Raw genomic sequence first — 42,702 nt, 5'->3', positions numbered from 1 at the left:
CTCTATCAGAATTGCAGTTTATTACTAAATCATCCCAATCAATATTTCTATTGAAATTTCAGATTAACGTCACGCACCGAAACATCCTAGGAAATCTCCTTCAAATACCCACTTTTTCTTACTATTTGTGTTCAGCTTGTTAAAGAGGTTACTTATAGCATCGTGTGTACTTCGTTTAGGACGAAAACCGTAGGAAGTGGCTTCGAATCTAACTTCCCATTGAGGTTCCAGTGCGTTCTTTACTACGTTTTGATACACTCGATCTCGTATCGTCGGAATACCGAGAGGTCTTAGCTTCCCATTTTTCTTAGCGATAAACGTTCGTTTCGCTGGCTTTGGGCGATGTTGAAAGACATTATATCCTAACAGTTGTTGATATAGTGTGATACGTTCATTTGGTTTGAAGACCGTATAGCCGTCTACACCAGGTGTTCGCTTTCCGGTATTTTGTTGTGTTACTCTGCGAATAGAAAGCAGTAGATTTGCTTTACTCCGAAGGAGTAAACGTTGAAGTTTCCTTACTTTTCTTTGTTGATTTTGTTGTTCGGCACGATAAATTCTTTGTCGTAACTTCGCTACATATTTTTGTATAATACTCCAATCAATAGAGTACCAATCTTTATGCGAGACGTGCGCCGACGCTCGTAGAGAGGTATTCATAACAGCACGCTCCTTTTCGTTAGAAGATAGCCACAACTTTATTTTCGTGTTGAAGACCCATGAGAAGTGGGCGCTCTTTCGAGCCTGTCATTGTCCATAAAGACGACAATATCCGTCCAGTTATACAGTGTTCCTGCTTTCCTGTTCCCTTTCAAGTTAACGGCTTTAGCTTTTTCTCATATCCCATACCCTCTGTCACATCGTTTGACTTTGCAGTCATTCTACTGCTGATGCAGATGACATAGGGCTTACCAAGTTCCACATTCTACAGATACGATAGGGGTAGGTAGGTTCTTTACTCCGGGTAAGATGCGGGACGCATCAGAGTAGCATTATAATTCTACTGTTCCTCTTACCAAGACCCAAGCCAATCTATGCATTATCTTGAGCTAAGAGTAACGAAGCTTACAAACCTTCACTTTCGTTTACCATGCCTATCTTCTCCTAGCAGTATTCTGGACCATGCATTTGTCCTCTGTTTCCGCATTTCCTCATGCAACCGACAAACTCGTTACCAAGAATGCCGTTTTGGATGGAGATCATCTTCGCGTCTAGATAAGTAGCGTTAGCTACACTGTAAGAAAGCGACTTCTTGTCGCACCATAAACACTCTTTCCGGAAGACACGACAAAAAAGAACCCTTGGTAGGTAAGGGTTCCAGTCAAGCTACGATTTCTGCTTTATGCAGCTTTTTATACATCGTTGATATACTAACGTTTAGGAGCACAACCAAAGAGATTTTGATGTATAAAAAGTACACCTTTTATACATATGCTAGTCCCTATAGGAATAGTCTTTATGTCTGCTATTCCTATGTACAACAAAACCCCATGAATTTACATGAGGTTTTATGTTTCAGTTATCTAAGTAACGATATAGAGTAGTCTTACTTATACCTGTAGCTTCTGTTATTTGAGCAATTGTATATTTCTTACTCCAATACATCTCAAGTGCGCGATGAACATTATAGTCAGGTTTTTTAGGACGACCGCCACTTTTTCCTTTCAATTTTGCTTCTTCAAGACCAGCTTTCGTACGTTCACTGATGACATCATGTTGAAATTGACCAATACGTTTAATGGTATTGAAAAATGTCTTTCCTTCTAACGTTGAAGTATCAACATCATCCAGAATAGATACAAAATGAATATGGTTTTCCGAAAGATATTCAATTAATTCAATAAGGTGTCGAGTAGAGTCCGCGATACAATAAAATTTATAGACAACTACTGTATCTCCCTCATGGAGAGACGTTAACATCTCATCAAATTGCACTCTCTTTTTTAAGGAATTTGTTTTCTCTTGATAAATTTTTTCGCAATTATAGGGTTGCAAAGCCTGTAATTGTTTGTCCAAATTTTCATCTTCGCTATATGGACGGGTATAACCAATAATCACTAAACCATCTCCTGCATGGATTGTTTATTTACATTTTACTATTGTAACAAATTCCTCGCCATCATAACATTTCTTTTAGATATAGATACATTAAGAGTTCCAAAAAAGTTCGTTTTCGGAACAAAAAATGATAGACATTTTATTTTATGTCTGCTAGAGTTTTATTTGTTAACAACGTCTCGGCTTCTATGAGAGTTAGAAGCCATTAATAAAAAGGAAAGAGGTGATGGCATGGATAAAGAGACCATTAAATTAATTAGAAAAAGCTATAATTTAAACCAACGAAACTTCGCTAAAATGGTTAATTGTAGCTTTTCATTAATTGCATTAGTGGAAGTTGGTAAGAGAAGGATTACGGAGGATTTGGAAAATAAAATTACAGAAGCATTCCGATTAAATGAACAAAAGATAAATGAAATGAATTCTTTATTTTATCAATAAGGGTTCAGTGTAAAAGAAAGACGTGATGTGTTTTTTTAGGATGAAAGAGAATACTAAAAATAAACCACATAATAGTTCTTACTGATTTTTTTTATGAATTAAAAGTACCATAAACGTACTATTTTAGTTCTATAAGTTCCATGTCTTAATTGCTTTACACGTGCAATGATAAAGAGAAAATTAAATAAACGTGTATGAAAAGTTCATTAGTATAAATAGAAAGGTGTTTTTGGTTATCATGTTAAATAAATTAAAAATGGAATGGTTCGGTAACGTGAAAGGGGATATCCTTTCAGGTATTGTAGTAGCTCTTGCACTCATTCCAGAAGCAATTGCCTTTTCCATTATTGCAGGTGTTGATCCTATGGTTGGATTGTATGCATCATTTTGTATCGCAGTAGTGATGGCATTTGTCGGTGGACGTCCTGCCATGATTTCAGCTGCAACAGGAGCCATGGCATTATTAATGGTTACGTTGGTTAAAGATCACGGGATTCAGTATTTATTTGCTACCACCATTTTAACAGGTGTTATTCAACTAATCTTTGGTATCTTTAAGATTGCCCGTTTTATGAAATTTATCCCACGCTCCGTGATGGTAGGATTCGTGAATGCATTAGCAATTTTAATTTTTATGGCACAAGTTCCGCACTTCGTAGGAATTTCCACGATGACATACGTGTTTGTAGCCTTAACACTGGTCATTATTTATGGTTTACCACGTATTACCAAGGCTGTTCCTTCCGCATTAGTAGCCATTATTGTTATGACTGTTGCAGCAATTGTAGGAGGATTTAATTTACGAACGGTAGGAGACTTAGGGGAAATCACAAGATCTTTACCGATGTTTTCACTTCCTAATGTTCCATTAAATATGGAGACACTATCCATTATCTTTCCTACTGCATTAGGGTTATCAATTGTGGGATTAACAGAATCTCTGTTAACAGCAACGATTGTAGATGATATGACAGATACACCAAGTAATAAAAACAAAGAAAGCAGAGGGCAAGGGATTGCGAATATCGTTGCTGGTTTCTTTGGCGGAATGGCCGGTTGTGCAATGATTGGGCAAACCGTTATTAACGTAAAATCAGGCGGAAGAGGTCGTTTATCAACATTCGTAGCTGGTGTATTTTTAATGTTTCTCATCTTAGTACTTGGAGACTGGGTTGTGAAAATCCCAATGGCTGCTTTAGCAGCTGTCATGATTATGGTATCCATTGGTACATTCGATTGGTCTTCACTTCGTACCTTAACAAAGGTACCTTTAACAGATACAGTGGTTATGCTTGTTACAGTTATTACTGTTGTAGCCACACACGATTTATCAAAAGGGGTAATCGCAGGTGTTATTTTAAGTGCCATTTTCTTTGTAGCTAAAATTTCAAAATTAGAAGTTTCATCAAAAGAGTCCGAACATCGAACAGTCTACAATGTAAAAGGTCAGTTATTCTTTGCATCTGTACAAGACTTTGTAAATTCCTTTGCATTTAAAGGAAAGCAAGATCTTATTCTCATCGATTTTTCAGAAGCTCATATTTGGGATGATTCAGCTGTAGCAGCAATCGATAAAGTCGTATTGAAATTAAAAGAACAAACATCTGCTGAAGTGAAGTTAACTGGTTTAAATGATGTAAGTGATGAGCTCGTTCAAAAACTGGCCACTTATAATAAACCAAACGCAAAACCATCAAATCATTGATAGGGGGACAATGTATGTATAAAAAGATCTTATTAGCTGTAGATGGATCAGAACACTCTAAAAGAGCTGCAAAACATGCTATAAATGTAGCTTCGTTCGTACCAGGAGCGAAAGTAGAAATTATTTCTGTCATTGACCTTTCAAAAGTTAAAACAGAGGTATTACATGGAGAGCTGAAGCAAAAAAGACAGCAGGCTTTAGAAGAGGTAAAGAGCACGTTCGAAAAGGAAAACGTAAGCTATGAGCTTAAAATAGAACGTGGTGATCCGGGACCAACCATTGTATCGTATGCCAACAAACATGAATTTGATCTTGTAGTAATTGGAAGCCGTGGGTTAAACTCTCTGCAGGAAATGGTATTGGGTAGTGTCAGCCATAAAGTAGCTAAAAGAGTACATTGTCCTGTCATGATTATTAAATAAACAATAAGTTTGTATAAGAGCCGGTTTTTCTTACTATAAGAGAAGTTGGCTTTTTTTTTACTATATAAATGGGGATGAGGAAATTGACAAAGAAAAAAAAAGCGTCATTTTATTATGGGTGGGTTATTATGTTCCATTATCTCTGGAATGATTTGTATAGAGGGTATACAAGTATTTTTCACGACAATTGGCGGTGTTTGGGCTTATCGTAAGAGTGGTTTCTTACAGAAAAGTTCAATCATTTATATGGGAATCAGCATATTTATCAGCAGCTTGATCGGAAGTTATCTGTATCACTTGATGCCTGAAAAAGGCATGAATTTTATATATGGAATTTTAGCACTTATTGCGGTTGTCTTAATGCCCATTCCCAAAAAAGGGTTAGATGATATAGAAGGCGAGAAAGTGACGTTTAATAAATGGTTAGCTTCTTTCTTAGCTTTTGTAATCGGTGTAGTTGCAGGAGGATTAGGAGCTGGAGGATGCTCCCTGTGTGTCCATTTCCAATAGTAATATATAAGGATATAGAAGGAGGGAATTATTCTCTTATATAAGTAAATAATAAAGAGATCAACTCACTGTTGATCTCTTTATGTACATAATTTAAAGGTCGGTGTAAAAATATAAAAACCATACGGCATGATTTTGTTCGTCTGCGGCAGCCCGCCGAAACGCTTCTTTAGTATATAGGTCTTGTGCTTTATCTGAAATATCCAAATAGAAGTCTACCGTTTCTTGTTCATCTTCAATAGCAACTTGCAGCCCTTCTTTATAAGTGTTTGGACACTTCTCTGAAACGCTGGCTTCAAACTGTTTACCTGTTAGATTTGCATAAATTGTAGAGAATGTTTGATAATGCTTAATTTCGTCTTTTCTTATCTCCAGAATACGTTCACGCTCTTTTTTTGTGGGTGCAATCTTAGCTAGTTGCTCGTAGCAGATAATAGCGTTATACTCCCCATTAATAGCTTTTTCAATATCATTAATTAAAACGGGATCTACTCTCATATAACTATAGATTGGAAATTGAGGATATATCATGTCTACCTCCTTATTCAAATCAAAATCTAATATAGTGTATGTGATAAAATCATAAGAATAGAACCTTTTTAGCAAGTGATAAATTTACTAGGTAAGTACAAAGTGTTGAAAGCAATTGTCATAAATAAACGTATAACTCTACATACCTATAAAAATAAAGTAGTAAAAGGTTATAAATTCATCAAACCTTAACATAAATGGTAGAAAACAAAAGGGATTTTAACCTTTCTTTAGGACATTAATTCATATCTATACCCATTCAATTTTCTATTATTTGTGGTAAAAACAAGATATTAAACTACAGTTAGAGTAGAAATTGAAAGATTCCAATCATGATGTGAGAATTTTCGGATAATGTGAGGGAGTTGAGGAATTAATGGCTATTTCAGGTTTAATGATCAGCAAGCCTGGTGGGATGATAACCTCTGAGGCAATGGACTTGCCAATACTAATTGATTATTCGTTGCTAGGAAAAGAAAGAGTTTAATTTAAGGGTATAAATGTATACAAAAGAGATAGTTTATAGCAACTTAAATTTTAATGCTTGAAACTCCTCAAGTTATAAACGCTTACTTTATACAACGAAAATAGAGTATTACCCTAATCTTATAAGCTCTCCAATTGCTATTACAACAACTACAAACCCTATAGCAAGGTAAATAAATGGTTCTCTACTTTTCCATTTTAAATACGTAACATAACCATTAAGCATGAGCGAAAGCCCTAATAAAACAAGAGCTAGATATTTTACAAAATATGAACCAACCAGGTAGGAGGCAAGAGCTAAAATAACGCCTATTATCCCTAAAGCGATATAGGCTAACTTCCCCATCTTATTTGAATTCATTTTTTTCTCCTCTTTTTGGCGGCTATAAACTATCTCTTATTACAAGCATATGTTTCTTCAACATGAATTTAGCTCTCATTTCAAAAAATATTCTGTAGAGCTTAGTTTGAATACTAATGAGATACAACGATAAAGTATCAACAATATGTTTTTTAAAAGTTTGGGACGATAAACATAAAAAGACTTGCTTTAGGTGAAAAGAAAGTTAAAAGAAAGAGAATCACGTTGGCAACCCTATTATAGCCCAGAAGGTGTAACAAAAATTAAAATATAGTTAAATACGAACTTAAAGTAAATTAACTCATAAAAAGGATTAATTTACTTTTTTATTTTTTGATGGTGTTAAAAAATTCATTAATTTAAAGAGAACCTTGACTTTTTTCTTTTTACATTTTGAAACATAATCAAATTAATCGTCCGTAATAGTATACCTTTACGAACTTTTGTTTTTTATAAGAAATCTATCATTTTTATCGTTCGTTTAAGTTTGAGAGCGAATTACGAACGTATTCTGAAACGCACACACTTTTACGAACGTTTTTGGTAGAATTAGAGAAAGAGAAAAACAAAAGGAGTATAAAAATGGAAAATAGAAGATTTGGATACATACGTGTGAGCAGCCGAGATCAAAATGAAAGTCGTCAACTTCAATCAATACAAGAAGTTGTTATTTCTCCCCGTGATATTTTTATTGATAAACAAAGTGGAAAAAACTTCAATCGTGAACAATATCAATTATTAAAACGAATGATTCGTAAAGGCGATATTCTTTACATACATTCCCTAGATCGTTTTGGTCGCAATAAAGAAGAAATCTTACAAGAGTGGAATGCGATCACAAAAGAGATTGAGGCGGACATTGTGGTCTTGGATATGCCGTTGTTAGATACAACTCAGTATAAGGACAGTTTAGGAACCTTCATTGCGGATTTAGTTCTTCAAATTTTATCTTGGATGGCTCAAGAAGAACGAGAACGTATTCGCAAGCGCCAGCGAGAGGGAATTGATGCAGCCTTAAACAGTGGTATATCTTTTGGAAGACCTAAATCTCAAGTTAGTCAGGAGTTTATTGTAGCTTATAATCTATGGAAGCAAAAAGAAATTACAGCTGTACAAGCTATGAAAGAAGCGAATGTAAAAAAGACAACGTTTTATAAATTAGTAAAGCAATTTATAAATTAGTAAAGCAACACGAAAATACGCTGAATATGAATACTATATAACTAAGAAGAAACTTGGCAAAAATGATTTTATAGGTGCTAATGAGAAAATCTTATAGAATAATTAAGCTCTATACTGCCTCTAAAAAGTATGTAAAGAGCTTGCTCAATCTTGATGGATGCTCTTTACATATTTTTTATACTCTATATAGTACTCTAACGTATCTATATACTCATTTCTCCTGTTAGCGTAATGGGCACCAATTTTATTTATAAAACTCCACCTACCAGCATGCCTCCACTAAGAGCTAAAAGATGATAGATATAGTCCCTCCAATACATACAAACTTCACCTCTATATTTTCAGTGAGCTTAATACTATCTATCCTACTACTTTTCCAGTGAAATAATTGTAGTAATTTGGATAACAAATAATAGTTAGTCATTTTTCCCTAAGGGTATATATATATTATATTGTATTGTTATAAACTGCTTATGAGAAAAGAGGACTGTTTATGCTAGATAAATATGAAGTACTCTTATTTACGAGGGAACTTTCAAATTTAACTAAAGACTATCCTACTTGTACAGATTCGTTAACGAAAGAAAGCATATATCAGCAAATTGAACTGTTACGTGAGGTTCTTAGCTTACACTATCATAGTGAATTCAAATCACCTTTACAGTGATTTTTTATTTAATAATAGGAATCTGCCATATATCGCTCTTTACATGATTAGCCTAAGAGACCCTCTAATTCATTAGAGGGTCTCTTAGGCTAATCATGAGTTGTATCCATAAGATGTATTATTGTTCTTTAAGATGAAGAAAATAAGCTTCTAAAGCTTCCAATGAAGGCGATTCTTTGTAATCGAACTAAGAAGAGAATTTTTCATCAAACTTTGTAGAAATAAATTTATTAAAAAACCACTTGTACCAAAATCATGTAGATAATCGTTCCTCCTGCTATAGAGAGGAGCATCTCTCTTTTCCAAGAATGAAGCAGTACAACCATCGCCACTCCAATAAGCTCTGGGATACCGTGGCTTCCAGATAGTACACTCACATCTTTAAAGCAATAAATGATTAATAATTTAACGATCTTTATTTTGGACAATCTAATCTTTTCAACAGCTAGTTCAGTAGTTTGAGTAGACAGATAATGAACTTTTATTTACCTAGTATTGATTCTGTTCGTTGTTTTTCTCTTCTTACCAAGATCCTCTCGAATTTCTCGAGTAAGAACACCCTCCTCTATTTTTTCCGCAATATCCATCAGCTCTTCAATATCAGAAAAAGAATACCTACGGATAAGTGAGGAATTCCTTGCAGGAAAAATAAGGTTTTGAGCTTTATAATAACGAATTTGCCTTTCAGAAAGCCCAGTCATTTCAGTTACAGTTTTCATAGTCATTACTTTTTTCTCTCGATATGAACAATCCTTCTTCAACTAGTCTCTCTCCTCTGTACTATTTGGCTAAGTTTTCGATGAGTCAATTCTTATAGGTGTAGAATTCAGTTGATATATCTAAATTTTCAAATAATTATATTTTACAGTAGCAGTATATGATGAAAACATCTACAACTTGGTCATAATGCCTGACATACTAAATGCAATTATTACTGAATCCTGCTCCCCTTTTTAAAATATGAGAAGTCTTACTCTTTAATCTCTGGCTGATCCTCAGTTCCATTCCACCCATCCTCTGAAACACTTTTAGCTTCTCGTCCTTTTTGTGTTAAATATTTGTGACTAGGACAGCCATCAGTATATAAAAACCGAGTACATCTTACATCACCACCTACTCCTCACCTAATGCAGTAATGGGTCTTTGTTATCAATATTCCTTGAAATTGGACTACATAATAAAAAACCTTTTCCCTCTAGAAAAAGGTTTTTTATGTGAGTATTAGATAACAAATTTCAGTGCTATTCAAGGTGAAGGTTTCAAATCATTAGAAGAAGGTCAAAAAGTTACTTTTGATATTGAGCAAGGTCAACGCGGAGCACAAGCTGCTAACGTTCACAAAGCATAATTAAAAGTAATCACAAAAAAGACTCCTGTAAAGGAGTCTTTTTTTATGGTTTTATAATTAGGGCATCGGGATTTATCTACTATTGGTTAAATAGAAACCCCAGGCTTTAAAAAAGCCTGGGGTTTAGTCAAGACGATCGATACAAGGTTAACTAGTTATAATATACAATAGAAATAGAAAGCAAATATGAACCAAGACTTTTTTATGTATAGGTAGTGTTTAATCTTTCTAAAAGCATAGATTTATATTATCTTCTATGGGGGTTACGGGGGATTTTATCAATAAGGCGTTTTTTAGCCTCCATCTGACTTTTACACAAAGGACATTTCTGATGACTATCGTAAGAAAAGTCTTTCCTCATCCAGCCTTTACACTCTTCTACTGTACATTCCCAAATTTCTGTTTCTTCTTGAACCGGAGGTTCTTGATTTCTTTTACTATAATACATATTAATCACTACTCCTCTCTTTATAAGTATGCCTTATAAAGGGAGCATAAATACTTTATATCTTTTATTTCGTTCATAGATGACATATCGGACAAGGAAGGTCATTATTTACTTCCTAAGGTGTTGAAGTCCAACGAATTGAGGGTATATTAGCTCTTCTTATAGGAGCTTTTGTGATTAAAGTGTGTTCTTTCTGTGTAGGTGGATGTAAGGCTTCTGTAGTTGCAGTAATTTCGTGTGTATAAGCGTTGTATATACCATCACTAATTTCTTCTTTATTTATGCATCTTGCGCATTAATCTTTTCGCCTGATGGATTCTAGATTTAACTGTGGATAGAGGAATATGTAATCGAGTCGCTATTTCATTGTATGATAAATCATCAAAATAAAAATACATAATTATTTTACTATATTTAAGAGGTAAAGAGTGTACCCATTGATATATCTCTTCTTTATCCCGTACACCTAGCTCATCTTCTTCATAGTAGCTCATAGAGTCTCGTTGTACATGTGCTAGTATCTCTATCTTATCCATACACGTTACATTTCGATTGTAGTATCTTCTAAGAAAATCAAGACTTTGGTTAACAGTCACACGATATAACCAAGCATACGTAGACTGTTCACTATTTGCTCCTCTTTCCATCAATCGAACGTAATACTTTATCCATACTTGCTGAACGATATCTTCTGCTGCGTAAATATCTTTTACATAGGATAAGGCAATTTTAATAAGTTGCCCCTCATATTTTAGTATTACATTATTCAGTAATTCTTCATGTTCAAAATCTTTCATTGTCAATCATCCAACCTTATTAGAGTAACCATTAGTTGTGCATTATCTATTTAAGCTGTCAGCTAAATAAAGCTATGGTATATATTGTGTGAATTTTACATATTCGTAGTAATAAAAACCTATTACTGTTATAGTTTAAAAATGGTAATTAGTCTTCTTATCAGCTTATGTATAAAAGCTACCACGTCAGATATAACGCATATGTAACTAGATCTGTATGTCTATGGATAATTGGCATAAAAATGCTGTTTTTTTCCGTAATAGGTATCTATCTAGACATTTTCTTTTACAATTCACACTATTAACCCTTATTATGGAATTAAACTCAAAATAAGGTGGGAGATGCTTGTATGAGAGCTAAGATTGAGAAAGCGAACCATGTAGTGATGTTTGAAACAGCTGGTGAGTTTTATGCACACGAAGTGACTCAAGGTCCTAAAGTGGGTTTCTTTGCTTGCCCCTCTTGTGGAGTGAAAGTTTATCATAAACAAGATCATTTCTTTTCACGTGAACATGCGCGTACGTGTACTTACGTACAAGAGCAATCTAAGAAAAAGTTCTAATCCTTGTCTCCAAAAGCTTAGTTTATAAGAATTATATTGGTTAATTTATACATTTATAGTATAATATCGAAGTTACACTTGTGAACATATAAAAGGGGAGTTAGGATGAAGGGACTAAGTACATTAAGAAAGATAGATGCCTTGGGACGTATAGTGCTTCCAATTGAACTAAGAAAAGGAATGGATATAGCTAAAGCCGATTCAGTAGAAATCTTATTGGAAGATGATCATATAGAAATAAAAAAATACGAAGAATATAACAAATGTGTGATTACAGGCGAGATAACGCCTCAAAACCGTAGATATGCAAATAACATGGTTTTAAGTCCGTTAGGCGCAAAAATTTTATTTAACGAAATAAAAGATAAGCAAAAAACCTTTGAATCGTAAATTCAAAGGTTTTTTAGGTCGAACTATTTTTTATGCTGTATACTTTCTAACCAGTTTTGGACAGAAGACCCTAAGCTAGTTGCTCCTACCTTTAATTCATCCATAATATAAGAAATTAAATTGTGTAAACTGTACTCTTCCCTATAAGGGTTATTTTTATTAATGAATTTTAACACCTCTTTTAACTCCTTTATTCTGCCCTGATCCAATTCTTCTTCTAAATGCCGAGTCATGTAGTCATCAACAAAATCAGAATTCCGTATGCTCGCCTCAATTAAAAAAGATGCTGCTAATGCGGGAGAGCAATCTAAAGCATAGGCTAAGCGTTTCAGAATATCATACGTTTCTCCATGTCCATCTTTTAAGCGCGTAGAGACACGCTCTTTCTCAATATTCTTGTATAGATGTCTAATTGGCTCTTTGGACATATCTCCCATATACACAGTGCTGCCAAAGCTAAATCCTCTTCTAAAATAATTTGATAGGTAATCCATTACTTTTGAAGAAGCAAGGCCTGATATACAAATTGATTCAACTACATTTTTTACAGGTGTATTTGTAATGTAAGACAATCGATAAACACATTCTTTAAGATCGATTGGAAGAGATGGTTTTACATCTCGTTTTTTGTCACTTCGAATTTTTCTTTTCTTCTCTTCTATTCTCACATAATCACTCCTAAAATCTAAAATTATCTCTAGGACAATGACTTTTTGTACATACCTAAAACATGTATATGGCAGGGGAGGGAGGAGCATGTATATTTTTTTAAGATAGTGGAAAAAACTTATAATACTAGAACATGAGAGGAGTCTTTTGGATGAAAATGACGAAAGAAGAAGCACAAGAAATTGCAAAAAAAATAAAAGAAAACTCTAATAAGTACGGATTACCTGTGAAAAAAAAGAAAAATGCTAGTGCAACTTAAAAGGGGATATATAAGAAAAGGTCTTTAATTTAATAAAAAATATAAGACTTATATTTTCCTGGTATAGTACGTAATAACATTTAGTACGCTGTATAATAAAGATAAAATAAATATAAGCTAACTCAATTACAATAAACTTCAAATTAGATGTACTGATAATGAGGGAGTTAAAAAAGGGACTGCCTAACAAATTAATTTGTTAGGCAGTCCCTTTTTTAATTATGATTATTGGTGACGTAATTTATCAATTTCTTCTGGTGTAAGGTTTGTAAATTCAGCGATTGTTTGGGTATCTAAACCCTTTTGAATCATACTTAAGGCCACCTTTATGATCCCTTTCTTTTCGCCTATTTCTTCACCTATTTGTTTTCCTTTTTCTTCTCCAAGTTTCTCAGCTCGTTTTAAAGCTGACTTTTCATCTAATAATGCTTTTCTTCGTGCTTCATATGCTAGTAGCACTTCCGGATCTTGGCTAACACGTTCCCACTCGTCCATTGCTTTCTTTAATACTTGATCTTCTTGCATCGCAATCTCCTCCAATACCTGAGTGATTTCTTCATCTTCGGATGCTTCAAGTAATAATAACCATCGCACAAGTTGATCTTCCCGTGGATCTACCTCTCTGTTACGCCATTTTATTAATAACTTAGGTAGCTCCATAAAATGAATTTCCAGCATATCCGTTAAGAGTAATTTCTGCTCTCGCTCATATAACTGAAAAGTGGAGTGATAATCATGAATATGAGATAAATAACGGAAGTTCACAATGTTAATGGTAATCGTTTTACAAAGCTCTCCGTAGTCCATTCCTTCTTTCATTTGACTACTGTACATTTTAGACCAGTAATAGAGTGTTCGTTTTTCCATGTCATGTTTGTTATTAAGCTGAATTTCAATATTAACTCGGCTTCCATCCTCTAACTGTGCGTGCACATCTAAAATAGAGCGTTTATCTTCTTGGTTTTCTTTATTAAAATGCGGATCTAATAACTGCACCGTCTGAATTTTTTTATCATCTGGAAAACGGAGTGCTGCGTTCAAAAAAGCAGCTAAAATAGATTCATTTCCATGTGTGCCAAATAGTGATTTAAATGCAAAGTCGACACGCAAATCTAATCGTTTTGTCATAATACCCTCCATCATTTCCATGTTTGTTATTAGTATACCATGACTATACCGATTCCTTCTATCTAACACTCTAGAAGCAAATTGAGTATCAATACGGTATTTGTCACACCACTTATTAATGTTCTTGATACAAAGAAGTATGAAGGGGTGCTTAAAACAAATAGAAGTACTGGGTCTGATTTCTATTACCAATAAATAAACTCCTTATTCACATCATTCTTTTAGTCTGAGCACGTTCTCTGTAAATATGAAAATGGAAACACCTTAAAAATCAATAAACCACCGAAAGCAAAAAAGCCACTAGGATACCTAGTGGCTTAGTGTTTTAAAAATCACTATATTCTTCGAGATCATCGTCGTCTAAAGAACCAGATACTTGCTCTAAATCTGCAATCTTACCTTCTTTTAAGGTTTGGCTTTCTGAAGGCTTGTCTTCTAACTCCTCTTGCTTACCTACAAAACCATTAGCTTTAGCTAATTGCTTTAATTCCTGCAGTTCTGAATTGATATGTTCGAGAAGCTCTTCTGTTCTATGTGCTGATTCTACTTGGTTGGTAGATGCACGATGAAGGTCGCGAACAATTAAAGATGAAATATAGTCCCCTAATTTTCGAGACTTTGCATATTTTGCGAGTATGTCATAGACTTCATCACTTAACTGATTGGTTTTAATCGTAAAGGCGTTCTGACGCTCTGTCATGGTTATCACCTACGCTGTTAGGATTTAACGGCTTTCTTCTCAGCTTGTTTCTTTTGAAGGTAACCGATGCTTCGAATTTCTAAGCCGAATAAGTTCAAGTGACGGCTATCTTCTGGTACTTTATGATATTTCTCTGTACGTTCTTCGCCGATCTTTTCACTCATACTTGTCATGATGGCTACTTCTAGTGTCGGAGCAACACCGCCACTATATACGTATTTACGAATTTTATTTGCTGGTGGTGGGGCCACATCATTTAACTTCGCTAGTAAAATCTCTACATATTCTTTTAGAGAAGATGTAATTTGAGCTGTTAAATCAATAGATTCACCCGTATTTTCATTCTTTAACTCAAATTTTTGTTTGCTGTAGTTATCTAAAATAAATTGATCAAATGCACGTAAATCGGTAAACAACTCTGGGAATTTCTCTTTGCGTAACTTATCAATGTGTGCTAGGTATGGAATACCTTCAATACTTTGGAATGATTCGCGACTGTTTGCAGCTTTTAATCCTTCAGGTAAAATCACAACATCAATGGATCCTCCACCAATATCGACCATCACGGTTTCACATTCTACATATTCATTAGCATCTTCACGGTCTTGAAGCGTTAAGTCTTTCTTTAATGCAAAGCGTGCAATTTCACCTTCTTTTAAGCATGCACTTTCTTCTACAGAAACTTTTATTTCTTTTTCGAAACCTGGCGTATGAATACGGAAAGCATGGTCACCTAAGAAGCGAGTTGCCATTGCTTTTTGCGCTTCACCAAATGTGCTTTCTTTTTTTAGCAACCAGATTGGTAACATCGTAGAGAAATAGTCAATCTCGATGCTATTATCCTTTTGATCTTTCGCATGCAATGCATGGTAATATGCAATAGCAGCTAAAAATGTTACATAAGGAATATGGCTTGTAATTTTGTTATGTAAACGATTGATGTGGTTGTTAGCAAGTTGTTGGCTTGCTGCAATATCACCCACTAAGAAATAACGTTCTTTCTCTTCGTCACCAATGGTCGTAGATAGTAAGATACGCTTCTTAAATTCTTCTGGTGCTGTCACAGCATCAGTAAAGAATGAATCAGCAGCGTCTTTTTGGAGTTCTACTACGTTGGTTGGAAAGTCAAATAGGTATCCATCAATAATATTCATATCGACTGAGTTACCACAATCCTTGTTAAAACGTGAAATTTTCATCTCTATACACCTCATTTTTAAGTTGAACTTCTGTTGAACTAATTATACAAGAAGAAGAGTGGAATTTCAATCATTTAGTTCAACTTAGTTATCTTCAAAAACTTACATATATCAACAATTATTTTTATTTAGTTGAACTTATTTTGGTATTGGAAAAACAGTCACATTTTAGAGGAATGGATGATTAGGGTTTCTCTTTTAATCATAAAATTTAATCTGAATACTTTAAATACTAAGACACACACTGTCTGTAAAGGTATACTTTTACGGACAAGATATTTAAATCTATTACAAGATGTTAGAGTAATTATTATAGATAACAAAATAAAAACCCTAAATTTCCAAAAATACACATATATTACACCGATTGTTCTCGGAATCATCGTTTACACATCATTTGTTAAGTAGCGATGGATAGAAGAAAACACTTTATCTCTTATCAGCTCTTCTTCATTTAATAAATGATGTTTTCCGTTTTCTATAAGTTCAACCTCTATATTTGGAAACTTCTTTAGTAAGAAACCAACATTATATCTCCAATCCACTGTTGTGTCCTTTTTTCCTTGGAGGATGAGAACAGGGACAGAACTGGGATACCCCTTCTTAATCAATTCATTCCATCTTATCAATGCTTCTACCCAACTGAGAGGGACCTGATCATTCTGCAACGGATCATTCTTCACAAAACGCAAAAACTTTGCATCTGATGAATTGTTTCGAAGTATCCTTCTCAAATTCCTGGTGAACGTTTTTAAGGGCTTTATCAAAATGGTGATTGCATTCCAGCGATAAGGCCGAACGAGGGGCGAGACAAGCACTGCTTTTCGAATCTGAGACGTTTCAGGGTTATTCAATATATAATCAACTGCAGCAGCAGCGCCCGTACTATGAGCCACGATATAGACAGGCAGAGAGCTTGAAGACAGGTGTCTACGCACGACTTCTCGAATACTTTCTGTATAGAGAGAAAACTCCGAAATGGCTCCCCGTTCTCCTGTTGACAATCCATGTCCCGGTAAATCAAATGTCAACACATGAAACCCTTGTTGAATCAAGAAACGAATGACAGTACTTAGTACTCCAGCATGATCATAATAACCGTGAAGAAGAAGAATATGAGCTTTTACCGGTAAGGGACGAAAAGATTGGATAAACAGCCGTTCATGGATAAACGATTCAAACCCGTAACGATACATTATGTTCTCTGTTGGGAGATTGTAAAACTCACTGTAACGTTTGATGTTTTCATTCATGGGGCGTGAATTGTATGTAAAGCGAAAATGCTGATCATTTTGAATATTTTTAATAAATTGTTTCATATTCGACCTCTGTGTCTCCGTAATTTATTTATATCATTTAATAATGAAAATGAAGAACCAAAAGAAAAATTTATGGTGCAAAGATTGGATTGGTTTAAAAAAGATATATGGATTTTCACTGAAATCTAGTCTTATGCAGCTAGTTAATAGATGAGCTTCGCTTGATTAACAATATATCGATTAATAATAGGTTGTACTCATATGTTGTAAATAGAAGATGGTCATATCACTTCTATGTAATTAAGTCTTCGGTGTTTATTTTTTGATCATTAAAAGCTTTATGCAGTAAAAACTGCATAAAGCTTTTAATGATCAACGGTAACTCAATTGCTATACAAAACATACTATTGTAAATGCAGTTTTTATTGCTTGGATAAACCGTTTTTCATCTGGTTTCTACTGGTCATTGTTTGCATAGCTGGTGCCCCTGTTTTATTTCCATTTCCTCTTATTATCCAAATCACTAAAGTCCCAATTCCTATGCTTAAAAGTGCCAATAGCATGCCTCTGTTATTATTTTTCTTCCCAAATAGGCCACTAACATTAAATAAAGAAGTTAGCTGCTGTACATTATTCATTATGCAAATCCCTCTTTGATAAGTGTTTGAAAGAAAGCTCTCTTTCAACACTTTTATTTTTTGCCAATGCTACGTATATATACTGGGAAAATGATGCTTTCCTCACATATGTTTTCAAATTATTTCCTGTGATTATTTAAAAAACAATGTAAACCTTAATACATATATGATTATTAGAAGGAGTGAAAAAGGAATGAAGACAAAAAAATATGTACTGGGACTCTTATCAGCTATTTTATCAGTAGGTTTTCTTTTTGGTTGTAATGATAAAAAAGATGAAGCTGAGCCTGATCCAACTGAAGAACCGTCTGAACAAAAAGCTCAAAATAATCGTGATAACAATGATCTACGAGACGTGGGATTTCAACCCGACGGTGTTCAAAATAATAATGTAGATAATAATGATCAGACACGATTAGAGGTAGCTGATCAAGCTGCGGATCGTATTGCTAAGTTAAATGAAGTAGGCACTGCGAATGTGATTGTTACAAACCGAAATGCATACGTGGCTGTTGTTTTAAAGAATGAAGCAAACGGAGAAGTAACCGACCCTTTAAAAAAGAAAATTTCAGATCAAGTAAAAGCTACAGATCGAGATATTCGAAATGTGTATGTGTCATCCGATCCTGATTTCGTAAATCGTATGGAGGGGTACGGAAACCGAATTAATGAAGATGCGACAAGAAATGGTCTATTTGAAGACTTTACTGAAACCGTTCGAAGAGTCTTTCCTAACAATCGTTAAATAAAAATAATGAGATATAACAAAGCAATTTTTTATGTTTTAAAAAGAGAGGCCTCCTTATAGATTAAGGAGGTTTCATCTATGCTTCTGTCTCTATTATAAGAGATGACTTAATAGTAGTTATTTTTTGGTTCCTTTTGGCTATCATAGGAACATTGATCAGGTAATGGGTTCTACATTAGGAGAGAAAAGTATGCCTATCTAAAAATGAAGGAGAAAATCAGAATGGATTATAAAATATTCAGGATAATCAATCAGCTTGCTGGTCGCTATTCTGTATTAGATATGCTGATGATATTGATTTCAAATAAGGTACGTTATCTATTCGCTTTTGTATTAATGTTGATGTGGTTTCGAGGCTATTCACAAAGAAAAGTGACTGTATATGCCGTCATATCTGCGACCTTTACGTTGTTGACCAACGTGTTAATTCAATGTTTTTATTTTAAACCTCGTCCATTTATGAAGCGCCGTGTCGGCATACTTATTCCTTCAAAGATGAACTCCGCATTTTTGAGTAAACATACGCTGCTTGCAACTGCTGTATCCACTTCTATTTTACTACATGAACGTGTCATTGGGGCAGTTATGTGGGGGGTGTCCTTATTAACAGGATTCTCAAGGATTTGGGTAGGGCATCATTATCCCTCTGATATTATCCGAAGCCTCTTTGTTGGTAGTTTGACAAGTATTATCGTTGAGAAAGTTTTTGGTTCTCTAAAAATAATGAACCGAAAAACCCAAAAGTCTTATGCTCCATTACGTAAATGAAGCATTTTCAATAGCTAATGATGGTAGTCTCGATTCTGTACTTGCTTTAACGATTAGTTAAAGCAGTTGCTATAGGCTTCTACTAATAACGATAAGATAAAGCGCTTAAGGAAAAATTCCCTAAGCGTCTCATTTTCATTTGTAAAATATGTATTTAGGCTGATGAGCTAAACAATCTTATCGATCTCCTGTAGTTTATCATCGAGTTTTATACAAATCAGATTTTAAGAATATTCATTGCTTAAGTCTTTTTTTGTTTTATAACTGGATTTATTTAAGACAAATCCTGTAATTAGCTCATTAAATTGAACCCACTTTTTTGTAGGCAGTTGATGACCCTGTTGTGGTAAAACGAAGAATTCAGCATGCTTACATTTATTTTTATACTCTTTCATATAGTAGGTAGTCCAATCCTTTTTCCCACCATATATAAACAACAAAGGCATAGTTAAATGATGAAGTTTGTCTAAACAGTTATAGTGTAATGAATGATTATAATACTGATACCATGATTCTTGATCTGCTTTTTTCATATAACTAACTAGGCTCTTTCTTAGTGTCTTGTCCCGAGTATGACTTATAGAAAGACTTTTTATTAATATATTTAGGTGTTCTTTCACCATATACATTCCTATTTTATGTAATAGTTGTCCAGGTATATCTCTTACTATAGGGTAAGTTCCTGAGAAAACTAATAATTCGATTCTATCGGGATGATAAATAGCCAGCTCTTGAGCAATTAGACAGCCAGCAGAATAACCACATATAATAGCCTTGTCTAAATGCAACGCATCCATAAAACGCAATACTTCGTTTGCATAGAAGGAAATTGATACAGTTTGTTCAGCTCTAGGACTTCGTCCATGACCACTTAAATCTGGAAAGATGACTCTCATATGCTTGGACAAATCGTATTGGTAATGGAAGACTTTATTTCTCACTCCAAAATCAATTAATAATTACTTTTTAGTTAAGATTAATCTAGTTTATGAAAACCAAGATCTTCTTTCATCTTACATTTAACTCAATATAATTAACTATTTGTTCTGTATTGTTTAAAATCAAAGAGCTTTTTTATTATTTGTTATGAGGTTATTATAGTGAGGCTATACAGACTAAAAAGGGGGGATTTTAGAATTGTTAATAAGATTTCTGATAATGCTGATTATGTGAAATAAACATATATACGATACACAGCTTAAAAAGCAGAAAAATTCCCATAGGTTAGAAGGGAGTTTTCTGCTTTTTAGGAGTTTACTATAGTATTATGATTTATCCATCTTGAGTAGTTTGTTTAAAAGATAAACTTTTATTCATTTACATAAAGAGAAAAAACATTCATGACAGGGAGCTAAAGCTTATACATATAGTAAGAGATAAATTAATTAAAAAGGTGATTATTATGTTTCGAAAAATACCGGTTGTTCTTGTCGGAAGCTTATTGTTAAGTGTGGGAATTAATGGATTTTTAGTTCCTCATTATTTGTTAGATGGAGGAACAATTGGAATTGCTCTCATCCTTCACTATTATTTTGAATTTCCTACAGGTGTGATGATTATTATTTTGGGTTTTCCATTATGTTGGTTTGCTTGGGTTTATGAAAGAACTTATTTTTATAATAGTTTTTATGGGTTAATTATTTCTTCTTTATTGATTGATTGGCTAGAGCCTCTTAAAGACCAGTTTCAACTTTCTGTTTTTCCTAGTGTAATCTTTGGAGGAATATGTATTGGGACGGGAGTTGGTCTTATGCTTCGATACGAGACAAGTACTGGAGGAACAGATTTACTAGCACAACTTATATCAAAAGCTTTTTCCTTAAACATTGGGATGGTTATTTTAATTATAGATGGTTTTATCATAACAGCAGCTCTTCCTTTATTAGGACCTAAAACGTTTCTTTTTTCATGTTCGACAATTTTTATAGGTGGAATGACGACTTCGTTAATTACAAAAAAGGAATAATTCGGATTATAAAGTTAGTATTTTCTATCCTCCGTTTTTTGCCCCTCCCTTTCTACAACCTTCAATCGCTTTATAAGTTCATGTTAACTATTTTGACTTATAAACCTAAAATCCTTCTAAAAATGGCCTTCTTTTAGAGTGATCTAAAATACATAAACCTTTTCGTGAAAATTAAGGAATGCTGCTATGACATTTGTTTGATTATAAATTGAATACCATATCTCTTTCTAAATCATACTATATAAGTACATTTGTATTTATATGAAAATCAGGAGGGTCTATTAATGAGCAATGGTAATACACCGGCAATTGGATTCATTTACAACGGTGAATTTTACGAGATACTTATAAATAAGAAGTCCACAACATTTAAGGAAAACATTAGCCCCCAGGAATCTAGATTACCTACGAAGTTAAACTTTCCTGGTGAAGACGAAAAAAAATTAGTTTTTGTTTCCTATAATTCCACCGGAAATGGTCAGACACCAATAATACTTGAGAAATCTAATCAATTACCAGAAAACGCTATAAAAATGTTATTAGAATACAGTATTGATTCATCTAGACCTTTCTTATAAAGGAAACTGAATGTGGAATCTGTTTTCAAAAAATATAGCATAATTATCCATAAGGACTATTTTTATAGGAACTAACATATTATATAATGCAGACTTTTTATGCATTCACCTTCCACTGGGGGTATCGAGAAAACGTAGTCATATCAAGGATGTATAAAAGAGAAAAAAAGAACTTCTTCGAAACCTTGGGGCGTAAGGGTTCTCTTTTTTCGTGTCTTCCGGAAAGAGGCATTATGTTAACTAAGGTTGTATACGATATACAGCTTAAAAACAGAAAAACCACTGGGCCTAATCAGTGGCTTTTTCTATCCTCGTAAGGAATGGAGAGCTATTTTATGATGCCTCACGGCGTCTTGTATAGTTTGCTTAAATTATCAGTAACTTATGTAATAAAAAGAAAAAACTACTGAACAGGGATCAGTAGTCTTCTCATGAAGCATGTTGTGAACTCAAGAAAGTAGTGAGGATTTCCAATTAGAAACTTCACAGCTTCTTAGATAGTTTGCTCAATATGTAAAAAAATAATTATTATTAAAAAGAGAAAAAACAATCCCTGGGAGTTGGATTGTTTTTTCTCAAGGAAAGATCAGGCTGATAGTTCCTTGTTGTATTTTATGTTTCTCACTTTGTGTTATGACTACCTATAAAAATCCATTATGTTAACTAACTTTGTATATGATATTCATTAAATAATAAGATTTTTTACCTAATTTTTCTATAATAAAAAATATATGTTTGATTTTCATATTAACATTGTTTATATTAATATTATATATATAAACAATGTTAATATGAAGGTGGATAAAAATGAACATACAAAATGTTATCTTAGGCTTTTTAGTCGAAAAACCGATGAGTGGGTATGATATTAAACAAATGATGGAAAATTCTGTTTCCTGCTTTTTTGATGCTTCTTACGGAGCAATTTATCCAGCGCTTCGAAGAATGGAAAAAGATATGCTGATTGAAAAGGAGGTTATTCAACAAGAAGGAAAACCTAATAAAAATCTATATGTCATTACTCCAAAAGGAGAGGAAGCATTCCATAGCTATATGAATAGTCCGTTAAACCCTACGTTAATCCGATCAGATTTGCTAATACGCATATTTTTTGGACAATATACTAGCTACGATAAAATAAAAGAATGGCTGAATATAGAGAAACAAAAGGCACAAGCACAATTAAATAATTTAACATTGTTTAATGAGAAATACCCTAATATGGAACGTCATAAGAAAATTACACTTCTTTATGGGATTGATGAGGCAAGATTTACCCTAGAATGGATAGAAAAAGAATTACACCAGTTAACGAGTGTAGGTAAATAAATGATGCAGAAAAAAAGCCAAACAAAAGTTTTGTTATTAATGTGTTTAGGGATCTTTATCTGTATGATTGATTCTACAATAATGAATATTACCTTGCCTGCCATCCAAGAAGACTTACATACTACATTGGAAACGAGTTCCTGGATGCTTAATGTCTATACCATGACTATTGCAGTACTTGCCATACCAATGGCAAGGTTTGCTGATATGTTTGGGCGAAACAAGTTTTATTTGCTGGGATTAATAGTATTCGGATTTGGTTCTTTATTATGTGGCTTATCGTTTTCTGCAAACTTCCTAATTGTAGCTAGATTTATTCAAAGTGTAGGGGCAGCTATTCTTATTCCACTCAGTATGGTTATCGGAGTAGGGATAATGCCAATAGAGAAAAGAATGGTTTCGCTAACTTTATTAGGCGCAACGCAAGGTTTATCCACCGCATTAGGGCCAACGGTGGGTGGAATTATTACAGAAAAATTGAACTGGCATTGGGTATTTTACGTGAATATACCGGTGTGTGTTATCGGTGTTATTGCTTGTATCTCCTTACTTCCCTTAAAACAAGAAAAGAAAGTTGAAGCTAGGGTTGATTGGGGAGGATTAATTCTTTCAACTATTGCACTATTCACAGCAACCTTAGTGTTAATTAAAGGAAACTCTTGGGGATGGACTAGCAAAGGGGCCTTAATTTGCTATTCAATTAGTATTATTTCGCTCATTTTATTTATTTTATTAGAAAAAAGAGTACAAGATCCTATGATTAATTTGGCCCTCTTCAAAGACCACCAATTTCTAGGATCTGTACTGGTTGTCTCAGCAGGATATGTTTTTTTAATAGGAGTAATGGTATTATTGCCACAATTTTTGACAAGGTTTCAAGGAAAAACTGAATTAGAGGCTGCCCTGCTTGTTACACCTGTATCAGGAGCTATCTTTCTCTTTTCACAGTTAGCAGGTTTATTGGTTAAAAAAATAGGTTTTATTGTTCCTGTTATTCTAGGTTTTATCATTATGGGAGGTGCTTACTACCTTCTAGAGAGTCTAAATATTAATAGTACATCATCTGAGATTATTATGTTGTGTACATTATTAGGAATTGGATTTAGCTTTATAATTGCCACAGCTACAATAGCGAGCACTTCCTCATTTGAAGGCGAGTTATTAACGGCTTCACAAGGCGTATTCTCTATGCTTCGACAAGTTGGTGTTGTTTTAGCAGTCGCTATTTTTGTAGGGGGATTAACAAATAAAATTGATCAAAATCAAGATAAAGTAATTAAGTATGCTACAACTCAACTAAGTCAACTTAATATAAAAGAAGCTGAAAAAACTAAGGTTTTACTACATACAAAGGATGTTTTTCATTCTGATAAAAAGCAGGTTGAAGAAAATAATCAACTTTCTGAAAAGCAAATAGACAGGATGGTTGAAGAGAAGTCAGAACATATATTAAAAGAGATGCCTTCCGATAAGAGAGAGGTAGCCAAACCATTAATATATAAACAGGTATATGAGCAGGTAACAAAACAACAAACAGAAATAGAAAAATACTCAAAAATAGTCAATCAATATGGAACGACTAAAATTGCTGGTAGTTTTAGTGACTTGTATAAATCTACAGCTCCCTTCGTGTTTATTTGTGCCTTTTTAGGATTTACATTTAGAAAAGAAAAAAAGAAAAAATTAGTCACAGGCGAACTAAAAATAAATTAATCTGATACTTATTTTTCAACATGTAATGATAAATTATGGACGAAAAGCCCTAAACAAAGGGCTTTTTTAATCGTAATTTCCGATAAATAGTTTTATGGTAACTGTTTAAATATAGTTCAAATAGCAAAAGAACTACTGTATATTTAAGTAGTCCTATCAGCTCTATAAAGGCAAGCTAAATATAATTTGATAAATTCTATTTAGGAGTCCCAATTAGTTCTGTTATCGCATTATAACTCATATTATCATTCATTAATCGTTGAAAATTATTATCATAAAGGATATCTTCAGTAATTCTTTGTAATAATGTAGCAGTTGCTCTAAAGGGGGCGGATCCAGTACTTATTCTTTCAATACCAACTTGCGATAATATATTAATAGAAGGCAAGTTTGGCCCAGACAAAAGATTAATGGGACAAGATAGTTCTTGTCGAACTTTTTTAATGGATTCCATGTCATATAGTCCAGGAATAAAAATACAATCTGCTCCAGCCTTTTGATATGCTTTTCCCCTATTAATGGCTTCTTGAAGTCTTAGATCAGGATCTCCTGTATTTAACCAATACAAATCAGTGCGCGCATTAATAAATAATGGGGCTTTTAGCGATTTAGATAGTAATCTAATTTCAGATATTTTTTCTACTTGCAACGAAACATCTAAAATAGGACTATCTAAATCTCCTGTCCCATCTTCTAGGTTTATACCAATTCCTCCTGCTAAAATGATTTCCCTTACATTATCTACCACTTCATTAGTAGACCTTCCATATCCGGACTCTAGGTCTACACTGACAGGGATATTGACTGAATTAATAATTCTCTTAACAGCTCCTAACATTTGTTCAAAAGGAATTTTTTCACCATCAGTATAGCCTAAAGACATTGCTATACCAGCACTGGTCGTTGCAATAGATGGAAACCCATTTTTCTCAAAAATTTTAGCACTAATAACATCCCAAGCATTGGGCAAAACAAAAGTATAGGGTCTTTTGTGAAGTTGTTGAAACGTTTGAAATTTAAGTAATTGCTTTTCATTATTCACAATGGTTCTTCCCCCTTTAAATAAACAACTTTATGGCTTTGTATGAGCTTTCTTTAGAGCAGAGGAAAATAAAACAACAGGAGATTAATCAGAAAATTAATCCCATATTATAGGACGTTTAACTTTTGCAGTTCTTAAGTAATCTAAAAGTTGTCCTGTATGTACTGATTCATGATATGCAACTCGTAACAACATGTCCCCTAACTCTCGAATATATCCCATCTCTGAACGGTCTATTTTTATCTCAGTTAGTTGCTTTTCATTAAGGAGTCCTAAAAACTCTATAAATTTTTCCCTATATGGTTGAGCAAACTTTAATGCTTCTTCAACAGAACTAAATGTTTTTAGCTTATAAGGATTATGCTCCTCTGTTAGAGAAAGGTTAAGGGGTTTTTCTAACATTTGATGATAGAGGTATTCTCCTTCAAGAACATGATGTATCATCTCCCTACATGACATTGCTTCTGGATCAGGGCGCCAGTCTAACCTATCTTGAGGTATTGACATCCATACTTCTATACTTCGACGTCTCACTTCTTCAAAATTTAGTAAAATAAAATTCATCGCATTCATTTTTGCTCACTCCTTTAGTTTTACTATAAATATAACATATCCAAAGTATTACAATGAAAAATATGGATGGTTTTATAAATATTATCTGTTTATTTGGATTAATCATTAATTTTTTAAGAAAGCCTGTTAATATAGATTTATTAAAAATTAGGAGGAACTTATGAGACAAAAAATAATTAGAATTAATAAACCAAGCATATATAATTTTGATTTAATTTTAAGGTACATAAAAAAATCGCCCTCCTTTGTAATCGAGAAGATTATTGAAAACACATATTGTAGAGCTTTTGTGATAGGGGGGAGAATGTACCTAGTATTAGTTAGGGACGAAGGAATCGATAGTAAGTACTTGGAAGTTAAAGTTATTGGTGAAGAAGTTAAAAATAATCATGTTCAACTAATAAAGGAGAAAATTATCACAATGTTTTGTCTGGAACAAGATATAGACAAATCTCAAAATTTTATAGCTAATGAATCTAAAATAGGAAAATTAATAAAAATGTACGAAGGGTTTAGACCTGTTTTATTAGGAAGTGTCTACGAATCCACTATATGGGCAATCATCGGCCAACAAATTAGTGCAAAAGTTGCTCATGGGATTAAAAAAAGTTTATTAGAAAAAACAGGTGCTAAAATAACAATTAATAATTGCGAATATTATACAGATTTGTGCCCACATAAGGTGTTGGAGTTAAGTATAAAACAACTTCGTGACTTGAAGCTAAGTCAAAGAAAAGCTGAATATATTCATGAGATAACTAAAGCCATTATAAATGGAGAGTTAGATTTAAGTAACTTATATTTATTGAACCGTGAAGAGGGTTGTAGCTATTTAATGAAACATAGAGGTATAGGAAAATGGACGGCAGAGTCAATACTAATGAGAGGTATAGGGCGTCAAGACATTCTACCCGCAGGAGATTTAATTATACGTAAAGTAGTAGGAGAGATATATGAGTATAATGAATTATTAACAGAACCACAAGTTAGAGAAATGTCTACTCAATGGAAAACTGCAGAAACCTGGATTACTCATCTATGCTGGTTTTACATGCAAGAAAAAATATTATAAATGGAATATTTGTAGGTTTAAAATAAACGAAAAAAAGGATAATTTACCTGTTTTTGTTTGAATATTATAAAAATTGGATTTAATTATTGAAAATGCTTTTTTAATGCAATATTATAAATATATCTTTTAAGAAATGGAGGTGCTAGTTATGAAAGTAAAAGTTAAAAAAACAACTAATAAAGCTGCGGTATTAAACGGTATTCCAGGCTAAAACGTTATCTTTATTTGAACTACTTACTTATTGTTTAAACTTCAAGTCTGTAAATATAGGGAGCTATCATATGATAGGTCCCTATTTCAATAATTGAGGAAATGGAGTGAAATGGAGAAAATGAAACCTAAGTTCAAAGAGACAATCCCTGTATTTTTTATAAATGATGAAATCCATATTGGTGAAGAAGATGGAGTAGCAGGAGTTATTGAAGATCCCAGTGGAAGTATTAAGTATTTAATTTCTCTTATTAACGGAAAAAATTCTATAGAAGAAATAATACATTTAGTTCAAGAAAAGTATCCAAACATAAAAGAAAATGAGGTATTAGAAGGGATAAAGGCATTAGATACAGAGAAATATTTAGAAGATAATTCTTTAAACCCTCAATCTATAGGAGATTATGAACTCGAAAGATATAAAGCAAACCTTAATTACTTTTCGCTTTTTACGTCTTTAGAGGACAACAAGTACAATGTGCAAGAAACTATCATAAATACTAAGGTTGCTTTGCTCGGAATCGGAGGCTTAGGTAGCCAAATACTATATCATCTAGCTGCATTAGGTTTTCATAACATTAATGCATTGGATTTTGATACTTTGGAATTAAGCAATTTTAATAGACAATTGTTATATTCTGAAAAAGATATTAATAAGTTAAAAACGGAATTAGCAAAGGAAAGAATATCGAGTTTTAATCCTAATGTTAATTTAAATGTTACTAATAAGCGTATAGAATGTGCTGAAGATGTAATGGCACATATTGAAGGTAGTGATTATGTAATTTGTGTAGCCGATAAACCAACCCTTCATATACAGGATTGGGTAAATGAAGCAGTAGTGAAGTTAGGAAAGCCGTTGGTTTCAGGTGGAGTCCTAAACACAAGGGGCAGATTTTATTCTATGTTACCAGGAAAAACTGGGTGTGTAGAGTGCCATAAACAAACCATAATTGAGAGTGATGTTATAGTTAATAAGCAACTTGACAGTATGCATCAGATAAATTTCCAACGAAATAATGCTGCGATTAGTCCTAATGTAGCTATGTTGGCTGGTGCTATTGTAAATGAATTTTTAGGGTTGGTAACAGGTATTCAAACTCCAACATCATTAGGGAAAATGATGGAATTAAATTTCCTTACATATCAAACTTACCCTATTTCAGAGTGGAATAAGAAAGAGGATTGTCCAGTTTGCCATTCCGCACCTGTAACAGTCGGTAAATAATTTTTATGGGAGGGTAAATGTTGAAGTTGAAATCTTATGAAGTACTAAAGAACAGAGATTTTTTATGCTTATTTTTAAGTGCCACAACAAGTAAGTTGGGCACGTCTTTTTTTCAAATCGCACTGCCTTTATTAGTATATGATTTGACTAAATCACCAAGTTTAATGGCATTAACATTTGTCTTAGAAATTACACCTCAAGTATTATTTAGTTTGTTAGGCGGAGCCTTAGCTGATCGTATAAGTAAAAAATACATTTTATTAATAGGTGATATTTTATCAGCCATTTTAATTATTATCATACCTCTTGCAGCTTCAATAAACGTTTTAGATATATGGATTGTATACGTGGTAGCTTTTTTAATATCAGCTGTCAGTGCATTTTATCATCCAAGTTTTGAATCAGTCATACCAGAAATTTTAGAAGGTGAAAATTTAATACAGGGTAACTCTTTATTCAAGTTATCAGAGACAATTACAACCTTTGCAGGCCCTTCAATAGCAGGTATTCTAATTGCTTTGGTCGGAACTCATAACTTGTTATATTTTAATTTTTTCACGTATTTTCTTTCTGGAATATTCATTAGCTTAATAACTAAGAAATATAAAAGCCAGAATCCAGTTAGTAGTTCTATAATGAATTCGATAGCTGAAGGAGTTAAATACGTTATAAATACTAAAAAGATTTTGATAGGGACTATTCTCATATTCTTAATTAATGTGGGTTATGGCGCTATGGAAGCTTTATTTATGTTTCATCTAAAGGATAATTTACATTTGTCGGCACAGTATATTGGTTTAATATTTTCCCTACAAACCTTAGGTTCATTTGTAGCAATCTATGCTGCAAATAAACTAAATAAATTACCGCGAGGAAATATAATTATCTATTGTGGAGTGATAATAGGTTTAGGACAAGCTATCCTTACTTTTTCAAACACTGCAGTTATTTTGTTGATATTATGTAGAATTGTAATTGTCGGTGCTGTAACATTATTGGCGATTAATTGGTTTACCCTTAGGCAAGAGATTGTACCATCAGCCTTATTGGGAAGAGTAATTAGCTCAACTCGTATGTTAGCTTTTTTAGCTTTACCGATTAGTGGAATGTTAGCAGGTGTAGCAGCCGAATATATTAGCGTCTCTTTAATTTTTATTTCAGCAGGTATCCTTACGATTGTGGCGTCTTTAATCGGTATTAAAACCTCTCTATTTGAGACCCAACAATCTATAGATCAACCTATTAATAGTAGCAACAAGTAGATAAGTACTTGAGTTGACTTGAAATATATTCATATTTATTGTATTCTTCTATAAGAACTTCATACTTGGAGTTTAAACAATAAGTAAGAACCCCTTTAGCATATAGTTAATAGGGGTTTTTAATTTTTAATCTAAATGTGTGTCTGAAATACAAGCAAAAATCTTTTTTATTATCGTTCTCTTCGCTTTTTCAAATGGAATTTTGAAGTTTAAATAATAAAAAACCTCTAGGATATTTACCTTAGAGGTTTTTTGTATCGAAAACACGTTTTATGGAAACTAAAAAAGACAAATCAGTGGGGTATATTACACAAATCTTTAGTTTAGTTGGGTAGGAAGACATTCTTAAGAATGTCTTCCTACCTCAACTAGTGTAAATTATTGTATATACTAGAAGATGCCGAAATTTGAAATCTCATATTCGCTTAATTACAAGCCATGAGTTTTATCAATAAAATTCATTAACTTAATTTTTCGGCAATGTATGACTAAGTTCTTTACCAATAAGATTAGCTGAAACTGGTTTCTTTCCTATTTCCCTAGCCCATACCGATAATTGTCCAATATGGTGTATTTCGTGAGCAATCATATGACGCATAACTTCTCCCCAAGTCTCAGTTACTATACTTCCATCTGGTTGTGGATCATAAAGAATATTCTTTTCTTTTTCTGCATTCCAAGACCTAACAAACTCTCTTACCTCAAACTGAAAGTTTGTATCTAGCTGGCGAACTTTTTCTAAGCTTTGATAGTTCTCAAAACTCTCCTGGAAATCATCCTTTCCCTGAAGAACGCGAACCCAACTCCACTCTACATCAACAATGTGAAAGAGAGTATGTAATATTCCTCCTACTCCTCCTGTTCGTTTCCGAAGCAATTCCTCTAGTGGAATATTCTCACACCATTGATACCACTCTTCTCTAACCAACCAGTTATAATGAAACATAGTTTGCAAACTAATTCCTCCGTTTACTGTATTTTTCACTTTGTCTCTTTTTTAATGGGGGTATTAATTAGTTCGAGAAATATTTATAGATACCTGTCTCATTGGAATAAGACAAGGTAATACATAGAGTCGTATAGACTGTTTTGTTCCTACAAAATCCCTTATGGTAACTTTAATAAGTACTTAGGAAAGGTGAAATCAATGTTTGAAAGTCAGCCAACTAAACAAGATTTGATAAACAAATTGGAAAACGTTCTTAAAGGAAATATGTCTAGAGAACAATTTAATCAATGGTCCTATAAATGGGTTCAAAACCTAGAGAGTAGAGATAGGCTTTCTTATGATGAAGATCAACTACATGAATACCTTATTTTTTTATTATGTATTGATTTAGAAATTGAACCAAATATATATTTTCATGAAGATATGGAACTAAAAGAATGGGTTAAAAAAATAACACTAGGTATTCCATTAACTTAATATAGTTATTTCAATGATTGCCCATAATCCGTTTTATGGTAACTAGATCTGTATACTATATCATGCTCTTTAAACTCAATTCTGATATATAATCAGATAAGAATAGAACTATAATTTAGTATGCCTAGATAGGAGTTGAAAATTGAAAAACCGATATATAGTGTGTTTAGGTGCATTAAGTGCTTTTATAATTATAGGATTCATTTGGTGGTTTCTTTTTGCACCTGGCTATCTACAATTTGCTCCAAAGGGAGAAGATATTTCTCAAAGTGCATCACCTAACGGCGATTACATAGTGAAAATTTACCGTTCAAGTGGTGGAGTGACTACACCTTTTGCTATTAGAGGAGAAGTGATTTCTACAAAGAAGATTTTTAATAAAAGAAAAAATATCTATTGGAATTATCCTCAAGAAACTGCCAAAGTTAAATGGGTAAATAACAAAACAGTTAATATTAGTGGCCATATATTAAACGTTAAAAAAGATACATTTAATGCTAATGATGTAGATAATTAAGTTCTATTTTTAAACAATAAAAAGCTCTTATCAAAGAGCTTTTTGTTGTTTAATTACCAATAGGCTACATTATGGTAGCTAAAAGTGTATACTTTTACAAACTAGATGGAGTGGATAGAGATGGTACGATAAACTCTCTAACTTTTTGGGTTCAGTTCAGTATCAAGGGCTTTTTCATTGTGTGAGAATTAATAGTTTAATATTTACTTATTTGGTATAAATATGGTATCATCATTTTGTGTTTAAAATTAATGAAAAATAAGGAATAAGAGGTATTTTTTATGATCAAAAAACGTATTTTAGGTATATCTTTAATTGGAATGATTGCTCTAACAACTGGGGGACAATCATTAGCTGCAAGTTCAGAAGTTGACCATGGAGAAGAGAATTTAAATAACGTAGCAGCATCCACACCAAATAGCACCACTGTTACAGCTCTTTCTACTGAAAAAGTTGGAGGAGGCACATGGAATCGTGGATGGGGTTTCGCTGATTATGGTAAGAAGAAGAAAGCTTGGTCAAACTATAAACATTCCAAAAAAATTCATAAATCTTCAAGTCAAGTAGGTCCTTACTATGATACAAGCGACTGGACTGCTAAAGGTAAAACATCAACTTCTAGCTCAAAAGGCGGTCTACTAGAGGATGCTCACGCATGGTATGATACTATTACTGAAGATTCTAAGAAAAAATAGTAGAAACGAAGGTTTTATATGGAGTGATAAGTATAAAACACCATGAATTTTTAATAAATCATGGTGTTTTTATATATTATTTTTTACTAATTAAAGGAGTTTGTTAATCTTGAAAAAATTTTTAGTGTTGTTTTTTGCACTAGTATCCATTTTTTCTTTCTTAATTACTTATACACAAATAGAACATACACAAATAGAAAATATGGAGAATATCGAAAAAAATATTGCTAGAGAGTTTACTATACCTAAAAACATGGTAACAGCAACCCCAGAAACTTTATATCCAATATTATTAGAAACAGCCAAAGAATATAATATCAATGTTTTTAGGCCAAGTATTAATTATAATTCAGATGATAAAGTAGAACTAATTAAATACATATTATTAACTAATGAAACACACTTTTATGATGCTTTCAAATTAAAAAATGGAGATTTTTTAAATCCCTCGAAAACTCAAAGAGGAGATTTCTTCCTTTCAAATGTGAACACAACTAGTAAGAAACAGACGGGTGAAATTTTAAATTTTGGTAACAACAGCAATGTTATGATAAAAACCCTAAAAGACTCATACAAGTATTTGCCTATAGAAGGTCAATACTTTGCTGAAGCTCCTGACAAACAGACCTTTAAAAACTTTTTGAATAGCTTTGTTCTTAAAATAAATAAAAAGTATAATCAATCTTTGAGCATCGATGATTTTACTAAAAGTAATCATAGTAGTAAAAATAACACTAGTTCAGGACTAATGTATTTAACATATATTTACTATATAGTTATTTTAATAATATTACTCTTTTTAATTTACTATATATTCAATGAATCCAAAAGGGTTGGAATTATGAAAATCCATGGAATCAGTGATATAAAAATATGGTCTATACTTATTGGGAAATTAATAACTGTTTTCTTTAGTATATTAACTATTGTCCTGGTAATAATTGCTCTTTTTATAGAAAATACTATGTGGGAGTTTATTTATAAAGTAGCAATTTATCAAATGAAAACCTATATCATTATTATATTAATTTCACTTATTTCTTACATATTTATCTCTAAAATGAAAATTAATGAAGCAATAAAAAATAAAAAAAATACTAATGAAATATTTATATTGAATGTATTACTCAAAATAATTTGTTCAATTATACTAATATCTTTTGGGTTTGTAATGTTGAATCAGTATAATACCATAAAAATAAAACAAGAGAATATGAAAAACTGGACACATAGTAAAGATTATGGAATATTTTATCCATTGTATGTAGGACACGACCAAGAAGATATAGCAAATGGGCAACGTAAAAATACTGAACAAATAAATGGTCCTTTGTATCATACACTTAATAATATGGGAGCTATTTTAATTAATGCCACTGCTTATGAGGCAGACAATCTACGTTTAAATAGCGATTATAAAGGGATAAATTCTGTTAAAGTTAATAATAACTATCTACAAGAGTTTCCAGTTTACGATGTTAATAATATTCCTATTAAAGTTTCTGAAAATGAGACAACGTGGGTGCTTCTTGTTCCAGAAAAATATCGAATGAAAAGTAAAGAAATCCTTAAATTTTTTAAACAGGATAGAAGAGATTTTAAAGATGCTGAAGAAGAGTTTTGGAATAAAAAACTTCCTAAAGATATTAAAAAACAAAAAATAAAAATTATTTGGACAAAAAATAAGCAAGATATCTTTAGTTTTAATCCAGAAGTATTTAAATATCAAAATAATATGATTAAAGATCCTATTATACAAGTAATAACAGAGAATAATAGCCTAAATATGGATAAAAGCTCCATACTGGGTAATGGGAGTTCGGATCCTCTAAAGATAAAGTTAATAAGAAGAGATTCAGATGCAACTTATCAAAAATTAGAACCACAGTTAAAAAAATTAAAACTAGATGATAACTTAAGACACTTAATAACCGTTGATCAATATTCATTACAAGAAATTCACGATTTACAAAAACAAATGAATACAGTTTTGATAGTAATTTCAGGTATGTTGGCTGGACTATTAATTATAAATATTCAGACTGTAATTGTTTCTTTTAACAAAAATCATCAGAAATACACTGTAAATAGACTATTTGGAATAAGCTTTATTAAAACGTACAGACCTTATCTATTATTACTTTTAGTATCTTGGGTGATTCAAGTAATAGTTTGTCTTATGATGAATAAAGGATTTGATGTCGATTTGTTAATAATTGCTTCAATACTTATATTTTTAGAGCTAATATGCTCAATTTTCACCATCATAATTATAGAAAAACGAAGTATAATAAAGTATTTAAAAGGAGGGTTCTAATCTCATTATGGAGACCTTATGTAACCTTGTAAGTGTAAATAAGAGCTATAATAAAAAACTTGTATTGAATTCTATAGATTTAAAAGTATACAAAGGGGAAATGGTAGCTATTACAGGCAAAAGTGGATCAGGAAAAACTACACTTTTAAATATTATAGGTATGCTCGAAAAGCCGAGTAATGGAGAGGTTCAGTTATTTGAACAAGATATTTCTTCTATTAGCGCTATTGAGAGAGCTCAAATCCTCCGGACAAAAGTTTCATATTTATTTCAAAACTATGCTTTAGTTGAAAATGCTGATATTAATTACAATTTAGAAATTCCATTAATCTATTCGAAAAAAACTAAAAAAGAAAAGAAAAAAATGAAAATAGAAGCACTTAATAAAGTAGGGTTAGATATTGCTCTAAACCAAAAGGTACATGAACTATCTGGAGGAGAGCAACAAAGAGTAGCTATAGCAAGATTATTTTTAAAGTCCTGTGATTTAGTTTTGGCTGACGAACCCACAGGATCACTTGATTCTACTAATAGAGATGAAATTATAAAACTTTTAAAAATCCTTAATGAACAAGGAAAGACAATTATTATCGTTACTCACGACGAGTTTGTAGTTAAAGAATGTAAGAGGTCCATTGAATTATCATGACTGAATGAACTGATTATTGATTGCAAGGTAATTATAAAAGTTATCCTCTCGATTAATTGGACTTGCTTCTGTGACAATTGATGCTTCAACTTATTTTTATATTTAAAAAAGACTACACCCAAGAGATGTAGTCTTTTTTGTAGAAGTACGTTAACTATAATATTATCTTTGATATAAGTCTTTTGGCTTATTTTTCTACTCATAATAGTTATTTTACTAACTAGGTTTTAGGAATAGAATATTATACCAAAACTAATAAACGACTGATGTACTAACTATATATTAGGTAATTTGTATTTTCTAGTCAAAGGCTATATTTATTCGCGCAGTAAATTTTGGCCGATAGAATTATTCTTTGTCTGTAAAAGTATACTTTTTACGAATAATTTTAATAAAGTAATGGAAAGAGAAACAAATAAAAGAGGCTCCTTTTTTCAAAAGGAGCCTCTTTTATTTACTTGACAGACACTAAAATTCTAGTAAACCCTATAATAATAATTTATCTATCTGGGACAGTTGTTGTAATAACACCAGTCCCATGAGTAGAGCCATAACTTACATGAAGAGAGTGACTAGTTTTAATTGCAAAACTACCTGATGTATTAGTCACACGTAAACCCGGTTTAGTTACAAACGGATTTTGCATATAATCGGAAGTGTGAGTCCATATCCATCTACCATATTTATTAGCTGTAGAAGATACATTATTTGTTATGACTGAACCTACTGAAAACGACCAAGGATTACTTGGAACTATACCAGAAAGATTAACGGATACATTGTAGCCAGCATCATCAAAGGGTCCATATGATACAAGTTTTTCTGCACCATAGTTAACGTCATTGCGAGTTATTAATTGATTAATTCTAAAATGTTTCGATTCATATTCATTAAATGAATCAATATCCCATACTGATCCTGTTTTTCCATTTATAATTGCCGACGAAGATTTTCTTAATAAATGTACTGTTGACGTATATGTACCTGCTTGAAGATGAGTAATAGGCTGATAGAATTTAAAAGAATACGTTTTATAATAGCCACCTTTTGGTTGAGAGGCCACTGCCATCGTACTTAAAGAATTAGAAGAAGATTTTGATGACTCACTAGTATTATCTCGTTCTAATTGATTAATAAAATTTTCAGAACCATTTTTAATTTCCTTTGTATTTTCCAATGCATCTTTTTTCATTTCAGAAAGTTCTTCATTATTTAAAACATTATTTCCATCAACATCTGTGAAATAATATTTCTCATAAAGTTTCCCATCTAGTTCAGTTTGATATACTGCGTACAAATGATTGTTTCCCGGTTCTTCTATAACATTGGTATCTATTGGTTTTCCATTATTATGAATGAATTTTGTTTCTATATCACCTTGCGGTACAGTTTTAGATTCTACCTTAGATTTTAATTCGAATTTTTGGTCTTTATTATCTTGAATCCAACTTGTTTTAACTTCTGATTGTACAGATTCATTAAATAATTCTTTATCCAATGAATTTTGATTACTTACTTCAGCGTGAGCTTTTGACAAATCTAAAAGTCCAAATAATGATATAGTTACTGCGATAACAGTAACTTTTTTACAAAATACACCATTTAATTTCATGCACATTTACCTCCTTTTAATAACTTTAAAGTTAAATAAAAACAAAAATACCATAAAAATGGAATTACCTTTACCAGTGTACATGTTTTTATGAGTTATGAAAACAGTAAAATAAAAAAACTAGCCTTTTACAGCTAGTTTTTTTATTTTACTGTGTAGTCATTTACTTACTAATACAGCTAACAAGTCAATAATATCATCTATCCTGTATGCTATTATTGCTGTACTTACTGCAGTAACTAACAACAAAAATAATTTGAGAGTCTCTACCAAATCTTTGGCAATTTTATGCATTTAATTCACTCCTTCTGAAATCAGTTTATTTACATATGTACATGGAAGGACTTACCATTCACTTAATAAATTTCCGTTCTAATTATCAAAGATGTATTTTTTAAACCAACTCTAACATGGTTATCATAAAATATAAATACTTTATTAAATTATAAACTAATTGAATTGGAGTTAATATAAGTTTATAAACAACAATTAATCAAGCTCTTATAATTATTTTTGAGAGAATATGTCCAAAATATATTAATCTTTTAGCCAGAAAGTCTGTCTCTATGATAATGCCTGTATCAAGTCTTTTCATACTATATTAAAAAAGGGGAAGTCTATTATACGCAATATCTAGACTATTCTGCCACAAAAGTATCCATTTTTCAGTTTATAGAAGGATGTTATAACTGAAACGGAATCTATAGTATAGCATCATCGACTGTCCACCCCTCAAACAATTGAAAAATAAATAGGAAAAGCACTTTAAGACTTGATGTTTCTGTGTCCAATTTATTAACTTAAATCCATTTTTTACAAAAAATCTTCGATAGGTTTAACACTTACATAATGATATTCTTCCTACTAAATCACTTACCATTATAATAGTTTTTTCTTTTTTCTATATTACCCCTTTTTATGAAAAATTTTTACAATAATTCATTTCTTTAGTATTGATAATTTGCTATAATGAAAAAAGTTGACTTTTAAACCCAAAAAAGTAACAATATAGGTAGTCTTAAAGGGGGCTCAATGTAGAGTTTTATATTAATGTTAATTACTTGAGGGTTAAGTTAACAATTTATTATCTACTACATTGAAAAGAGGTAGCCAAGTGCTTAAAAAGTTGAAAAATTCAAAAGGTCTACAAATAGCTTTAGCAGCTGGAATTTTAGGGGCTGTTATTATACCTTCTTCTGTATCAGCATCTGATGATGAATATGGGTATTATTTTACTATCAAAACTCTTCAAAAGAACTCATATACTGCATACAAATATAGACAAACAGATGATACAAGAAATCCCTGGAAAGTTGGTATGACTTATTCCAATGAGCCCGGTGGAAAGACTATTACTCGATTTTGGATGACAGAATCTAAAACTAAATCTCGAGCAACCAACTCAGTTGATGTGTTAGAGGGATATGAGTACTATAACCCCACATATAAACTAGCTAATAAACACGACGTAGCTTTAACCGCAGAGAATAACAATTACAATACTAATACATACATTGCTGAAGGCTATTGGGACGAAGAAACACGATAGGAATACTAAAATAAAATGCCCTCGTATGAGGGCATTTTATTTTAGTATTTATATATTGTTACTTTTAAAAAGAATGGAGAATAAAATGAAGAGTAATATATTAAGATTCTGTAAGGACAAAAAATCTATATCTATCTTTTGGTTTATCATTTTACTTCCTTGTTTAGATCTAATTTTAGTTAAAGCACAATGGAAGCTCGGTTTAAACCCAAATCTTTCGTTTGTATTAGCCGGAATGTCCGCAGGACATATACCACAAATTCTTTTGTTCTGGTTCCTGCCAATTTATACATTAATCTTGTGTTCAGATTCTTATATACAAGACGTTAAAACAGGGGTGAATAATTTAATAATTTCTAGAAAAGGAAAAAGAGCTTATTTGCTAAACAATTTTTATAGTTCTTTTCTAATTCCTTTTCTAGTGATGTTTATTGCTCTGCTAATCAACTTAATTTTGGCATGGATAGTAAATAGCAATGGACATGAATCTAGTGGCCTATTAGAAATGAGTAATCCTAAAAATGAATTATTTAGCTTTAGTCAGCAACATCCTTTTTTAATAAACGTTATTTTTTTAATAAATGTTAGTTTCTTTACAGGATTGGCAGGGTTATTAGGATTAAGTATCTCCATGATATTTCCAGATCGCAAGTATACATACCCATTAACCTTTTTTATATGGTTTATTCTTGTAGCTCTTCCCAATCACACCATAACTATGGTCATGCAGCCGTTTACAGAATATGATTATAACTATGTTATTTCTTCGTGGCTTTTTAATTTTATTATCCTTTTTATCATTGCTATTGTGGCTTATATTTATAAGGAGAAAACAGATGAATTATAATAATAAATCTCTTTTTATTGTTTCTTTCTTATTGCTTACCCTATTTTTAGCTTTCTTCTGGGTTATGCAAAATAGTACGTTTATTAATACAGTACAAAAAGATGTATTAGTATATATGAATAGCAGTTGGCAAGGATTTAACTCTCAGCGTGCCTATGCAATTTATTATACTTTACTTTTTCTCTTGTTTATGAACCTAGGATTAAGGAAGGAAGAACCTTCTGTTGTAGTTTTACATAAAAGTCGAACAGATTTCTATGTAAAACGATCAGTACATATTTTAATATCAGCTCTCTGGTTCTCTTTTTCTATCTCAATAATAAATATCCTTTTGACCCTTATTTTTATAGAACACTCATTATTAATAAAAGAAAGGTTCTATTTAATAACACTCTTAAACGGAATATCCATTTTTTTATTTTTCAGTTGGATTGGTATATTAGAAAAAATTATTGAGGACAAAATAAATTCTTATGTTTTAGGGTTAATAGTTACGTTCATTTTAATTAGTTCTACTTATTTTTTAAGAGATTATTTACCATGGCTACCGATTAAAGATATCCGTTTATATGAAGGGTTTTTAACAAAAACTTGGGACATTTATGATACTCTAGTCCTTTATTTAAAGCAATTAGGACTTGTGGTAGCAATTTTAATTTTAGGACATATTATTTTTAAGGAAAAGGATATTATCTTTTATGAGAAATAATATGAGGAATTTTATACTGATTTTTTCATGTATTTTCCAGAGTTATAGCTTTGTTGCTTTTTTCTCCTCTTTTTATAATCAATGGGGGCATATACCTTCGTATTTAATGGCAATACCTACTGAAGCATCATATCCTTTAATGATTGTGTGGTACATCGTATTTTCCAGTATAAGTTTGTATTTTTCAGGAGAATTATATGATAAACTACATGGTTTTGGTAAATACATATTAGTGCGTAACTATAATAAGAAGATGTTTTTCTTAAGATTTATGGGATCGATTGCTATTAAAATAATATTTATTTTAATAATACAAACTTCTATTTACTACTTAACTATGTTATTTATTGATCATGATTTACATTCTATAGAATGGCTTTTACTGTTCAAAAGTTTGTTAATTTATTATATAACAATGTTTACTTTAATATTGCTTCAAATAGGATTAGAGCTATATATATCACCACAAATAGCTTTTTTAATTGTAAATATTTACGTAGTATTTTCTATCTTATTAGCAGGATTAATTTTTGATTATAGGGCTTATAAATCTTTGTTATACTTCTTGATACCGAACTTTATGATGGGACTAAGAACGGATATTATCAATCAACAAGACTTTATTATAGAGTTTAATTATGCAATTCCTCTTCTAGTGTTGTATATATCTACTATAATCTGTCTCTCTTTGCAAAAGATAATGAAAAAAGACTTCTATTAACTTTTTAACCGGAGGAATAAAATGACAACTATTATCGCTTCAAATTTAAGTAAAAAAATAAAAAAACAATATGTACTTAAAGATATAAATTACACATTTGACACTGGCATGATTTATGGATTGTATGGTCGAAACGGTTCAGGAAAAACTATGCTTTTAAGGGCCCTTTCCGGGCTGATACGTCCTTCAGAAGGTAGTATACTAATAGATAATAAGAAGTTGCATGAGGATATATCTTTCCCACCAAGTATAGGTGTAATCATAGAAAATACAAGTTTATTACCACAATATGATGCTTTTACAAACTTGAAGATATTAGCAAAAATTAAGAATATTGCATCAGATGAAGATATTAAAGAGGCAATTAAACGTGTTGGGCTTGATCCCCTTAGTAAATTAAAAGTAAAAAAATTTTCATTGGGAATGAAACAACGTTTAAGTATAGCTCAAGCAATATTTGAAAAGCCAGATATTATTTTACTTGATGAACCTACAAACGCAATTGATGAGGAAGGTATTACCTCTATTAGGAATCTATTATTAAAGGAGAAGGACAGAGGAGCTACAATTGTAATTGCCAGTCATAATAAAGAAGATTTAACCATATTAGCTGATAAAAAAATTATAATGAATAGTGGTGAAATTGTAGATAATGACTAATATTAAAAGAGGTATATTTATTGTTATTGTGCTGGTCTTAGCCTTCCTGTTGATTTATAGTATGTTTTTTTCAAAACTAAAGTTAGATTTAAAAAACCGTAATACAGTAGATAATCCTGCTAAAGAAATTACATTATCTACTGGTACATATACAGCAGGAAAAGAAATAAAGCCTGGATACTATGATGTTTCTAGCACTTCAGGAAGCATCAAATATAACAATATATCTGTAAAGAAAAAAGAAAGTATACTAAATTATCCAGTTCAAGATAATACTTCTCAAGATATCGAAGGGCATGGAAAGTTAAAATTTACACCATCGAAGTTTCAACAATTACATAAAGACAAATCTAATAAATATACTGTAGATCATACTGGCTTCTATTTGCTTGGAAAAGAACTTCCTCCGGGGCGTTATGAATTAGTAAGTCAATCTAATAGTGGTCAGGTTTATATATATGAATCTGAGGATATGAGCACAATAAATAAGAGCTTTGATTTAAAAACTCAAGATAAAAAAAATATTAATTTATATAAAGGCAACCTAATGTTTATTCAAATTAATGAACATGCAAGTAATGATCATCCTGTTGTACTCCACTATAAGCGTAAATTAGAAGAAAAATAAAGACTATAAAAGTTAATTAATGTGCAGAAGTGAATATGCACTATTTGGAGTTAGTATAGTTTCATGGACACCATTTAATTAAGTCCTTACAATGACTTTTGAGAGGATGTGTCCGAAATGGA

General features: G+C 32.1%; 45 protein-coding genes and 4 pseudogenes. 29 read left to right on the top strand and 20 right to left on the bottom strand.

The window, feature by feature from the left end; translation table 11 throughout:
• Window positions 1-78 precede the first annotated feature (78 nt).
• Both ACFX4E_RS26905 and ACFX4E_RS26900 read right to left on the bottom strand, forming a co-directional pair.
• A pseudogene (locus tag ACFX4E_RS26905) lies at window positions 79-660 on the bottom strand (reverse transcriptase N-terminal domain-containing protein); the annotation flags it as partial.
• Window positions 661-1,515: 855 nt separating this feature from the next.
• The gene (locus tag ACFX4E_RS26900) at window positions 1,516-2,058 is read right to left on the bottom strand and encodes a recombinase family protein (RefSeq protein WP_377259633.1); all 543 of its coding nucleotides are present in this window, start codon (window positions 2,056-2,058) and stop codon (window positions 1,516-1,518) included.
• Between the two features lie 231 nt (window positions 2,059-2,289).
• Here ACFX4E_RS26900 and ACFX4E_RS26895 point away from each other — a divergent pair, with 231 nt between their 5' ends.
• The 4 genes and pseudogenes from ACFX4E_RS26895 to ACFX4E_RS26880 form a co-directional block, all read left to right on the top strand.
• Entirely contained in the window at window positions 2,290-2,499 is a 210-nt protein-coding gene (locus ACFX4E_RS26895; protein ID WP_377259636.1) for a helix-turn-helix domain-containing protein, read from the top strand.
• A 238-nt stretch (window positions 2,500-2,737) separates the two neighbouring features.
• Entirely contained in the window at window positions 2,738-4,204 is a 1,467-nt protein-coding gene (locus ACFX4E_RS26890) for a SulP family inorganic anion transporter (protein WP_377259639.1), read from the top strand.
• A gap of 14 nt (window positions 4,205-4,218) precedes the next feature.
• Complete coding sequence (locus tag ACFX4E_RS26885; RefSeq protein ID WP_377259642.1) at window positions 4,219-4,626, top strand: universal stress protein; 408 nt, start codon at window positions 4,219-4,221, stop codon at window positions 4,624-4,626.
• Between the two features lie 156 nt (window positions 4,627-4,782).
• Window positions 4,783-5,124: pseudogene (locus ACFX4E_RS26880) on the top strand (TSUP family transporter); the annotation flags it as partial.
• Between the two features lie 105 nt (window positions 5,125-5,229).
• Here ACFX4E_RS26880 and ACFX4E_RS26875 read toward each other — a convergent pair.
• Complete coding sequence (locus ACFX4E_RS26875; protein WP_377259645.1) at window positions 5,230-5,667, bottom strand: ferritin-like domain-containing protein; 438 nt, start codon at window positions 5,665-5,667, stop codon at window positions 5,230-5,232.
• Window positions 5,668-6,262: 595 nt separating this feature from the next.
• Window positions 6,263-6,514, bottom strand: a complete 252-nt coding sequence (locus ACFX4E_RS26870) for a hypothetical protein (protein WP_377259648.1) — start codon at window positions 6,512-6,514, stop codon at window positions 6,263-6,265.
• Window positions 6,515-7,096: 582 nt separating this feature from the next.
• Here ACFX4E_RS26870 and ACFX4E_RS26865 point away from each other — a divergent pair.
• Window positions 7,097-7,696 carry a recombinase family protein gene (locus tag ACFX4E_RS26865; protein ID WP_377259651.1) on the top strand — a complete coding sequence of 200 codons (600 nt, stop codon included), beginning with the start codon at window positions 7,097-7,099 and terminating at the stop codon, window positions 7,694-7,696.
• Window positions 7,697-8,189: 493 nt separating this feature from the next.
• On the top strand, window positions 8,190-8,363 hold the full coding sequence (locus ACFX4E_RS26860; protein ID WP_377259655.1) for a hypothetical protein: 174 nt from the start codon (window positions 8,190-8,192) through the stop codon (window positions 8,361-8,363).
• A 230-nt stretch (window positions 8,364-8,593) separates the two neighbouring features.
• Here the strand turns inward: ACFX4E_RS26860 and ACFX4E_RS26855 are convergent.
• Window positions 8,594-8,776: pseudogene (locus ACFX4E_RS26855) on the bottom strand (branched-chain amino acid transporter permease); the annotation flags it as partial.
• Between the two features lie 72 nt (window positions 8,777-8,848).
• Window positions 8,849-9,124: a MerR family transcriptional regulator gene (locus ACFX4E_RS26850; RefSeq protein ID WP_377259659.1), complete on the bottom strand. Its 276-nt coding sequence runs from the start codon at window positions 9,122-9,124 to the stop codon at window positions 8,849-8,851.
• 470 nt (window positions 9,125-9,594) lie between these two features.
• Between ACFX4E_RS26850 and ACFX4E_RS26845 the strand changes: the two are divergent.
• Window positions 9,595-9,711, top strand: a pseudogene (locus ACFX4E_RS26845) (cold-shock protein); the annotation flags it as partial.
• A gap of 247 nt (window positions 9,712-9,958) precedes the next feature.
• On the opposite strand, the gene ACFX4E_RS26840 reads toward ACFX4E_RS26845, so the two are convergent.
• Together ACFX4E_RS26840 and ACFX4E_RS26835 are read right to left on the bottom strand one after the other, a co-directional pair.
• Window positions 9,959-10,159 carry a cold-inducible protein YdjO-related protein gene (locus tag ACFX4E_RS26840; protein ID WP_034651224.1) on the bottom strand — a complete coding sequence of 67 codons (201 nt, stop codon included), beginning with the start codon at window positions 10,157-10,159 and terminating at the stop codon, window positions 9,959-9,961.
• A 275-nt stretch (window positions 10,160-10,434) separates the two neighbouring features.
• The gene (locus tag ACFX4E_RS26835) at window positions 10,435-10,956 is read right to left on the bottom strand and encodes an RNA polymerase sigma factor (RefSeq protein ID WP_377259662.1); all 522 of its coding nucleotides are present in this window, start codon (window positions 10,954-10,956) and stop codon (window positions 10,435-10,437) included.
• A gap of 350 nt (window positions 10,957-11,306) precedes the next feature.
• On the opposite strand from ACFX4E_RS26835, the gene ACFX4E_RS26830 reads away from it, so the two are divergent.
• Window positions 11,307-11,519: a hypothetical protein gene (locus tag ACFX4E_RS26830; RefSeq protein ID WP_057240527.1), complete on the top strand. Its 213-nt coding sequence runs from the start codon at window positions 11,307-11,309 to the stop codon at window positions 11,517-11,519.
• 105 nt (window positions 11,520-11,624) lie between these two features.
• Entirely contained in the window at window positions 11,625-11,909 is a 285-nt protein-coding gene (locus ACFX4E_RS26825; protein ID WP_377259666.1) for an AbrB/MazE/SpoVT family DNA-binding domain-containing protein, read from the top strand.
• Window positions 11,910-11,932: 23 nt separating this feature from the next.
• Here the strand turns inward: ACFX4E_RS26825 and ACFX4E_RS26820 are convergent, their stop codons facing one another.
• The 6 genes from ACFX4E_RS26820 to ACFX4E_RS26795 form a co-directional block, all read right to left on the bottom strand.
• Complete coding sequence (locus tag ACFX4E_RS26820) at window positions 11,933-12,577, bottom strand: hypothetical protein (protein WP_377259669.1); 645 nt, start codon at window positions 12,575-12,577, stop codon at window positions 11,933-11,935.
• A gap of 485 nt (window positions 12,578-13,062) precedes the next feature.
• A complete protein-coding gene (locus tag ACFX4E_RS26815) occupies window positions 13,063-13,965 on the bottom strand; it encodes an Rpn family recombination-promoting nuclease/putative transposase (protein WP_047751996.1) in 903 nt (300 codons plus the stop codon).
• 325 nt (window positions 13,966-14,290) lie between these two features.
• Window positions 14,291-14,665 (bottom strand): hypothetical protein, encoded by a 375-nt coding sequence (locus tag ACFX4E_RS26810; protein WP_025751496.1) that lies wholly within the window; start codon window positions 14,663-14,665, stop codon window positions 14,291-14,293.
• A gap of 17 nt (window positions 14,666-14,682) precedes the next feature.
• A complete protein-coding gene (locus tag ACFX4E_RS26805) occupies window positions 14,683-15,864 on the bottom strand; it encodes an Alp7A family actin-like protein (RefSeq protein ID WP_377259672.1) in 1,182 nt (393 codons plus the stop codon).
• Between the two features lie 386 nt (window positions 15,865-16,250).
• Window positions 16,251-17,183 carry an alpha/beta hydrolase gene (locus ACFX4E_RS26800; protein ID WP_377239070.1) on the bottom strand — a complete coding sequence of 311 codons (933 nt, stop codon included), beginning with the start codon at window positions 17,181-17,183 and terminating at the stop codon, window positions 16,251-16,253.
• A gap of 362 nt (window positions 17,184-17,545) precedes the next feature.
• A complete protein-coding gene (locus tag ACFX4E_RS26795) occupies window positions 17,546-17,761 on the bottom strand; it encodes a hypothetical protein (protein WP_377259675.1) in 216 nt (71 codons plus the stop codon).
• 193 nt (window positions 17,762-17,954) lie between these two features.
• Here ACFX4E_RS26795 and ACFX4E_RS26790 point away from each other — a divergent pair, with 193 nt between their 5' ends.
• Window positions 17,955-18,506 (top strand): YhcN/YlaJ family sporulation lipoprotein, encoded by a 552-nt coding sequence (locus tag ACFX4E_RS26790; protein ID WP_377239067.1) that lies wholly within the window; start codon window positions 17,955-17,957, stop codon window positions 18,504-18,506.
• 225 nt (window positions 18,507-18,731) lie between these two features.
• A complete protein-coding gene (locus tag ACFX4E_RS26785) occupies window positions 18,732-19,277 on the top strand; it encodes an undecaprenyl-diphosphatase (RefSeq protein WP_377239066.1) in 546 nt (181 codons plus the stop codon).
• A 224-nt stretch (window positions 19,278-19,501) separates the two neighbouring features.
• Here ACFX4E_RS26785 and ACFX4E_RS26780 read toward each other — a convergent pair whose 3' ends face one another.
• Complete coding sequence (locus ACFX4E_RS26780; RefSeq protein ID WP_377259678.1) at window positions 19,502-20,218, bottom strand: alpha/beta fold hydrolase; 717 nt, start codon at window positions 20,216-20,218, stop codon at window positions 19,502-19,504.
• Window positions 20,219-20,679: 461 nt separating this feature from the next.
• On the opposite strand from ACFX4E_RS26780, the gene ACFX4E_RS26775 reads away from it, so the two are divergent.
• The 4 genes from ACFX4E_RS26775 (at window position 20,680) to ACFX4E_RS26760 (ending at window position 24,863) form a co-directional block, all read left to right on the top strand.
• Window positions 20,680-21,243 (top strand): YitT family protein, encoded by a 564-nt coding sequence (locus ACFX4E_RS26775; RefSeq protein WP_377239064.1) that lies wholly within the window; start codon window positions 20,680-20,682, stop codon window positions 21,241-21,243.
• A 284-nt stretch (window positions 21,244-21,527) separates the two neighbouring features.
• On the top strand, window positions 21,528-21,821 hold the full coding sequence (locus ACFX4E_RS26770; protein ID WP_377239063.1) for a hypothetical protein: 294 nt from the start codon (window positions 21,528-21,530) through the stop codon (window positions 21,819-21,821).
• A gap of 807 nt (window positions 21,822-22,628) precedes the next feature.
• The gene (locus tag ACFX4E_RS26765) at window positions 22,629-23,150 is read left to right on the top strand and encodes a PadR family transcriptional regulator (RefSeq protein WP_377259681.1); all 522 of its coding nucleotides are present in this window, start codon (window positions 22,629-22,631) and stop codon (window positions 23,148-23,150) included.
• A 3-nt stretch (window positions 23,151-23,153) separates the two neighbouring features.
• Complete coding sequence (locus ACFX4E_RS26760) at window positions 23,154-24,863, top strand: MFS transporter (protein WP_377259693.1); 1,710 nt, start codon at window positions 23,154-23,156, stop codon at window positions 24,861-24,863.
• Window positions 24,864-25,059: 196 nt separating this feature from the next.
• On the opposite strand, the gene ACFX4E_RS26755 is transcribed toward ACFX4E_RS26760, so the two are convergent.
• A complete protein-coding gene (locus ACFX4E_RS26755; protein WP_377239060.1) occupies window positions 25,060-25,905 on the bottom strand; it encodes an isocitrate lyase/PEP mutase family protein in 846 nt (281 codons plus the stop codon).
• Window positions 25,906-26,001: 96 nt separating this feature from the next.
• Complete coding sequence (locus ACFX4E_RS26750; protein WP_377259684.1) at window positions 26,002-26,478, bottom strand: DinB family protein; 477 nt, start codon at window positions 26,476-26,478, stop codon at window positions 26,002-26,004.
• Between the two features lie 160 nt (window positions 26,479-26,638).
• On the opposite strand from ACFX4E_RS26750, the gene ACFX4E_RS26745 reads away from it, so the two are divergent.
• The 3 genes from ACFX4E_RS26745 (at window position 26,639) to ACFX4E_RS26735 (ending at window position 30,250) form a co-directional block, all read left to right on the top strand.
• A complete protein-coding gene (locus ACFX4E_RS26745; RefSeq protein WP_377259687.1) occupies window positions 26,639-27,550 on the top strand; it encodes a DNA-3-methyladenine glycosylase family protein in 912 nt (303 codons plus the stop codon).
• Between the two features lie 322 nt (window positions 27,551-27,872).
• The gene (locus tag ACFX4E_RS26740; protein ID WP_377239057.1) at window positions 27,873-28,988 is read left to right on the top strand and encodes a HesA/MoeB/ThiF family protein; all 1,116 of its coding nucleotides are present in this window, start codon (window positions 27,873-27,875) and stop codon (window positions 28,986-28,988) included.
• 17 nt (window positions 28,989-29,005) lie between these two features.
• A complete protein-coding gene (locus ACFX4E_RS26735; RefSeq protein WP_377239056.1) occupies window positions 29,006-30,250 on the top strand; it encodes an MFS transporter in 1,245 nt (414 codons plus the stop codon).
• Between the two features lie 466 nt (window positions 30,251-30,716).
• On the opposite strand, the gene ACFX4E_RS26730 is transcribed toward ACFX4E_RS26735, so the two are convergent.
• Entirely contained in the window at window positions 30,717-31,205 is a 489-nt protein-coding gene (locus ACFX4E_RS26730; protein WP_377239084.1) for a DinB family protein, read from the bottom strand.
• Window positions 31,206-31,397: 192 nt separating this feature from the next.
• On the opposite strand from ACFX4E_RS26730, the gene ACFX4E_RS26725 reads away from it, so the two are divergent.
• From ACFX4E_RS26725 to ACFX4E_RS26705, 5 genes are all read left to right on the top strand, one after another.
• The gene (locus ACFX4E_RS26725) at window positions 31,398-31,676 is read left to right on the top strand and encodes a hypothetical protein (protein WP_377239055.1); all 279 of its coding nucleotides are present in this window, start codon (window positions 31,398-31,400) and stop codon (window positions 31,674-31,676) included.
• 142 nt (window positions 31,677-31,818) lie between these two features.
• Window positions 31,819-32,193: a DUF5412 family protein gene (locus ACFX4E_RS26720; protein ID WP_377256569.1), complete on the top strand. Its 375-nt coding sequence runs from the start codon at window positions 31,819-31,821 to the stop codon at window positions 32,191-32,193.
• Between the two features lie 281 nt (window positions 32,194-32,474).
• A complete protein-coding gene (locus tag ACFX4E_RS26715; RefSeq protein WP_377239125.1) occupies window positions 32,475-32,888 on the top strand; it encodes a lactococcin 972 family bacteriocin in 414 nt (137 codons plus the stop codon).
• 109 nt (window positions 32,889-32,997) lie between these two features.
• A complete protein-coding gene (locus tag ACFX4E_RS26710) occupies window positions 32,998-35,205 on the top strand; it encodes a DUF1430 domain-containing protein (protein WP_377239123.1) in 2,208 nt (735 codons plus the stop codon).
• 7 nt (window positions 35,206-35,212) lie between these two features.
• A complete protein-coding gene (locus tag ACFX4E_RS26705; protein WP_377239121.1) occupies window positions 35,213-35,854 on the top strand; it encodes a putative bacteriocin export ABC transporter in 642 nt (213 codons plus the stop codon).
• Window positions 35,855-36,353: 499 nt separating this feature from the next.
• Here the strand turns inward: ACFX4E_RS26705 and ACFX4E_RS26700 are convergent, their stop codons facing one another.
• Together ACFX4E_RS26700 and ACFX4E_RS26695 are read right to left on the bottom strand one after the other, a co-directional pair.
• A complete protein-coding gene (locus ACFX4E_RS26700; protein ID WP_377259690.1) occupies window positions 36,354-37,466 on the bottom strand; it encodes a hypothetical protein in 1,113 nt (370 codons plus the stop codon).
• Window positions 37,467-37,625: 159 nt separating this feature from the next.
• The gene (locus tag ACFX4E_RS26695; protein WP_274583246.1) at window positions 37,626-37,760 is read right to left on the bottom strand and encodes a hypothetical protein; all 135 of its coding nucleotides are present in this window, start codon (window positions 37,758-37,760) and stop codon (window positions 37,626-37,628) included.
• Between the two features lie 820 nt (window positions 37,761-38,580).
• Here ACFX4E_RS26695 and ACFX4E_RS26690 point away from each other — a divergent pair.
• From ACFX4E_RS26690 to ACFX4E_RS26665, 6 genes are all read left to right on the top strand, one after another.
• Window positions 38,581-39,015: a DUF2712 domain-containing protein gene (locus ACFX4E_RS26690; RefSeq protein ID WP_377239119.1), complete on the top strand. Its 435-nt coding sequence runs from the start codon at window positions 38,581-38,583 to the stop codon at window positions 39,013-39,015.
• An 85-nt stretch (window positions 39,016-39,100) separates the two neighbouring features.
• The gene (locus tag ACFX4E_RS26685; protein WP_377256578.1) at window positions 39,101-39,862 is read left to right on the top strand and encodes a DUF2705 family protein; all 762 of its coding nucleotides are present in this window, start codon (window positions 39,101-39,103) and stop codon (window positions 39,860-39,862) included.
• Window positions 39,852-40,571 carry a WxPxxD family membrane protein gene (locus tag ACFX4E_RS26680; protein ID WP_377239117.1) on the top strand — a complete coding sequence of 240 codons (720 nt, stop codon included), beginning with the start codon at window positions 39,852-39,854 and terminating at the stop codon, window positions 40,569-40,571. The genes ACFX4E_RS26685 and ACFX4E_RS26680 overlap by 11 nt, the downstream gene beginning before the upstream one ends.
• Window positions 40,561-41,292 (top strand): DUF2705 family protein, encoded by a 732-nt coding sequence (locus tag ACFX4E_RS26675; protein WP_377239116.1) that lies wholly within the window; start codon window positions 40,561-40,563, stop codon window positions 41,290-41,292. Before ACFX4E_RS26680 ends, ACFX4E_RS26675 begins: the two co-directional genes overlap by 11 nt.
• A 21-nt stretch (window positions 41,293-41,313) precedes the next feature.
• Window positions 41,314-41,952 carry an ATP-binding cassette domain-containing protein gene (locus tag ACFX4E_RS26670; RefSeq protein ID WP_328246602.1) on the top strand — a complete coding sequence of 213 codons (639 nt, stop codon included), beginning with the start codon at window positions 41,314-41,316 and terminating at the stop codon, window positions 41,950-41,952.
• A complete protein-coding gene (locus tag ACFX4E_RS26665) occupies window positions 41,945-42,580 on the top strand; it encodes a hypothetical protein (RefSeq protein WP_377239115.1) in 636 nt (211 codons plus the stop codon). Before ACFX4E_RS26670 ends, ACFX4E_RS26665 begins: the two co-directional genes overlap by 8 nt.
• Window positions 42,581-42,702: the final 122 nt, after the last annotated feature.

Origin of the sequence: Priestia sp. YIM B13491 (assembly GCF_042787605.1) — a bacterium.
Classification (GTDB): Bacteria; Bacillota; Bacilli; order Bacillales; family Bacillaceae_H; genus Priestia; species Priestia megaterium_E.
The sequence above is the reverse complement of the archived record's forward strand: the minus strand, read 5'-3'. Positions and strand labels throughout refer to the sequence as shown.

What these genes read in the sequence shown, in the direction of transcription:
- ACFX4E_RS26890 (WP_377259639.1), top strand. Translation starts at nt 2,738, where the DNA reads ATGTTAAATAAATTAAAAATGGAATGGTTCGGTAACGTGAAAGGGGAT.
- ACFX4E_RS26815 (WP_047751996.1), bottom strand. Translation starts at nt 13,965, where the DNA reads ATGACAAAACGATTAGATTTGCGTGTCGACTTTGCATTTAAATCACTA.
- ACFX4E_RS26665 (WP_377239115.1), top strand. Translation starts at nt 41,945, where the DNA reads ATGACTAATATTAAAAGAGGTATATTTATTGTTATTGTGCTGGTCTTA.
- ACFX4E_RS26840 (WP_034651224.1), bottom strand. Translation starts at nt 10,159, where the DNA reads ATGTATTATAGTAAAAGAAATCAAGAACCTCCGGTTCAAGAAGAAACA.
- ACFX4E_RS26745 (WP_377259687.1), top strand. Translation starts at nt 26,639, where the DNA reads ATGAGACAAAAAATAATTAGAATTAATAAACCAAGCATATATAATTTT.
- ACFX4E_RS26895 (WP_377259636.1), top strand. Translation starts at nt 2,290, where the DNA reads ATGGATAAAGAGACCATTAAATTAATTAGAAAAAGCTATAATTTAAAC.
- ACFX4E_RS26685 (WP_377256578.1), top strand. Translation starts at nt 39,101, where the DNA reads ATGAAGAGTAATATATTAAGATTCTGTAAGGACAAAAAATCTATATCT.
- ACFX4E_RS26825 (WP_377259666.1), top strand. Translation starts at nt 11,625, where the DNA reads ATGAAGGGACTAAGTACATTAAGAAAGATAGATGCCTTGGGACGTATA.
- ACFX4E_RS26770 (WP_377239063.1), top strand. Translation starts at nt 21,528, where the DNA reads ATGAGCAATGGTAATACACCGGCAATTGGATTCATTTACAACGGTGAA.
- ACFX4E_RS26680 (WP_377239117.1), top strand. Translation starts at nt 39,852, where the DNA reads ATGAATTATAATAATAAATCTCTTTTTATTGTTTCTTTCTTATTGCTT.
- ACFX4E_RS26885 (WP_377259642.1), top strand. Translation starts at nt 4,219, where the DNA reads ATGTATAAAAAGATCTTATTAGCTGTAGATGGATCAGAACACTCTAAA.
- ACFX4E_RS26785 (WP_377239066.1), top strand. Translation starts at nt 18,732, where the DNA reads ATGGATTATAAAATATTCAGGATAATCAATCAGCTTGCTGGTCGCTAT.
- ACFX4E_RS26740 (WP_377239057.1), top strand. Translation starts at nt 27,873, where the DNA reads ATGGAGAAAATGAAACCTAAGTTCAAAGAGACAATCCCTGTATTTTTT.
- ACFX4E_RS26695 (WP_274583246.1), bottom strand. Translation starts at nt 37,760, where the DNA reads ATGCATAAAATTGCCAAAGATTTGGTAGAGACTCTCAAATTATTTTTG.
- ACFX4E_RS26700 (WP_377259690.1), bottom strand. Translation starts at nt 37,466, where the DNA reads ATGAAATTAAATGGTGTATTTTGTAAAAAAGTTACTGTTATCGCAGTA.
- ACFX4E_RS26760 (WP_377259693.1), top strand. Translation starts at nt 23,154, where the DNA reads ATGCAGAAAAAAAGCCAAACAAAAGTTTTGTTATTAATGTGTTTAGGG.
- ACFX4E_RS26800 (WP_377239070.1), bottom strand. Translation starts at nt 17,183, where the DNA reads ATGAAACAATTTATTAAAAATATTCAAAATGATCAGCATTTTCGCTTT.
- ACFX4E_RS26750 (WP_377259684.1), bottom strand. Translation starts at nt 26,478, where the DNA reads ATGAATGCGATGAATTTTATTTTACTAAATTTTGAAGAAGTGAGACGT.
- ACFX4E_RS26830 (WP_057240527.1), top strand. Translation starts at nt 11,307, where the DNA reads ATGAGAGCTAAGATTGAGAAAGCGAACCATGTAGTGATGTTTGAAACA.
- ACFX4E_RS26865 (WP_377259651.1), top strand. Translation starts at nt 7,097, where the DNA reads ATGGAAAATAGAAGATTTGGATACATACGTGTGAGCAGCCGAGATCAA.
- ACFX4E_RS26725 (WP_377239055.1), top strand. Translation starts at nt 31,398, where the DNA reads ATGTTTGAAAGTCAGCCAACTAAACAAGATTTGATAAACAAATTGGAA.
- ACFX4E_RS26870 (WP_377259648.1), bottom strand. Translation starts at nt 6,514, where the DNA reads ATGAATTCAAATAAGATGGGGAAGTTAGCCTATATCGCTTTAGGGATA.
- ACFX4E_RS26670 (WP_328246602.1), top strand. Translation starts at nt 41,314, where the DNA reads ATGACAACTATTATCGCTTCAAATTTAAGTAAAAAAATAAAAAAACAA.
- ACFX4E_RS26705 (WP_377239121.1), top strand. Translation starts at nt 35,213, where the DNA reads ATGGAGACCTTATGTAACCTTGTAAGTGTAAATAAGAGCTATAATAAA.
- ACFX4E_RS26835 (WP_377259662.1), bottom strand. Translation starts at nt 10,956, where the DNA reads ATGAAAGATTTTGAACATGAAGAATTACTGAATAATGTAATACTAAAA.
- ACFX4E_RS26675 (WP_377239116.1), top strand. Translation starts at nt 40,561, where the DNA reads ATGAGAAATAATATGAGGAATTTTATACTGATTTTTTCATGTATTTTC.
- ACFX4E_RS26810 (WP_025751496.1), bottom strand. Translation starts at nt 14,665, where the DNA reads ATGACAGAGCGTCAGAACGCCTTTACGATTAAAACCAATCAGTTAAGT.
- ACFX4E_RS26715 (WP_377239125.1), top strand. Translation starts at nt 32,475, where the DNA reads ATGATCAAAAAACGTATTTTAGGTATATCTTTAATTGGAATGATTGCT.
- ACFX4E_RS26790 (WP_377239067.1), top strand. Translation starts at nt 17,955, where the DNA reads ATGAAGACAAAAAAATATGTACTGGGACTCTTATCAGCTATTTTATCA.
- ACFX4E_RS26860 (WP_377259655.1), top strand. Translation starts at nt 8,190, where the DNA reads ATGCTAGATAAATATGAAGTACTCTTATTTACGAGGGAACTTTCAAAT.
- ACFX4E_RS26775 (WP_377239064.1), top strand. Translation starts at nt 20,680, where the DNA reads ATGTTTCGAAAAATACCGGTTGTTCTTGTCGGAAGCTTATTGTTAAGT.
- ACFX4E_RS26875 (WP_377259645.1), bottom strand. Translation starts at nt 5,667, where the DNA reads ATGATATATCCTCAATTTCCAATCTATAGTTATATGAGAGTAGATCCC.
- ACFX4E_RS26735 (WP_377239056.1), top strand. Translation starts at nt 29,006, where the DNA reads ATGTTGAAGTTGAAATCTTATGAAGTACTAAAGAACAGAGATTTTTTA.
- ACFX4E_RS26795 (WP_377259675.1), bottom strand. Translation starts at nt 17,761, where the DNA reads ATGAATAATGTACAGCAGCTAACTTCTTTATTTAATGTTAGTGGCCTA.
- ACFX4E_RS26765 (WP_377259681.1), top strand. Translation starts at nt 22,629, where the DNA reads ATGAACATACAAAATGTTATCTTAGGCTTTTTAGTCGAAAAACCGATG.
- ACFX4E_RS26805 (WP_377259672.1), bottom strand. Translation starts at nt 15,864, where the DNA reads ATGAAAATTTCACGTTTTAACAAGGATTGTGGTAACTCAGTCGATATG.